Here is a 55,817-nt window from a genome sequence, read left to right as displayed (position 1 = left end):
GAGGCGAGGCCGTCAAGCGCCTCGCTCAGCATATGTGCAGCACCCAGGGTTTCCGGGTGGTCCTCGCCCAGGGAGGCGGCCCACGCATGGTGGAGCGCCTGAGCAAGATCACGCGCTGCTTTCGGCTGTGCGCTCACAACGAGGTATTGGGCGGCCTTGAGCAGAGTCGATCGCAGATCGGAGCGGTCGCCCAGGGTGTGCCGGGCCGCGATGAGATGTGGGGTCAGCACGGCCCATTGCGGCCACGTCTCGGGGAGTTCGGGGTCGCCGGGTTCAGCGGCGGTCAGGAGCGCTGCGAGATCGCCCTGGATCGCGGGGGCGTCGGGACCTGTCTGCTCACGCAAGATGGCCTGGGTCAGTCGGTGGACCTGGACCGTTTCATAGCCGGCAGAGACCAAGCCGTAGCGAGCCAGAGGCTTGATGGCGGTCTGCGGCCACAGTGGGTCACTCGGCTCACCGGGGACGGTGGTCATCCGGCTGCGCGCGGCGACCAGCCAGCCGGTGGGGATGTGTTCGGGTCCGAGGTAAGCCAGGAGGCGCAGCAGCGACATGGCTTGCGGGTGGCCGTCGCTGAGGCTCTTGGTGGCGATGGTGACGGTCGCTTCCAAGGAGGCGTGTCCGGGATCGTCGCCTTGAGCGAGCAGCTGGGCGGTATGGGTTTTGAGTTGCTTGCGGTAGCTGGCCAGCGGCATGCCGTCGCGTAGGACACCTGCGGCTTGGGCCAGGGCGAGAGCGAGGTCTCCCAGGGCATGTGCCAGGGAATCGGCCCGCTCGGGAGTGAGGGTGGGAAGGCGGCTGATCAGGTAGGCCACGGAGTCCTGGCGGGTGAAGACGTCCAGAGGCAATCCCGGAACGACCACGTCCCACCTCGGGTTGCGGGAGGTGATCAGAACGTGCCCACTCCCGTCGGGCAGCCAAGCTCTCAGCCGTTCCGGGTCCTCGGCGTTGTCCAGGATGATCAACCAGCGATCCAACGTCTGCAAATGCCTTACCACGGTGCGCGCGTTGGTTTCGAGGTCGACGTCGGGCTTGGCGACATCCAGGCGTGTGGCCAGCTCGGCGTAGTGCTGAGAAACCTGCTCAGCCTGCTCGGCGTCGATCCACCACACCAGGTCGTACTGGCCCGCGAAGCGGTGCGCATACTCCAGCGCCACCTGCGTCTTGCCGATACCGCCCATCCCGTGCACAGCCTGCACGGCGGCGTGCTGCTCGGCGAGCAGCTTGCTGCGCAGGCTGTCGATGACCGCCTCACGGCCGGTGAAGTGCGGATTGCGTCGCCGCACGTTCCAAATCGCAGGCAGACCCGTACTGGAGGGAAAACGGGGCCGCACTTCAGGTCCCGCCGCGGAAGGCACGGAAACAGTCGGCGCCGCCGCACCGGGAAAGGCCGGCGCGCTCGTCGCAGGCATGGGGCCACGTACCGCCTCCACCAGCGCGGCGACGGCCGTCACCTCATCGAGGCCATGCAGTTCCTTCCGGATCCGCGGTGCCAGGATCGGCGGTAACTCGCTCGCCTCCAAGGGGCGGATGACCACGGGGACGAAGCGTTCACGACGAGCCACGGCCGCCGTCCACTCCTCCTCGGTGTACCGCCCCTCGGCAAAGTAGGAAGGCGAGAGCAGGGCCACGACCGCGGTGGCCTTCGCCAGAGCCGTGCTCATCCTCTTCACGAAGTCGTCGCCGGTACGCCAGTGCCACACATCGAGCTCGACCGCGTAGCCGGCTTCTCCCAGGTGCCACGCGGCCCACTCGGCCCACTGCCGGTCCGGGCCCGCATAGCTGACGAACACCGAATCCGAACCATTGATCACAGACGTTCCCCCCGTCCCCCGCGGCGACGACGAGCACGCCCTACCGTGCCGCCGCACCATACATAGCGTGCAACCGCTACGACACGGCTGAAAACCCGTCGGTAGCATCCGGTGACGTAGCCGTGCCGTGCGGTACAGCGAAGTACAGCAACCCCACCGACCATGAGTGGGTGGTCGAAACTGGCCACCGCTGCCCCCGCCCCGACTGAGCAGAGTCCTCGTGGCGTTGCGGCCTCCTGTCGACAACCTCCCCCGCGCTGACCATGATTGAGGAATGTCCGAGTTCAGTTGGCCGGACCGCTCCCCGGTGCCGGCCTCGGATGTCATAGGCCGGAGCCGGCCAGCAACAGTCTCCGCACTGCCTCTTGGATCTCACGTCAGCGGACGGGTCGTCGGCCGACAGCCGTTCGGCGTCTTCCTCCTCCTCGATGGCGTGCCGAATGCGGTCGGCCTTGCCGAGATCACCGCCATGCCTCACCACATGGAGCCGCCTGCCTTGGGCGCCATCGTCGCCGGTGAGGGGATCCGGCACGCGGACCACACCGTCAGGTGAAGATCCGCCTCGATGAACGGCACGTGCCCGGCTGATCACCTCCTGGTCGCCGCGGCTCTGCACCACTACCGCACCAGATCGAGCGGCGAGCAGCGGGGAACCACGGTGAAAGCGGCCGAGCCCGGAACGAGCAGGGGCCGAACGTTCGACCAGGTCGGACCCCTCCGGCATGAAGGCCCAGGTCAAAGACCCGGGCCTTGTTGTTGTGTGCGGTGGTCAGCACTCGCGTGCCCGAAGAGCATCAGAGTCGCACCACACGGGCTCCCCATGCTTCGCGCACGCCAGTGGGGAAGTCGGCTCGCACGGCCACCGGGATCGGGCGGCCTGCAAGCCGGCCGGACCGCCGGTGGTCATGGTACGCACGGCCACCCTTGCCCGGCATACCCTTCAGAAGAGGGCCGCCGTGGAAACGCGCCGCAGCCCCGCACCTCACCCGGTGTGTCGGGGGGTGGCCGGTTTCGTGGTTCGTACCCGTCGCCGCCAGGAGGTCCGTATGGAGCACGAGCCCTTGCCCTCCGAGGGCCACGCCGAGGTCCGCGTCGTGGCTGCGACGCCGGAGGTCGCCCGTCGCGTCGCCGAAGTGCTCCGGCGCTGTTTCGCCTCGACCGAGCAGCGCAGCTACCCCGCCGGCCTCGAAGGAGGGACGCGGCTCCATCTCACCCTCGACACCGCGCGCGCGGCGGAACCCGCACGGTCCTGGCTCGCGGCCAGCGAATCGACGGATCAGGACCGGACACACACCGATGAGGTGTGACCCGGGGGCCGTTCAGCCACGAGGACCCGCCGTCGGGTCCGTCCCCGCCGCGGCCGTCACCTCGGAGAACGACAGCCATGACGAAACTCCGCTGACGCAGGGACAACCGGAAGGCGGTTCTGCGATCCGTACGGGGCCGCCGAGTTCGATCGCCCCGAGGTCAGCGGATCGGCGCTCGCCGGACCCGGAAACAAGGCGCACGTCATCACCCTGGACCGCGGCACGGTGGGACGCTGGGCGCTCCGGGTCGTCCCGCCCGGGGAAGCGGCCGGAACAGCGGACCAGCCGCCGGCCGCCGCCGACCCTGAGAACCCGCTGACCGCCGCACGGATGCCGGCACTCGCCGAAACGGTTCACCCGGGCACGACCGGGGAGGGGGAATGAGGAACGCGGCACCTTGGGAACCCGAGGCAGGGACGAGCGGCCGACCTCAACCACCATCCTCGCGCGAGCCGTTGACCACTCGACACAAAGCGCCACGCTCTGCGAGGAGTGCCGCATCGTCCGCGTACGCGGCGAACCGGACGCGCAGACCCTGGCGCCACTGACCCGGCCCCTGCCTCGATGCGGGATGTGTCCGGACACGCTCGTGTGAGGAGCCCGCATTCGGTGACCGTCCCCGCGCTCGGCGGCGCCTCCTCGGCGGCCGGGTGACGACGTACGGCGACTCGTCGGGTCATGCCCGGAGGCACATCTGTCACGGCCGGTCCACATTTCCGTGCCTGCCGGAGTTAGGCTTGCCGCGCGGAGCAAATGGCGCCGGATTCTTCCGAGTGCGGGTGCCGCGCACGCCCGGGCCCCTCCGTGTCCCCGAAACGAAGGGGCTATGCCCGCTGAGAAAGCCCCTGTCACCGGCAACCTCGACGACGACTATCCCGCCTGCACCATGGGGCGCGCCGCCGACGTTCTCGGTACCGCCCCCGCCTTCCTCCGGGCCGTCGGTGAAGCCGAGCTGATCACTCCCCTACGGTCGGAAGGCGGCCACCGCCGCTGCTCCCGCCGCCAGTTGCGCATCGCCGCCCGCGCCCGTGAGCTGGTCGACCAGGGCACCCCCGTCGAGGCCGCGTGCCGCGTCATCTCTCCGGAAGACCAGCTCGACGACGCCCTTCGCCTGAACCGGGAGATGCGCCGGAGGCTGGACGAGCAGGGTACGAATATCTAGTCCCGCCGACACAGAAATCCGGACTCCAGTCGGATGAGGATTACCGGACGCTTCCAAAAAACAGAGCCGCTTCGACCCGACCTGTGTTAACGTGATAGCAGTTGCAGTTTTGATTGCCGGAGATTCCTTCTGTTGCAGAGCTTTCCGGATCTTTCCGGAGGGGTGATCATCGCGGCGACTCGGCTCCGTAAAGTGCGGAGTCCGGCACTGCCCCCCTAGGGAGATTCAATATGGCATCTGGCACCGTGAAGTGGTTCAACGCGGAAAAGGGCTTCGGCTTCATCGAGCAGGACGGCGGCGGCGCTGACGTGTTCGCCCACTACTCGAACATCGCCACCCAGGGCTTCCGCGAGCTTCAGGAAGGCCAGAAGGTTACCTTCGACGTCACGCAGGGCCAGAAGGGCCCGCAGGCCGAGAACATCGTTCCCGCCTGACACTGACGCGAACCACGTGGCTGGGGCCCGCGCTCTTGGGGTGCGGGCCCCAGCTCATTGCTTTCTCCAATCCCGGAGTTCCCGGTTCCCGGAGTTCCCGGATGATTTGCACCCCGGCTTCGGCACCGAGAAGCCCGGATTTTCGCAGTCTCTTCGGCTCATTCTTGCGAATCCTCGCGCGGCCCCGGCCGCTGAACGGAATTCCTCGATACGCCGTATCGAGGAGGTTCCTCCATGAACCGCACCCGTCGCACCGGCAGAAGTTCCACGCGCTCAGCAGGCTCCGCTCGGGGCGCCCGCTTCCGCACGCAGGAGACGGGCCGACAAGGCCCTCGCCCGGGCACCGGGCGAAAAAACGGTGAAGGAGCACGCTCCCCCGCACGCCGACAGGAGTTCACCCTGCCGGTCACCCTCACCGAACCGCTGCCGGCGGTCGAGACGTTCGCCGAACTGGACATGCCCGCACCTCTGCTGGCCGCGCTCGGCGCGGAGGGCGTGGCCGTGCCCTTCCCCATCCAGGCGGCCACGCTGCCGAACGCGCTGGCGGGCCGGGACGTCCTGGGCCGGGGGCGCACGGGTTCGGGCAAGACGCTTGCCTTCGGCCTGCCTCTGCTGGCCCGTCTGGACGGGCAGCGGGCCCAGCCCCGGCATCCGCTCGCCCTGGTCCTCGTCCCCACCCGGGAACTGGCCCAGCAGGTCGCTGACGCGCTAGCCCCCTACGCCCGCGCCCTGCGGCTGCGCATCGCCACCGTGGTGGGCGGCATGTCGGTCGGCCGTCAGGCGAGCGCCCTGCGCGGCGGGGCCGAAGTCGTCGTCGCCACGCCCGGCCGACTCGAGGACCTCATCGGGCGGGGAGCCTGCCGGCTCGACCAGGTCGCCGTCACCGTCCTGGACGAGGCCGACCAGATGGCCGACATGGGTTTCATGCCGCAGGTGACCGCGCTGCTCGGCCAAGTCCCCTCCCGTGGGCAGCGTTTGCTGTTCTCGGCGACCCTGGACCGCAACATCGACCTCCTGGTGCGCCGCTACCTCCACGACCCCGTGGTGCACTCGGTCGACCCGTCCGCGGGAGCCGTCACCACCATGGAGCACCATCTGCTGCACGTGCGTGATGCCGAGAAGGACACCGCCGCGACCGAGATCGCCGCCCGCGAGGGACGTGTGCTGATGTTCCTGGACACCAAGCACGCGGTGGACCGGCTGACCAAGCACCTGCTGTCCGTGGGTGTGCACGCCTCGGCCCTGCACGGCGGCAAGTCCCAGCCGCAGCGCAACCGGACACTCGCCCAGTTCAAGGACGGCCATGTCACGGTCCTGGTGGCCACCAACGTCGCCGCCCGTGGAATCCACGTCGACAGCCTCGACCTCGTCGTGAACGTCGACCCTCCGAGCGACCACAAGGATTACCTGCACCGCGGCGGCCGTACCGCCCGCGCCGGCGACTCCGGCACCGTCGTCACCCTCGTCCTGCCGCACCAGCGGCGCGCGGTGGACCGTCTGATGGCCGACGCCGGCATCACTGCGCGTACCGCCCGGATCCGTCCGGGCGAGGCCGAACTGCATCGCATCACCGGCGCCCGGACCCCCTCCGGCGTGCCCGTCACCCTCACCGCACCGGTCGCCGAAGGACGCGAGGGCAAGGGATCCGCCGGCCGTGGTCGCCGGGTCCGGGCTGCCGGCCGTGGCAGGAACGGCCCGGACGCCGCCCGAGTCCGCCGGCCCGCCGAGAGGAAAAACCCATAGCCGCAGCACGGGTATGCACTCCGGGCGGCCGGGACGAGCCATCGCCCGTCGTGCCCGCCCCGACGAAGAGGAGAAGCACTTGACCCCGACTCCGCCCCGATCGCGGCAGGCCGACGGCACCGGTCTGACCGCTCGTGACGCCATGCACGCTCCTGGGCCGCAGGTGGACGACCACATGGCCGTCGACGTGGCTCTCTCCGTGCTCATCGGTGCCCGCGTCCCGCACCTGCTCCTCCAGGACGAGGACGGCCGGTGCACGGGACTGGTCACCCGGGCCCAGCTCGCCGCACACCGCGGCGGCTCGTGGTACAGCGACCGCACACGGCTGCGGGACATCCCGCTCGACCGCGGACCGTTCACGTCGTCCATGGCCGTACTCAGCGAGGCGGAAGCCGCCATGCGGGTCCGGACCCTGGACGTCTCCCCCGTGATCGACGAGCACGGCTACGCCCTGGGCGTCCTCGCTCTCACCCCCTGACCGCCGTCCGGCCGCCGTCATGCGGCCGGCGTCCGCGGTGTTCATCCCCGCCCCTGTGGAGGCATCCATGCGCTGTGTCATCGCCAGATACCCCTTCGACCTGATCAAGAGTGAGGTCGAGCAGTCGATGAGTGGCATCACGCCCGAACCCGTCACCGGCGTGTCCGTGACCATCGGCCGCCGCGTATACCCCGTGATGCAGGTCGGGGAAGTGATCACCAGGCTGGACCGCCGGGACTTCACGACGGGCGAGATGCGCCGGGCACTGAACCGCCTCGGCTTCACCTGCCACGACGCGCTCCCGGTCATGCCGGCCCGAGACGCGCGAGCCGATGGGGATGCGCTCGGTTGGTGACGCTTTTCCGGGACAACGGCACGCCATGCGCCGTTTACCGGTTGAAGAGCCGAGGATGTGGCACCCGTCCTGTGAGCGGGCCGGACAGGCGGATCCGCGTCCCGTAGCCGCCAACGGTTCGGCCACGAGCCGCATGGCGCACGAGACCGGCGCGGCCCGCTCCGCCCGGTTGTCGCCGCGAGGGTGCCCGGCGACAACCGGTGCGGCCTGCCCGAGCCGCACCCAGCGATCGCCGGACAAGCGGGTTGGCGGGAACGACGATCCATGGAGGCAGCCCCTTCACTCAACTTCCGTGCCGTTTAGGTATGTTCAGGAGATCACCACTCTGAGCACGGGCACGGAGGACGAGGGGGAGCATGGACACCGCGACCGTCATCGCGCGGCTGGAAGAGGCTCGTGCAGCCGATTCCAGAACGCGCGGCCGTATCTGCGACGAGACGGCCGCGGAGTTGCTGGCGGCAGGCGTCACTCCGTTCTTCGAGGTGTCTTCCGCCGACCTCCGCGCCGATCCCTACTTCATGTGTGCCGACCGCTACTGGCGCAGCCGCTTCCAAGAGCAGCCGACAGCCAGGACGGCCCTGGAGTGCGCACGATGGATGTCGGACCACGTGCGGGACGAACGCTGGGGCGTCGTCGCCGAGCAGTGGGCGCTCGGCAACGGCTTCCTCAACCGGGGCACCGTGGAGGCCGCGGATGCGTTCACGGAGGCGGTGGGAGAGATCGGTGCGGGCGCCGCAACAGAGCGCGTCGCCTTCTTCTTCACCCTGTTCCACGCGGGCAAGTTGCGGGCGAACTTCTGCTTCGACGAGTTGCATGCCTTCCTTGCGTTCTCGCCCTCCTCCGTGGCTGCCGGGTCCCTCCGCAAAGAGCCCGTCTTCGTGGCACTTCAGTCGTTCGCCGCGTTCGGCAGCAGGGCGTTGACCGTCACGTACGCTTCCGAGCTGCTGGAACAGGCTTGGTCCGCGGCAGGCCGGACCCGGCACACCACGGACATCTGCCTCAACGGGGTGGCGTTCGCCCCTCCCTTCGAGGGACAGGGAGAACTCCTGCGCAGCTACGCGGAGGAGGCTGTCGAGGCATATCCGGACGACCACATGTTCCATGCGCGCCTGGCCGGCGGGTTGCACATGTGCAGCCGGCACGACGCGGCGCTGGAGAGCATCGACACCGCTCTTGCATTGCTCGCAGCCAGTTCCACTGCCAGCCTCAGCGTTCTGCAAAACCAGTACCTGACGAAACGGGACGCAATCCAGGAAGGACGTCTGCGGGCCTTGCGGGAGGCCGAGCAGCAACGCCGCTGGGAGCAACAGGCCAAGGCCAACGCCCGGTTGGAGCGCTCTCTGCACACGTCGTCCGTCCGTGCCGTCGAAGTTGTCGCCGTCTTCACGGCGGCAATCGCCTTCGCCGTCGGTTCCCTTCAGGTCACCCTCACCGGGAAGCTCCCCCTGTCCGATCGTCTGTGGCTCCTGGCCGCACAAGGCGCAGGCCTGGCTCTCTTCGCGCTGCTGATAGTCGGCGGGACATGGCTGATCACCCGCAGTCATCGCGAGCGAGATCGCGGCACTCAGTGACCAACGCCGACGGCGCAGGACCCCGCATCGCCTCCTCGTCCCTCGGCCCGGGCCGAGGCCCGCAACCCGGCGTACGCGAAAACCTCGCGGACGGAAGGCGGTTGGCTCTCGGCGTGGAGAGCGCGATGGGCAGGGAGCACATCGTCTCCACGACGGAGATCACCGCTCGGTGCTGAACCGTCACATGCTCAGTCCCGCCGAAGGCGGCCCCGGGCGTCCCTTCCCCGGCGAAGGTCCAGCATGGAGAAGACCTTGTCGTAGCGGCGCTCGCCGACGGCGACGAAATCCGGCAGACGGCCGTATTCGGTGAAGCCCAGCGACCGGTAGAGGTCCAGGGCATGGTCGTTGTCGCCGCGGGCGTCCAGGGTGAGGACTTCGATGCCCGCCCGCCGGGCGTCGGAAATCAGGGCAGCGGTCAGCGCCCGGCCGACGCCACGCCCTTGGGCGGCGGCATCCACCGCGACCTTCTCCAGATCGGCGTGCGGCCGGTGGGTCGGTCGGGCATAGCGCAGCCAGTACCCCAGTCCGACCAGCCGACCGCCGAAGTACGCGGCACGCAGGGACCCGTCCCCGGTCCTCGCTGCATTCACGACGTGGCCCAGGAGTTCCGCCACCTCGCGGGGTTCGGGTGGTTCGACCCAGCCGAGCGCGGCGCCTGCGCGGACCAGGTCCGCAAGGATCCGATGGGCCGACTCCGCGAAGCGGGCCTCGAGCTCCGGGTCGGATGTCAGCTCCGTCGCGTCCAGGATGGCCGGCTCGGCCGTCCCGCTGCTGGTCGTGGTCGGGTTCACGGCCGGAGCCTACCCAGACGCCCACGGCCGGAGCCTATCCGGACGCCCACGGCTCAGCCGAGACCTGTTGCCGGCGGGCGGCCTCAGCCTTGTGCATGATCCTGCTCATTCGGGCGCCCTCGCGTCGAGGGCGCCCGAACGCTGTGTGCGTCAGGCCGGCGCCTTGACCGCCGAGCCCGCCTGGGCCTGGCTCCGCACGACACGGCGGCGCCGGGCCGGCATCAGTGTCGGGTTGGCGACGCCCCAGGCCGCGCCCTTGCAGACCAGCTCCTTGTAGACGGCGGCAAGCCGTCCTGTCAGGGCCGCGCCGACGGAGCGGTCGTCGGCGGTGACGTACTGGATCAGGCCTTCCCTGCGGCCCAGCGAGATGCACTGGTTGAAGTAGCGGAGCGGTACGGTCGGGAGTTTCCCGCCGGTCAGTCGCGCAGCGATGGCGTCGGCGGCCTGCCACGCCGTGGGGACGCCCGAGGCGCACGACATACGCAGCGGCTTCTCGCCGGGGCCCATCACCATGGCCGCGTCGCCGATGGCGTACACGTCCGGGTGCGAGACGGAGCGCATGGTCCGGTCGACCACGATCTGGCCCGTGCCGGTGACCTCCAGGGTGGTGGCCTGCGCGATCGGGTGGACCGCGAAGCCGGTGGTCCACACGGTGACCGCGGCCGGGACGGACGTGCCGTCGGCGGTGGTGATGCGGTCGGCCTCCACGGCGGTGACGGTGGCGTGCTCGTGCACGGTGATGCCGAGCTTGTCGAAGACCTTCAGCAGGTGCCGGCGGCCCTTGGGCGAGAGCCAGTCGCCGAGGCCGCCGCGGGCGGCGAGGGTGACGTCGAGGTCCGGGCGGGCCTCGGCGATCTCGGTGGCGAACTCCACGCCGGTGAGGCCGCCGCCGACCACGACCACGGGCTGTCCGGCGCCCAGGGTCGCCAGGCGCTCGCGCAGGCGGAGCGCTCCGGGACGGCTGGCGATCTCGTGGGCGTGCTCGGCGGTGCCGGGGACGCCCTGGTCGTTCCAGCCGCTGCCGAGGGCGTACACGAGGGTGTCGTACTCCAGTTCCTCGGCGCCGTTCGCGTCGACGACGGCGACGGTCCTGCGGTCGACGTCGACGCCGGTGACCTTTGCGAGCTTCAGTTCGACGCCGGTGCCCGCGAACATCTCGCTGAAGGGCCGGGGCTCGAGGTCCTGGCCGACCGCAAGCTGGTGCATCCGGACGCGCTCGACGAAGTCCGACTCGGCGTTGACGAGGGTGATGGCGACGTCGTCGCGGTGCAGCCGCCTGGCGATGCGCCCGGCGGCGATGGCTCCGGTGTATCCGGCTCCGAGGACGATGATGCGGTGCTGCATTTCCTGGCTCCTGTCGTCGGCGGTTCGCCCCTTGAACCGGGCGGCCCGCCGTTTCCTGACAGAAGCGCGCTGTGAAGCACCTCACACCGGCGGTCAGAAGGCGTTGAGCAGCGGTTCGCCGTGGTCGGTGGCCGCCCATCGCCTGGTCGCGCGTTCCAGCTTGTCGGGGTTGGCCTGGCTGCGGAACGCGGCGATGCCCTCGGCGGTGACCTCCAGGCACATGACGCCGACGACCCGGCCGTCGAGGACCGCCACGACGGCGGGGTCGCCGTTGGCGGTCGTGGCATAGACCTCGGGTGAGCCGCCGGCCAGGGCGCGCTTGGCCTTGCTGGGCTTGAACAGGCCCCGCATGAACTTCGCGACCGCGAGGGCGCCCTCGAACGGCTTGGTGCGGGCCGGAACCTTGCCGCCGCCGTCACCGATCGAGATGGCGTCCTGGGTGAGCAGCCGTACGAGTGGCTCGGTCCTGCCTGTGGTGGCGGCCGCGAGGAACTCGTCGATGATCCGCCGGGCGGCGGCCTCGTCGATCTCGGTGCGGGCCTTGCCGTCCGCGACGTGCTTCTTGGCGCGGTGGAAGATCTGCTGGCTGGCGGTCTCGGTGATGTCCAGGATCTCGGCGATCTCCCGGTGCGGATAGTCGAAGGCCTCCCGCAGCACGTACACCGCCCGCTCGCCCGGGGAGAGGCGCTCCAGCAGGGCGAGGACCGCGTACGACACCGATTCGCGCTGCTCGGCGGTGTCGGCCGGGCCGAGCATCGGGTCCCCACCGAGCAGCGGCTCGGGGAGCCACTGGCCCACATATGTCTCGCGCCGCGCGCGGGCCGAGGTGAGCTGGTTGAGGCACAGGTTGGTGAGAACCTTCGTCAGCCAGGCCTCGGGGACCTCGATGTGGTCGACGTCGGCGGCCTGCCAGCGCAGGAACGTCTCCTGTGCGGCATCCTCGGCCTCGGTCGCGGAGCCGAGGAGGCGGTAGGCGATGGCCTCCAGGCGGGGCCTGGAGGCCTCGAACCGGTCGACGTCGCTCCTCGTCAGCACCATGGCCCGGATCCTAGCTCTCGGAGCGCGTGACGGCCGCTGCGGTGCGACCTGTGCTGCTCTACCCGTTGGCTCTAGCGGTGCGGTTGGCTTTACCGGTGCCGTCGGCTATACGCCGGTGCCGTTGGACTTCCTGGGCGCAGTGGATCGCGGGGCGGCTGACGGGGTTCACACGCCTTCGTGCGAGCGTGACGCCGGAGGGATGCTCTGCTCGTACTGGAAGACGTTGTGAGGGTCGTACTTCGCCTTGATCTCGCGCAGCCGATGGAAGTTGGATCCCCAGTAGGCGGTTTCCCACCCCTGCATTCCGATGTTCGGCACATTGGCGTAGGCGCCGTTCACGTAGGGCCGCAGCGCCTGGCTGAACTCGGCGATCCACGCCTGGGCCTGCGGGGTGAGCGCGTCGCCGCTGCCTGCCAGTTCGCGTTTGCCCCAGCCGACGCCGGGCTCGGAGTAGAAGAGCGCGCTGCGATGCGGGAACGCGGTACCGCCGCGGGGGCTCCTCCTGACCGCCCCGCCGAACGCCTGGGTGAAGAAATTGCTGTCATCCGTGGGGGCGTTCTGCATGAAAGAGGCGATCACGCTGATCGCCTTCTCCGGGAACGGTCTGGTGGTGAACTGGGAGAAGAACTTCCAGTTCGCGGGGTCCTTCTGGATCGGAACCTGGAATCGCCCGTACACGTCGCCCCAGTTGCCGACCTGAACCGAGACCTGGGGGCTGCCGACCGACAGGATCGGGGCCAGCAACCGCCGTGCCTCTTCCTGCGATCCTTCCGCGAGAACCGCGAACAGCAGGATCTGCTTTCTGTGGATCTCGAGCTGGGTTCCGAGCCGGTCGTCGGCGATCGGGGCCGTACGCTGCCATGTGTCGAAGACCCTCTGGAGGTCCCCGAGACCGTTCCACATCGCTTGCACATAAGCGACGCTCTTCAGCGGAGCCACCTTGTAGGTGAGTGACGTGACGATGCCGAAGTTGCCGTTTCCCGCCCCGCGAAGCGCCCAGAGCAGATCCGGGTTGTTCTTCGGATCCACCTTGATCGCCTTCGCGCAGTCGGTACCCATCGGGACGACGATCTCAGCCCCCATCAGATTGTCGCAGGCCATGCCGAGCCAGCGGGTGAGGAAGCCGAATCCGCCGCCGAGCGTCGCACCGGAAAGGCCTACACTGCCCTCCGTTCCGGTCGTCACCGCGAGATCGTGGTGCGCGAGCGTGGTCACCGCTTCCAACTGGTTGAGCCCGGCGCCGACCGTCGCGATACGAGAGGCGGTGTCGATGTGAACCGACTTCAACTCGCTGATGTCGATGACGATTCCGTTGTCCACGTTCGACCAGCCCTCAAGGCTGTGGCGGCCACTCCGCACGCGCAGCGCGACATTGTTCTGCCGCGCCCATATGAGGGCGTTGACCGCGTCCTGGGTGTTCTGGGCGAAGACGATGACCATCGGATGGTGAGAGAAGAGCCTGTCCCAGCCGAGGCTCGCATCCGTGTACCCCGGGTCGTTGGGGCGGACGATACGGCCGGTCAGCTTCGCCGGTGGGCACTTTCCGTTCTCGGGCACATTGCTTGCGGCGCTCACACCCGGGGCCTCCACGGCCGTAATGCCCGGGACAGCGACCGCGCCGGCACCGGCTGCCGCCGTCGCCTTGAGCAAACCGCGGCGCGAAAAATCGTGCATGGTGCGTATCCTTTCGAACTTTTCGTACTTTCGACCGGAATACGCCATTATTTTACCGAGAAAAACCCTTTTCGCCACCTGGCGCGTTCAATCCGCCATGGACGATTCCTGGGGCCCGCAGAATAACAGGGATGACCCGTCACAGGGTTGTTCGACTAGGCTTTTCGGGGGATGAGGAATTGTTGAAGAGTGATATATGCGGGCGGTGATGAATTAGCCGACCCAATCCATCCCGATCCGCAGTTCGACTCGCCGGGCGCCGGACGCCGGCCGCGCTCGGCACGCCGCAGCCGGCATGCCCACTCAACCCGAAATACCGTCCGTCGCGACGGATTCTGCCGCGCCGTCCTCACATGTACCACCGCAACTGAACATTTGGGTAAGTGCCCGAACAGGCAACCATATATCGGACGTCTCGAATTCAGGTGTAACGCAGCCGCGACGGCACGACGCAGAACGAGAGAGGAGCGGAATAGCGCCCAGGACGACCGCGCCGACACGAAACCTCGACAGATGGGAATTTCCTGTGAGCAACACAGACCCGGTTTCCGGATATCCCGCGTACAACCAGCCCCCGGGCCCGGACCACTCCGTGCGAAACCAGGCCGCCGGACGGCGTACCGCGCTGACGGTCTGCACGATCGCCGACACCGCGGCAGGTCTGCTGGTCCTGTGGATCCTGTTGTTCCTGCTCGACGCGAACCAGGGGAACGTATTCGTCAAGTTCGTGCGCGGAGTGGCCGACTGGCTGGCCTGGTGGTCGCAGGACATTTTCACGATGAACACAGAGGGTCTTCGCGTCATCCTCAACTACGGACTTCCTGCGGTTATGTATCTGCTGATCGGCCACGGAATCGCCTCCCGGCTCAACCGGGCCTGACAACAGCGCGAGTTCGTTGCCGAATTCCGGCTCAGGCCGCTGCAAAAGCACGACAGCGCGAGGACCGACTGTGACACTCAGCCACACCGAAAAAGTCCAACTGCCCATCTACGAGGACCTGGTACGCGAACGCGGTGACGCCATCGCGGAGGCTCGGCTGGCGGCGGAACACATGCAGCATCGGGCGGCGGAGCTGCTCGGCGGACCGCAGACGGCCCACGGCGGTCCGCCACCGCCACCGAGGTCTACCTGGGGCAGGAGTTCGGTGCCGCCGGCGACGGGCGCCTCGGCAGTGGGGTGAGGGGCGTGCAGACCGGAGCGGCGACGCCGATGAGCTCCACCAGTCCCACGCCGCCGGTGGGCGGGAGGATCTTCGACCAGTTGTTGGCCACCCAGGCGTTGCCGGAGGAGTCGATCTGCACCGCGGTGAGGTGCTGGATCGCCTTGTTGCGGAACCCCTGCTCGGGGGACATGACGGTACCGGTGGTGGTGCCGGGAGGGCATGCCGCGGTGTTCGTGCCGCACAAGAGCGATACGGAGGAGTTGCCGAAACCGGCGACCCATACGCGGTCCCGACCGTCGACGGCGACGGACCAGGGGAGGACCGTTTTCGGCAACTGGTAGGTGCCCGCGACCGTTCCGTCGGGCCGGATCTCGGTGACCGCGCTGCTGAAGAGGCCGGCCACCCAGGCGTTGCCCCGGGAGTCCAGGGCGAGTCCCACGGGCGCCTGGAGCGAGCTGCTGCTGGTGGACGTGATCGGCTTGAAGTCGGGGCCGATGACGGTGACGCTTCCGCCGACCTGTGCCGGGCGCCTGGTCTCCATGAGTCCGGCGAAGGAGAGGTGGCTGTTGGTGACCCAGGCCCGACCGTGGCCGTCGATCTGGACGGCGAACGGATGGTTGAAGCTCTTGTCGTGGATCGTGAAGGCCTTCGAGGGATCACCCTGCGGATAGACGACGACGCTTCCCACTCCCGGCGCGCCCTTCAGGCCGTAGGAGTTGGCGATCCACACGTTGCCCCGCTGGTCCACGGCGACGCCCTGCGGTTTGACGAGTCCACCGTTCTTCCAGCCCGTGGGGGGCGACAGCGGGATGCCGGCGGCCGAGTATTTCGACATCGCGTCGCCGCCGTAGCTGGGTGCCCACACGGAGCCGTCGTGATCGATCGCGAGCCCCCACGCGCCGCCCTTCATACCGCCGCCGCCGATGGGGCTGCCGAGGGTCGGCCGGCCGGCCGGATCGAGCACGGTCACGAAGGGATTGGGCGAACGCGTTCCCGGAAGCCAGTTGTTGGTCGCCCACGCGTTGCCTTTCGCGTCGAACGCGATACGGCCCGGAGCGTAGAGGTCGGCTGCGGTATGGCGCAGCGCGAGCACCCATGCCGTGGGGGCGGTGGTGAGCGCGGGGGCGAAGACCCTCGCGGTACCCGCCAGGGTGTGCAGGCCGCCGGGGGACAGCGTCGGATTGCGGACCAGGCCGAGCACCGCCTGCACCGTGTCGGCGGGCACGGTGCCGCCCCGCGGTGTCGCCAATCGCAGCAGTTCTTCGCAGCGCGGGGAGTCCGCGACACAGAGGGACACGAGGTTGGCCAGCGTGTTCAGCGTGGCCAGGGTCTCCCTGTTGGCGCTGTCGGCCCTGACTGCCTCTGCCGGCCTGCCTGTGACCGGGTCGGCAAGGTTGAAGGAGGTCGCCGCGGCGTTCTGCAATCCCGGACCGGGTCCCGTGATACCGCGCCCGTCGCTGAACTGAGCGAGGGCGTAGGCGGTGGCGACGGTGGTCAGCTCGTCGACCGTCACGGTGCTCTCGGTCCGCCTGGGTACGCCGCCTCCCGCGCCGAGCCCGACGACCGAGCGCAGCCGGAGCCTGCGTCCCTGAGCCGACGTGGCCTCGATGTACAGCACCCCGTCGGCGGGCTTGGCGTAGGGGATCCGGAAGGAACCATGCGCGTCGGCCGTGGTCCGGCCCAGCTCCCTCACCCCCGCAGGCGCCCCGGTGAAGAGCGTGACCCGGGCTTCACCCAGCGGCTTGCCCGCCCCGGTGACCGTCCCCTGCACGGTTTCCGTCCCGGCGCCGACCGCCGATGCCGGGATGTTCACCGTTCCGAGGGCGATGGCGGCCGCGGCCGCCGCGGCGACGAACGAAGCCCATGTCAGGGTTTCGGCCCACGTTCGTGCGGGGCGCCTCTTCGAGATGGCCGAGCTGCGAGCGCGTATGCCTGAGCTGGTCATGGCTTTCTGAACCCTTCGCTGTGCCCGGTCGGACCGGAGCGACTGAGGCGACTGGGGCCACCAGGGGGCGACTGGGAAAGGAATCTGCGCAGTGCAAGCGGCAGGGGGCGGCCGCTCAGCCCGACTGCCGGGCTGTGGCTCCCCCTGCCTCGGACGCACGGCCCGCACCGTCCGGAACCCTGAGCGTGAACCAGCCGACCCTGACCCCGAACAGCCAGACCACGCCCAGATACAGCCCCGGCTCGACCTCACGCATCTCGTCGCGAACCCCACGTGCGACCAGAGAGATCTTGGAGTAGTCGATGACGATGCAGTCCCGGTCGTCCATCAGGCTCTGCCCGACGAAGACCTGGGCCACGATGGCGAGCACGTCGAACGCGGTCATCCGATTGCTCAGATAACCCTGGTGGTCGAAGACTTTCCCCCGCCACACGCCCAGGCGTACCAGCCGGGCGAGCGGCTGAGCCAGCAGGCTCCCTCCCCACCGCACGATGCCCGTGCCCTCCAGCGGGCCCCTCGGGATGTCGCCGGGCGGACTGCCGCGGAACAGCTCCACCAGCCCGGCGTCGCCGGTCTTGAGCAGATCCGTCTCGGTGAGTGCCACGCCCGTCCTCCTGGCGATCGTGCGAGCCGTCGCTCAATACGCGATGCGGCCGGCACGACTCACCCTCGGCGCCTCCGAACGGAGCCGCCACCGCTGCTGGGCCGAATGGCTGGCCCCCGCGGGCCGGCGCTGAGGCCGAAGGCCATCACCTCGCCGAGGTCGTGTCGCCCTCGCGCCGCTGTGCATGCGCACCCTGTTCGCCACCGGCCCCCTCACCCCCGACTACGTCGACTCACTCGTCGGCCGGCTCCTGCCACGCGAGGACCGCGGACCGGCCTGAGTCCGGTCCGTACCGGCCGAGCACCGTCACACACAGGAGCGCCCTCCCTGGCCGCGTGGGCCGTGGAAGGGCGCTCCGTGGTGAGCGACGACGACAACGCCTGCCGTGCAGTCCGGCGGCGGGGGCTGCCGGTCAGAAGGAGACGAAGACGCCGGCCTGGTGGTACTGGCCGGCGGTGCCCAGGGCCTGACCGGCGGTGCCCAGGGCCTCGTTCTGGACGGCGCCGGCCTGAGCGAGGACGTCCGAGTCGCCGACCGCCGTCGGTCCGGCGATGACGCCGACGTGCGGGCTCAGACCGCCGGAGACGTGGTCCAGCTCGGCGTCGGAGATCTCAGCGGTCTGAACCTGGGGAGCGGAGTTCATGGTGAGACTTCCCTTCATGTGGATGTCGTGCAAGGGGGGGGAGCGGCCCATGGGGGACAGGCGGCGGGCCGGGACCGCAGGCGCGCCAGGTCCCGTTCGGGGAATCTGTGCCGAACCCGGCGGCGCGAAGGATCAAATCACGGAGCACGCCGAGCATCCAGTCAAGCGGCGCTGTCACCAGGACAGTTGGACGTGCGGGCTACGCATCCGTGCAGACTCGGGCACGAATCGGGGCCGACTCCTCCACAAGCTCCGCGGGCCGCGGGGCGGCTGGAGCCGCCGCGGCGCTTCCCCGCCCGGCACTCAGCGCCGAGCGGGCGTCGTCCGGCGTGTTCTTGTGCAGATCCGGCGCCCCCCGTGTTGCGGTTGCGTATTCGATGTGCAGATTCATCCGCCGGATCCCAGGCCCGGACGAGCGGGCGGTTCGGCCCGGTCTCCGGTCACACGACGTCCACGAACGCACAGAGGATCCCCCCAGGAGTGCCACACAGGCCGCACACGGTCTTCGGAAAGTCTCGTTAGCGTTGCAGGCCGCTCGATTCCACGTGCGAACGTGGCCAGGCCGCGGCCCAGGCCGCCGGCGCAGTCGACTCAGGAAGACCGTAAATGGACTACTGCTCCTCGTGCCGTCGGCATCTGAACGGCGCCCTGGTGTGCCCCGGGTGCGGTGCCTACGCCCCGGACATCGCTCCCCCCACGGCGGTGAAACCCTCCGTACCGGCAGCGGGCACGGCGGTGACCGGGACGGCGAGGCGGCAGTTCGACTCCCCCGGTACAGGCCACGTCGGTGGTCTGCACGGCGAGCACGTCCGTGGTCTTTCCGGCGGGCACGTCGGTGGTCCCCCCGCCGAGACGGCGGCCCTCGTCGGCATGGACGACGCCCCGCGTTCCCACCCGTCCGGTGATGTGGACGGCGCTCCTCCCGCTTCGCCGGGCCGGGCGGCTCGGCGTCGGCAGCTGGCGCGCTGGAAGAAGAACAAGCGGCGGGCCGCGGTCGCGACCGCCGTCGCGCTCGTCGGTGGCGGTCTGACCATTTCCGCGCTGGACCGGCACTCCGCCGACCGGGCCCAGGCGGCCACGGCGCCGGACGACCGGCCCATGGGTGTCGCGGGGGAACAGACCGGCGAGGAGAGCCGCCCGGGCGACCCGTCGTCGGCACCGCCCGGTGCGCGTCGGGCCTCGCCGGCGCCGCGGTCCTCGTACGCCAAGTCCCTCGTCCAGCCGCCTGCGGCCGGTGTCCCGCACCGGCAGAGCACCGTCACCACGCCCCGTACCGCAGCGCCGGACACCGGGCCGGACGCCGCGGCCACTCCCGTTCCCGCGCAGACCTCGGTCCCGGGGCATCAGGCCGCCGCGCCCGTCTCCGGCGGTACGAACGGCGGCGGCACCGGCTCGGCGGCGCAGCAGCCGTCCACACCCCGGCCCCCGTCCACGACGGCGCCCGCGAACACCGGCGGGGGGAACTCGGGAACGTCCCAGACGAACCCCGCACCGCCGGCGACCTCCCCGGCGCATCTCTGCCTGCTCGTGGTGTGCCTCGGCTGACCGTTCACAGGGCTGTGTACGGCCGGCCCGCCACGTCGGCCCCGAATGCGGTGTACGTCCGGGCCCGCAGACCGCGCGGGTCTCAGCGGAAGCGGTCCCGGATCCAGGCGGCTGCGCCCAGCAGGCCCACCAGGACGAGGACTCCCCCCTTGGCGGACAGCTTCATCGTCAGCAGCCAGAAACCGGGGTAGTGCCAGCCCAGCCCCCACACGACGGACCACAAAAGCCCGGCGGTCAGCAGGGCACCGGCCACGGTCACGGCGATCTGCCCGGCTCGGGGACGGCGCTGTTCCTCGTCGTTCCTCTTGTTCACTGGCCGACTATAAGAGGCGCTGCCGACGGCTCCCCTCCGGGCCTGCCCAGGGCCCCTCGGCCGTGCGGGCGTGTCAGTCCGCGTGGGCCGGGATGCGCATCCGTACCCGGAAACCCCTGTCGCTCGTGGGGCCGGACTCGAAGGTGCCGTGCAGGATCTCCGCACGTTCCCTCAGGCCCACCAGGCCCTGGTGCGCGCTCGGGAGAGGGAGAGCGGGGCGGGTCGGCGCGGTGTTGGTGATCGTCACGCCGACATCCGTGCCGTCGTGCCACAGCTCGACGGTCGCCTTCGCTCCGGGGGCGTGTTTGCGGACGTTGGTCAGGGCCTCCTGCACGGTGCGGTAGAGCGCCCGCTGCGCCGGCGTGCCCACGGTGGGCGAGAGCTCGCCCTTCAGCTCCGCCTCGATCCCGCTGGAGCCCACCAGCCTGTGCAGATCGGCCAGAGTGGGCTGCGGGGTCAGCTCGGTGACATCACCGCCGGAGGCGCGCAGCAGCGTGACCATGGTGCGCAGCTCGTCGAGCGTGCCGACGCTCAGCGAGCGGATGACGCGCGCGGCCTCCCGGGTCTCCGCGTCCTTGGCTCCGACCTGGACGGCTCCGGCCTGGACGGCGATCAGGCTGACCTGGTGGGAGACGACGTCGTGCATCTCGCGGGCCAGCTGGGCGCGTTCGCGGGTGAGGACGGCCTGTGCGTGCAGGGCGCGTTCGTGCTCCTTCGCCTCCTCGATCTCCACCAGACGCTGCGACAGATCCCGCCGGGCCTGGACGAGCTGGCCGAGCAGCACGGGGGCGGCGGCGGTCGCCAGGGTGTAGACGAAGTCGACCAGGGTCCAGGTCCGCCCGAACCCCCCGCCGTGGTCCGGGGGCCAGGGAATCGCGGTGGCGAGCGCGTACAGGGTCGCGCACACGGCGAGCAGACGGCGGTCCCGGGATCGCTCGGCCAGGGTGTACAGGGCCGCGATCGGGGCGACGAGTGTGTCCTGGATCAGGGTGGCCGGCAGGGTGAGCAGGAAGACGACCAGCGGGAACCGCCGGCGGACGGCGAGCGCGCCGCAGGCGAGTGCGGCCAGCGCCAGGCCGCGCGGCGTGTCGTCCGAGAGGTTGAGCCACAGGTCGAGCGCTGCGAGGGCGACCAGACCCGCGTCGACGAGGGGCGCGGGCACGCGTTCCCAGAGCTGCTTTCCCTCGAGCCACCCGGTCGTCCGGGGGGCCGGGACGGCAGCCTTGGTCCCGGTGGCCCCACTGGCCCCACCGATCCCACTGGCCCCGGTGGTCCCGAACATCTCGATCACCGCCCTTCCCGGTCGGTGTCCAGCAGTCCGGCCCGCTGGGCGAGCAGAGCGGCCTGGACGCGGCCGGCCACGCGCAGCTTGGTGAGGATGGCGCTGACGTGATCCTTGACCGTGCCGGTGCCCAGGTGCAAGCGGGCGCCGATCTCGGCGTTGGACAGGCCCTCCGCCAGAAGCACGAGCACGTTCCGCTCCCGGTCGGTCAGCAGCTCGACGCGGGCCGCCTCCTCGTCGACCGGGGCGGGTTCGTTGCCGCTATAGGTGTGCAGCAGGGTCCGGGACGCCTTCGGGGACATCACCACCCCGCCCGCGGCCAGCGTCCGTACCAGCTGGGCCAGCTGATCGGGTTCGGTGTCCTTGAGCAGGAAGCCGGCCGCACCCGAGTGGAGGGCCGTCAGGACGTACTCGTCGGTGTCGAAGGTCGTGAGCATCGCCACGACGGGCGGGTCCGGCAGCGCGCGCAGCTGCCGCAGAAGGGTGAGACCGTCCACGTCCGGCATCCGGATGTCGAGCAGGACGATGTCCGGCCGGTGCTCCTGGACGGCGGCGAGGGCGTCCGACCCGGAAGCCGTCGCGACGACCTCGATGTCGTCCGCCGCGTTCAGGATGAGGCTGAAGCCGGACCGGACCAGTGCCTCGTCGTCCACGACCGCCACCCGGATCACGTGCGCACCACCCTGCCGCTCGAATCCCTCTCCTACCGACCCTAGAGTCTCCCGCCACCCGCCGCGGTGTCGTGCGCTAGCGGTCCAGCCGGTCGGGGGGCCGGTTGCCACCGGTCGGCGGGGATGGCGCGGACTCCTGCCGGGTACCCCGCTGAACAGTGCTTTTCCAGTCTGGATGCATGACACACGACGCAGTTCTCGTTGTGCCCCGGCCCCGAGTGGCGGAGAGCACGACCGGAATCCGGGAGAACGCCCACGGACCCGCCGACGGAGTACGGCGGAGCGGGGCACGGGAGAGCGCCAGGCCCTCGACGGGTCGCCTGGTCGGTGTGGACCTGGCCCGGGGCCTGGCGGTCTTCGGCATGTTCGCGGCCCATGTCGGCCCCGACCCGAGCCAGGGCGGTGTCGTCGGCTTCCTGATGGAGCTGGCGCACGGCCGTTCCTCCGCCCTGTTCGCCCTCCTGGCCGGGTTCGCGGTCGTTCTCATCACCGGGCGCGGTGCCCCGAAGACCGGGCGGGCCGGCCGTCAGGCCGTCGCCAAGATGATCATCCGGGCCGTCATCCTGTTGGCCCTCGGCAGCGCCCTGACCATGTCGGGCGCCCCGGTCGACGTCATCCTGGCCTTCTACGGGCTGTACTTCCTGCTCGTGCTGCCGCTGTACCGGCTCGGCGCGGGGCCGCTCGCGGCGCTCGCGGCCGGCACGGCCCTGGTGTTCCCGCAGCTGCTGTACGTGCTGACGCCGCTGGTCGGCGGGGCGCCCCGCGCCGCCGGTGAACCCGACGGCCTGGTGTCGCTGCTGCTCACCGGCAGCTACCCGGCGCTGACCTGGATCCCGTTCGTCCTGGCCGGCATGGCCGTGGCCCGCCTCGACCTGGCCTCGACCGCCGTCCGCGCGCGTCTCGCCGTGACCGGCGTCGCGCTCGCGGTCGTCGGCTACGGCGGCTCGTGGCTGGCCCTGCACCTCGTGCCCGGCGCCATCGACGCGATCGCGGCCTCCGGGTCGGACGGAGCGGCCCTGTCGGCCTGGTGGTCCGACAGCGCGGGCTACCCGACCGGCGACACCGCGGCCTGGCTGCTGGCCGCCTCCCCGCACAGCGAGACGACCCTGTCGATCGTCGCCAACACGGGTGTGGCGATCACCGTCCTGGCCGCCTGCCTCGCCGCCATGGACGCCCTGCCCCGCCTGCGCCGGGTGGCCAGGCCCGTCATCGCGGTCGGCTCGATGTCGCTGTCGGCGTACGTCGTCCACATCGTCGCCATCCGGCTGCTGGACATCGAGGAGCTGCCCGGCTCGCCGCTGCACGTCCTGCTCGGCTTCATCGTGGCCGTCGGTGTCTTCTCCACCGTCTGGTCCCGCTTCTTCCGGCGCGGGCCCCTCGAGTGGCTGATGAGCGGCGCGACCGGGATCGCCCGGCACATTCCGTGACCGCCGGGCGCCCGCGAGGCTGCTCGTCGCGTCCGCTGCCGTAGCCGTTCGCGGAGCGGCGAGGATCCCGACCTCCCGTACGGACCCGTCCGCCGGCTCCTCTCGAGCCGGCGGACGGGTCCATCCGTACGCCGCCGGGGCGTCACACGAGGGAGACGACCGGCTCCAACCGTTCGTCGAAGCCGGAAGGCGAAACCGCCCGGACGTTCAGTGCAACGATCCCAGAACCGCGATCGCCCGCTCGAGATACTCCTCGAAGCGGTCCCGCTCTTCCGGTGTGAATTCAGCACTCAATGAGCCCTCGACGAACAGGGCCGCCTTGTCGGCCTTCTTCGCGATGGCGCGGCCCGCGCGGGTCGCCCGGTTGACCACGACCTTCTGGTGGAGCTCCGAGGGCTCGCGCACCACCAGACCGGCCTTTTCCAGGTTGGTCAGCACCGTGGCCATCGTCTGCGGCGTGACCATGCACTCCCGTGCGAGCTGCGCCGCGGACATGCCGTCGGAGACCGACAGCAGCAGAAGGACCGAGTACTGGGGCACCGTCAGGTCGAATTCCCGGAGCACGTTGGTCTTTCGTGCGATGAGGGCCTGCTCCGCCCTCTTGATCGTGTGCCCGAGGCGGCCTGCGGCGACCGTCTCCGTCGTCTTCGCCATGCCAACAGTCTCGCATACGGCAGTTTACGAAGCAGTAGACGTGCAATGACGCCGCCACACCGGCCGCGGCCGGCCCTCGCCGGGGGCCGTCACCGGGTCTTCCGGCGCCGGCTCCCGGACGGCGATCTCGATGCCCAGGCGCTCCACCAGCTGCTGGTCGGCGTAGGGCGTCAGGACCTCGATGGGTCCGAGGGCGGTGCGGGTCACGGCCGGCCCATCAGCGCGCGGGGGCGTGCTCGGGCGACGCCGCGGCGGTGTCGCGGGGGGCTTCGGCGGACGGCTTCCTGCCGGAGAGCAGGCTGCCGACGACGACCGCGCTGACCACGCACGCCGCCCCGACGATCCACATCGTGATGTGCAGGCCGGTGGCGTACGCGTCGGCCATCGCGTGGATTACCCGGCCCCGCACCGGGGCCGGCAGCGTCCTGGCGGCCTCGGGCAGGCCGCCCTGCAGCGCCCGCGAGGTCAGCGCGTCGGCACCGCCCGGGTAGACGGAGACCGCGCCCTTGCCGAGGGCGCTCTTGGTGATCGCCGTGACCAGTGTGCCGAGGCCGGCCATGGAGACCGCGTCGGAGGCCAGGCGGACCGTGTTGAACATGCCGGCGGCCATGCCCATCCGCTCCGGCTCGACGGCCGAGACCGCCGCGCCGTCCAGGATGCCCAGCGAGATGCCGTAGCCGATGCCCAGGAAGAGCAGCGGGCCGACCAGCGCGGCCGTCGGGGCGCCCGCCAGGGTCAGCAAGGCGGCGCCGACGGCGGAGAAGCTCAGCAGCACGAGCAACAGGGCGCGCTGCGAGGCCTTCTGCGCGACCAGAACTGGCCGCGCTGCCGGAGGCGGTCGGCGCGCGCTGAGGCCGCGAACGGCGATGGTCGGCCTCCTCGAAGCGGGGGAGCCGCCCGTCGCCGTCTGTGAGGAGATGAGACAGAGGAGATGAGACAGAGTTCTGCTTCATGGACGGAGATTGACATATAACTGAGGGCTGGGGGATAGTCACGTCATGCTTGTACCGTCCACCGCAACCCGCGGCGGGCCCGGTCACCGTGCTGCGCACGCCCGGCCACACCGGCGGCTCCGTCATGTTCCGCTTCCACGGCGGCACGGACCCGCGGCCGGCGACCGGGGACACCCTGCTCGCCGGCGGCAAGGGACGCGTGGACGCGCCCGGCGCCGGCCCGGCGAGCCTGGACGCCTCCCTGCGCCTGGTCGCCACCACCTGCCCGGACGGCACACGGCTGCGCACCGGACACGGCCCCACCGCCACCCTCAGCGAGACAGGAATCCGATGACGAACACCCCTGATACCCCCGCGCCCTCCACACCGTCCGGGAGCCGTATGCGTACCGTCCGGTTCGAGTCCTTCGGCGATCCGTCCGTCCTGTCCGTCGCGGAGGTCGCGACGCCGGAGCCGGGGCCCGGGCAGATCACGGTCGACGTCGAGTACGCGGGCGTGAACTTCGCCGAAGTGATGTTCCGCCGCGGCCAGTTCCCGGTGGATCTGCCGCACTTCCCCGGTCTGGAGGCGGTCGGCACGGTACGCGCCGTGGGCGAGGGCGTCACCGGCCTCGAACCCGGCCGGCGGGTCGCCGCACTCACCCTGGGCAGCGGCGGCAACGCCGAGGTGGTCGCCGTGGGCGCGGAGCACACGGTCCGGCTGGACGGCGACCTCGCGGGGCTGGACGGCGCCCTGGCGGCGGGCGCCCTGTGCAACGTGACCACGGCACTCGGCGTGCTCACCTCCGCCGGGCACCTCGCGCAGGGCGAGACCGTGGTCGTCCTCGCCGCCGCGGGCGGGGTCGGTACGGCCGCCGCACAGCTGGCCCGGAGGCTGGGCGCGAGCACGGTGATCGGGGTGACCAGCTCCCCGGCCAAGGCGGAGTACGCGCGCGGCTACGGCTACGACAGCGTGGTGTCGTACGACGAGATCGAGCGGGAGGTGGCCGAACGCACCGGCGGAGGGGGCGCGGACCTGGTCCTGGACTCCGTGGGCGGCGCGTTCCGGTCGTCCGTGACCGGACTGCTGGCGGCGTTCGGGCGCCACGTCGTCTTCGGCAACGCCGCGGCGGAGGACGTCACCTTCGAGGGCAACCACCCCTGGTACACCAACAGCTCGCTGGCCGGCTACAACCTCGGCGGCGTCGCGGGCCGCGCCCCGCACCTGCTCCGCGCCCATCTGGAGCAGGCGCTGGCGGAGGTCGCCAGGGGCACCGTCCGCGTCGACGTGAAGGTGCTGCCGCTGAAGGACGTGGCACACGCGCATGAACTGCTGGAGACGCGGGCCTCCACGGGCAAGTACGTCCTGGACGTCCGGGCCTGACCACGTCCGGGCCTGACCACGGCGCGGCGGCGGGGCACCCGCCCCGCCGCCTGCCGCGCCGACCGACGGAACGTCAGAACTGCCGCAGAAGCGGGGATTGTGAGGCGGGATCGTCACGCCTCCACCACCACAAGGGGGAGACCGTGATCAAATCGGGGGGTGGTGCCGATAGGCTGTGATCCGCTACGGCTCCCCACCATCACCCGCCCCGGCGGAGTCATGGCCGGCGGCGGTCGAGCGGTCTCACGGCATTCGTCTCACGGCATGAGGATGTAACAACAGGTGCTGATCGCGGGCCGGTACGAGCTGAACACCACCATCGGTCGCGGCGCCATGGGGGAGGTCTGGCGGGCATACGACCAGATGCTCGGCCGGCCCGTCGCCGTCAAGGTCCTGCTCGCGCAGAACTCCGACCCCACCGCCGACTCCCGCTTCCGGCTGGAGGCGCAGACCGCGGGACGGCTCCACCACCCGCATGTGGTCGGTGTTCTCGACTTCGGCGAGCACGAGGGCCGGCTGTACCTGGTGATGGAACTGGTGGAGGGCGACAGCCTCTCCCGGCTGCTCGCCGACGACGGCCCCCTGCCCGCGGAGCGCGTCGCGCACATCGCCGCGCAGGCCGCGGCCGGACTCGCCGTGGCTCACGAACAGGGCATCGTGCACCGGGACATCAAGCCCGGCAACCTGCTGCTCGACGCGGACGGCACGGTAAAGATCGGCGACTTCGGCATCGCCCGCTTCATGGACGACCCGTCGGGCGCGCTCACGGCGACCGGGCAGATCGTCGGCACGAGTCTGTACATCGCGCCGGAGCGAGCCCTCGGCAAGCCCGCGGGACCGGCCAGCGACGTGTACTCGCTGGGCTGTGTGCTCTACCAACTCCTCACGGGGCGGCCCCCGTTCCGGGCCGACTCCGCGATCGGGATCCTCCACCACCACCTGGACACCGCGCCCGTGCCGCCCCGGGAGCTGGGCGTCTCGCTGCCGCCCGCCTTCGAGAACTACCTGCTGGGCCTGCTCGCCAAGCGGCTCGAGGACCGGCCCACCGCACGGCAGGCGGCCGACTGGTTCGCCACCGGCGCCTGGCGGGGCCGCCCCGAACCGCTCCCGGCCATCGCCCCGGAACCACGGCACGTCCAGACGGCCCCGGTGCCGCCGCCCGTGCTGCCCCGTACGGAGGCGGGCTCGGCGACGACGTACAAACTCCCGTCCGCCACCCCGGCCCCGGGCCACCGGGCGGCCCACCGCCAGCGCCCGGGGGCCGGGCACCACCGGGAGCGCCCCGGCACGGCGGGCCACCGGGAGCGCCCGTCCGGTGCGGACCACCGGGAACGTCCCGCGACGACGGGTCACCGCGACCGGCCGGCCACCGGCGGCCGTCGCGGGCGGTCCTCGGCGCGTGCGTTCGTCGCGCGGCGGCCGGGCGCCGTGGGTCTGATCGCCGCGGCGGCACTGTTCCTCACGGCGATGTTCGTGGGCATGGCGGTGTTCTCGCCGGACAGCAGCTCCGCGGAGACTCCCCGGGGGACGCGGTCGAGCCCGGCCACGCTCACGCCCTGACCCCGGCCCGGGCCCGGAACCTTCAACGGCCTTGCTCACCAGGGTGGTTACGTTGACTGAACGTTGACCGTTCGAAAAGAAACGGCGGTGGGCGACGACTGTAGGTTCACGCACATGCCCCCGCAGCCCCCACGCCTCCCCGTCCTCCCGTACCGCAAGCCCACGCGCGGCCGGGACTACTGGATCCTCGACGACGTCCTGCCGAACGTGGACGAGGTCCGGGACCGGTGTCTGGCCAAGGGCGAGGACGAATGGACCAAGGGGTACCCGTACACACAGGAGAGCTGGCCGGGGCTGCGGACCATGCCCGGGCTCGAACCGGGCGAACTCGCTCGGATCGAGCGGCTCGTGCGCAAGGAGACCGGCGCGCCGAAGCTGTGGCTCGAGACCGCGCCCGGCGGGGGCACCCTCAACCACAACTGCGTCCAGGTCGTCGGCAGGGACGAGGGCGAGCCGCGTCCGCACACCGACTCCCGGGCGCTGTGCCGCTACGCCGCGGTGCTCTATCTCAGCCCGAACATCCCCAAGGACTGCGGCACCAGCTTCTACCGGCAGAGCCTGCCGGGTGGCGTACTCGGCGGCAACATGGTGCAGGCCCCGCACACCAACCTGGTCGAGGCGCTGGGCACGCGCTATGTCGCACCGGACGCGTTCACCGAGGACGTACGCGTGCCGCAGCGCTACAACCGGCTGCTGCTCTACAAGGCCAACATCATGCACAGCGCCACCGGCTACTGGGGAAGCGACCTGGAGGGCAAGCGCATGACGGCCGTCTTCTTCTGGATGGCCTGAGCGCCCCGCGGTCAGCCGTCAGCGGGACGGGGTCAGCGGCAGATCGTCCGTGTACGCGTTCACCGGCCGGACGATCCGCTCGACGGTACGGGCGTCGAGCGAGACGGACGCGGAACGCGTGCCCAGGGTGCCGCCGGGGTGCCAGGTGCCCGTGACGGCCACCCAGGTGTCGGCGGGCAGGGCCGGCTTCCCGTACACCCGCACCTTCACGGACTGGGCGTCCGCGGCGCAGCACGAGAAGATGATCCGGGTCAGGTACCAGCCGCCGCCCCGCTTGTCGGGCGTGACGAAACCGGTCATCCGGATGCTGCGGCCCTTGATGGCCTGCTCGCGGTCCTGCTGCACCCGGGTGGTGAAGTCCGTGAGCGTCATCGGCAGGGGCGAGGTCCGGGGCAGTGGATCGAAGTGCTCCTGCTCCTTGACTGCCTTGGGCGCCTCCCGGGCGGCGGTGTACGCGCCGAGGGCCGGCGGGGCGTAGAAGAGCAGGCTCAGCACGGGCAGGAACAGAAGCCAGGCGATCCGAGGAGTGCGGGAGTGGTCGTGGCCGTGGCCACGGTGACCATGACCGCCGTGGCCGCCGTCACCGTGACCGCCATGGCCGTGGCCACCGTCACCGTGACCGCCGTGCCCCCGGCCCGACGCCGCGTCCAGCAGCCCCAGTACGAGCAGCAGCGCCCCCGACGCGATCAGCATCGGCCGCAGCCCTTCCTTGACGTACCTGAGGCACAGGTCGGTGAAGAGCGAGGCATGCAGCAGGCCGAGGCCGCCGAGGACGAGCAGGGTCACCTGCACCGGCCGTTTCACAGCAGAACCCCTCCGATCAGCGAGCTGCACAGGACCGCGACGACGGTCGTCGCGGCGGAGAAACGGGCCGCGAAGGCCCGGCCGAACGTGCCCGCCTGAAGAGCGATCAGCTTCAGGTCGACCATCGGCCCGACCACCATGAACGCCAGCCGCGCGGTCGGCGAGAACCCGCTCAGCGAGGCGGCCACGAACGCGTCGGCCTCGGAGCACACCGCGAGAACGATGGCGAGCCCGGCCAGGAAGAGCACCGACAGCCAGGGGGAGCCGGAGAAGGTGTCGAGCACGGAGCGCGGCACGGCCACGTTGAAGGTGGCCGCCGCCATGGCCCCGACCACCAGGAAGCCGCCCGCGTGCAGGAAGTCGTGCTGGAAGCCGAGCCTGAACTCCGTCCAGCGGCTGTTGCCCGACTGGTGTCCGGTGTGCCGCACGGCCGGCCGCAGCCATTCCTCGCGGCCCAGCCAGAGCCAGAGCCAGCCCATCACGGCGGCGGTGGCCAGCGAGGCGAGCAGCCGGGCCAGCACCATGGCGGGGCTGCCGGGGAAGGCGACCGCGGTCGCCGTCAGGACGACCGGATTGATGGCGGGTGCCGACAGCAGAAACGCGAAGGCGGCGGCCGGAGTCACCCCACGGCGGATCAGACTGTTCGCGACCGGCACCGACGCGCACTCACAGCCGGGCAGCACGGCACCGGCGACCCCGGCGACCGGGACGGCGAGCACGGGCCGGCGGGGCAGCACCCTGCTGAACACCCGTGCCGGCACGAACGCGTTGATCGCGCCGGACAGGGCGGTGCCGAGCAGCAGAAAGGGCAAAGCCTGCACGACGATGGCGAGGCAGACGGTCCGCCAGGCCTGCATGACCGGCGCGTCCAGCCACCGCACGAGGAGGAGCAGCACGGGACCGGCGAGGACGGCCGGCCCGAACAGGAGCGCCCAGGGCAGCGGCCGCCGGCCGTCCGCGGGGGCGTCGGCACTCGCCGCGGGGACCGCGACGGCCGGCTCCGCCTCCGCGGCCCGTGCATCTGTCTTCTGCATGCCGACCCCGAATGTCCGATGTTCGGATCGAACATAGCGGGTCCCGAGCCACACACCCCAGCACCGCCACGCGTCCTCGTGCTCGCGGCGGGATCCGGCGGCGCGGTACCTGTCCGGTGTGACGGTCCCCACAGTGCGAGGCGCGGATTTTGCCTGTCGAAAAGGTTCCGGGCCCGTTCGCGCGCGTACCCCTGGATGTTCGAACAATCAGGAGGTGCCATGCGCATTTCACGGAACGCGGCGGGAACCCTCTTTGTGGCGGGGGCCCTCACGCTGACGCTGACGGCTCTCGTCTATCCCTCGATGCTGGGCGTGCAGACCGTGTCGAGTGCCCCCTCGCGTGTGATCGCCAACACCTCGTGGGGGCCGCTGACCGACGCGGACCGCGACTTCGTCGTCAAGGTGCGGGCCGCCGGTCTGTGGGAATTCCCCTCCGGGGAGCTGGCCGTGAAAAAGGGCACGATCCCGGCCGTGCGCACCGCCGGTCAGCACTTGATCAACGGACACGCCAACCTCGACGACACCTGCCGGAAGGTGGCCACGCAGCTGGGCATCACGCTGCCGAACCAGCCGAGCCCGCAGCAGCAGGGGTTCGTGGCCACGCTGACCTCGGACCAGGGCAAGCAGTTCGACCAGGACCTGGCGAACATCCTGCGCGTGACGCACGGCCAGATCTTCCCGGCCATCGCCAACATCCGTGCCACCACGAAGAACACGCTGGTCCGTCAGCTGGCCGACCAGGCGAACGACACCGTTCTGGACCACATCACGGTGATGGAGCAGACGGGCCTGGTGAACTTCGACTCCGTGCTGTTCCAGGAGACGACGCCGCCGAAGCTCCCGAAGAGCAGCATGACCCCGCCGGCCCCCGCGCCCGGCGAGCCCACGGTCATCCTCTCCCCGCCCCCGGGCTTCACCCCGCCGCCGTCGACCACCCCGTCCCCGGCCCCGACGACGGGCTGACCTCTCGGGCTCTCGGGCTCTCGGGCTCTCGGGCTCTCGGGCTCTCGGGCTCTCGGGCTCTCGGGCTCTCGGGCTCTCGGGCAAAAGGTGGGCCCGGCGCTCTTCGGGGGAGTAGAGCGCCGGGCCCGGGGAGGATGGTCAAAGGGACGCCGGGGGCGTCATGTGCGGGTGCGCGAGGTGCGGCGCCGGGTGGCGACCGCGATGCCCGCCCCGGCCGCCACGAGGGCCGCGGCGCCCGCCGCGAACGGCAGCGCGTCGCCGCCGCCCGTCTCGGCGAGGCCGCCGGGCGGCGTGGACGAACCGCCGTTCGGCGTCGGTGCTGGAGGCGTGCTCGGCGCCCCGGCGGGCGGGGTGGACGGCGACGCCGGGGTCGCGGGGGCCGACGCGGGCGCAGTGGTGGCCGGCACCGACGCGGGCGGGGTCGACGCGGGCGGGATGGTGGCCGGGGTGTTCGGCGGCTGGTTCGCGCAGTCCTTCGTACCGCCGTTCCAGGACGCGATCAGCTTGTCCTTGATGACCGGACGGTCCGGGCCCTTCGGCAGGTCGCCGTGCTCGAAGCCGTCGTTCGCGCCGAGGTCGCCGTCGAACTTCACCTTGCCCCGGTACAGGTCGACCTGGGCGAAGCAGCCCGCGTCCGGCACCGCGATGTCCAGCGAGCCGGTCTCCCCCGGCTTCACCGTCACGGAGTCGAAGTCCTGGAAGACCTGAAGGCCGGAGGTGTCGAAGGCGGCACCGTGCGTCCGGTACGAGGCGAGCGAGGCGGTGCAGGTCGTGGCGTCGCCCGCGGCCCGTACCTTGATGTGGACCTTGCCGTCCTCGGTCGGCTTCAGGTTCTGGTCGTCGACGCGCACCGAGTCGGTGAAGGAGGTCCCGTCGAGCGAGAACTGGCACCGGTCGTTCTCGACCACCGTGCCCGGCCCCTTGCCGGACGTGTAGCCGTGCCCGGCCTTGTCCCAGCCGTCCCCGCCGGGCGTGCTCGAGGCCCAGGCGGCGCCTCCCGTGACGGCGGTGAGGGTGAGCGCCACGGCGCCCGTCCCGAGCAGGCGGGGTACGGTGACGCGTCGCGCAGCGGACATGCGTTCCCCCAGCTTCATGGGCTGTGACCCGGACCGGGGCACCGGGCAGCGCGAGACCGCCGGGACCGTGGCCGGGAAAGAGTGGTCGGAGAGAAACACTGGACTCACTGGTCACGTGAGCCACATTTCGAGCACATAGTCGATCAGCCCGCCCGGACTGTCAACCTCGTTGAAACAGCGACTAGTTCGTTGGCCCATCACGTTTCGGCCACATCAGGAACAAGACCCTCCGGTCACTCGGCGACGGACGCCGCCCATGAACCTTGCCTCGAGCGCACCACTCCATACGGGTGACTTCCGCGTTCGGCCGCGGAGCCTGGGAACTTCACCGCCTCTGCGGCCGGTTCAACGGTCAGCAAACCGGCGCACGGCGCGAGTCGGCGCAGACCGGTGCGGACGGACGACGAAGGCGATCAGTGAAGGAGCGGCACCGGCATGGTGTTCAAACGGCTACTGGGGGCGATCGGCGTGGGAGGCCCCTCGGTGGACACGGTCCTGGACGGTGGCGCGGCGCAGCCCGGCGGTGCGCTGACCGGGCAGGTGCATCTGCGCGGCGGTGGGTCGGAGGTGGAGATCGAGCACATCGGGCTCGAGCTGGTCGCGCGCGTGGAGGCGGAGCACGAGGGGGGCGAGAGCGAGGGGGCGCTCCCCTTCGCACGGTTCACGGTCGGCGGCGGCTTCCGGCTCGGTGAGGAGGAGCGGCGCAGCGTCCCGTTCAGCGTGGCTCTGCCGTGGGAGACGCCGCTCACCGAGCTGTACGGGCAGCACCTGGGCATCGTCCTGGGCGTGCGCACGGAGCTGGCGGTGGCCGGCGCCAGGGACAAGGGCGACCTGGACCAGCTGGCGGTGCGTCCGCTGCCGGTCCAGGAGGCGGTCCTCGAAGCCCTCGGGCAGCTGGGCTTCGGCTTCCGCTCGGCCGACCTGGAGTACGGCCGCATCGCCGGCACCGGACAACAGCTTCCCTTCTACCAGGAGATCGAGCTGACCCCGGCCCCGCGGTACGCGCACATGGTGAACGAGATCGAGCTGACCTTCCTCGCGTCCCCCGGGGGCGTGGAGATCGTCCTCGAGGCCGACAAGCGCGGCGGCCCGTTCTCCTCGGGCCACGACACCCTCGCCCGCTTCACGGTCGGCCACCACGACGTCCACACCCGCGACTGGAACGCGGAAGTCGACGGCTGGGTCGGACAGCTGGCCGAACTCCGGGCCGCCCACGGGGCGCGGACGACGTACGGGACGCACGCGCCCTACGCCGGCCACCACGGCGACCATCACGGTGATCACCACGGAAGCCGCTACGTCGGGCACCACGGCGACCATCACGGCGGGCACCGCTCCGGACCCGGTATCGGCACGGCGGTCGCCGCGGGTGCGGCGGGGCTGGCCGTCGGGGTCGTCGGCGGGATGGTGGCGGCCGAAGTGGTGGACGAGATCGGGGACTTCTTCGAGGGGGAGGAGGACGAGGGCGGGGAGGACTGACCCGTCCGCCACGCCTTCCCCTCCCCCACAGCGCTCGCGGAGTCACTCACTCCCCGAGAAAGGCGTCGATCAGGGCGAACGTGGCCTCCGGCTGTTCGATGTGGGGCAGATGACCCGCCTCGCGGACGGTCTCGAAGCGGCCGTCGCCGAACGCGGCGGCATAGGCCGCGCCGTACCCGGGCGTGACGATGCGGTCGCTCTCGCCCCACAGCACCAGCGCGGGGATCCCGACGCGTCCCAGGCGGCCCAGCAGCTTGGGGTCGTGCATGTACGGATCGCCCGCGACGGTGCGCAGTGCCGCCGTGTCGCCCTGGCGACGGGCGAGTTGTGCGGCGGGGACTTCGGCCGGGTCGACGTAGAAGCGCTCGGAGTCGTGGTAGGCGTACTCGGCGACGCCCCGGGCGTCGAGGGCGAAGAAGTCCCGGATCGGTTCGCCCTCGACCGCGACTCCGACGGCGTCGATCAGTACCAGCCCGCCGAGGATCCCCGCCTGGTCGCGGACGGCCATCTCGGCGGCGATCCAGCCGCCGAGCGAGGAGCCGACGGCCAGCACGTCGCGCAGCCCCCGGTCGTGGAGGAGGTGCAGATAGGCCAGGGCGAGATCGTCGACGCCGGTGAACCCGCCGGGAAGAGGTGTGCCGTGCCAGCCGGGATGGGTGGGGGTGATGACGTGCGCGGTGCGTGCCAGGTGGGCGGCGAGTCCGGTGACGGTGTCCGGGCCTCCGCCGCCGTGCAGGACCAGCACCGGGCGCCCGGTCCCCGATTCGGCGAGGGTGAGGCCCGGTTCGGGCCGGACGGCGTGCGTGTGGGATGTGGTCATGCCCCGACATTAACTAAGCTTCTTTATATAAGCAAGTTTAGTCATGGTGTTAACCTGGGCCCATGGCCCCTGAACTCCAGTCCCTCGGAAGAGCCGTCAAACAAGCCCAGTACCGTCAGCACCGGGCCCTCGACGGCCGGCTCGCCGGTGTCGGGACGACCCTCGCGCAATGGGACGCACTGCGTGCGATCAGCCGTTCCCCGGGGGCGACCGCGCGGTCGCTGGCGGCGGCCACGTTCCAGAGCGAGCAGGCGTTCGGCACGCTGGCCGGCCGGCTGGTGGCCCAGGGTCTGGTCGAACGGCGGCCGGGACACGGCCGGCGCATCGAGCACCACCTCACACCGGCCGGGGAGGAGACCCTCAAGGCGGGGCACCGGGTCGCCGACGAGGTCCTGGCCGAATGCTTCGCGCCGCTGTCCGAGGCCGAACGGACAACCCTGCTCGGCCTGCTGCACCGGCTCACAAAGGAGCGGACCGAAGGCTAGCCCCCGTCGCCGGAACCGCTTCCGCCGTCCGCCGGTGGGGGTGTCCGCCCGGCCGTGGACGTCCGCTCCGGCACCGGCGTGCCCCGGCCGTCCTCGACGACGACCACATCCCCCGCACTCAAGCGCTCGTACACCCACTTGGCGTCGTCGACGCCCAGGCCGATCCAGCCGTTCGTGCTGTCGTAATTGCCGGGCGCCTTGCTGTCGTAGGTCAGACCGCCGAGAAAGGTGCTCGTGCCGTCGGCCGAGCGCAGTTCGACCACCCAGGGGACCTTGAAGCCGTAACCGCCCGCGAGGCCCAAGGCCTTGCCGTGCTGCGTCGTGATGTCCCGCCGGGCGGTGACCGTCATCCGGCCCGTCGGAGTGCGGGTGCCGAACTTGCCCGAGGACACCGGCAGCGCACGGTCACCGATGACGAGGACCCGCCCGACCAGGTACACCGTGGCGGAGGGTGCGGCATGCGTGCTCGGTGTGCTGGTCGGGGTCGAGGCCGGGGACGGGCGGTCGTGCGGGCCGGGACCGGCGAGGTTGAGCAGCAGCGCGACACCGAGGACGGTCACGGCGGACACACCGGCTGCCGCGACGGCCGTACGGCGACGGCGGCGGCGTACGCCCGCCCGCCGGCGGACCTCGGTGCCGGACACCCGGGGCGGCATCTGCCCGGACTCGGCCAGTTCGCGCAGCCCGGTGGTGAGGTCATCGGACACGGTCGTCCTCCCTCTCCCCGTCGCCGGTGGCCAGTTCCCGCGCCAGCACCGCCCGGCCCCGGGACAGCCGCGCCTTGACCGTCCCCACCGGAGCACCGGTCTCGGAGGCTACCTGCTCCACGCTCAGGTCGCACAGATGGTGCAGAACCAGGGCCATCCGCTGCGCCTCGGGCAGTTTGCGCAGAGCGGCCACAAGCGCGGCCCGCTCGGGATCCGGACCGGGCGTGTGCTCCGGGGGCGGAATGCGCCGCACCAGTTCCAGCCAGCGTCGCGCCCGACGCCAGCGGCTGACCGCGAGCCGCGTCGCCACGGTACGTATCCAGGCTTCGGGCGCGCCCTCGGCGAGGAACTCGCGCCGCCGGTCCCAGGCGCGGACGAACGCCTCCTGCACGACGTCCTGCGCCTCTCCGTGATCCCCGGTGAACGCGTAGAGCTGGCCGGTCAGCCGGGGAAAGGCGGCGGCGTAGAAAGCGTCGAACTCGTCTTCGGTCATGCCCCCGCCACGTTTCCCGTCATGCCCCCGCCACGTTCTCGGTCATGCCCCCCGCCCCGTGCTCGCTCATGGCCCGTCAGGGGGGTCTTCCGAATTCCCGGGCCTCCCGTGCAACCCGCCCGACATCCCCGTGCGTACAGGTCCCGTACGCCGCACATCGAAACACACCACAGGGGCAACAGGATGACCGCCAGAGCCAGGATCCGGCGCAGAGCGCCCGCCCGGACGGCCGCCGTCGCGTGCTCGCTGACAGCGCTAACGGCGCTTACGGCCCTCACGGGCTGGGCCTGGACGCCGCTGTCCGCCGCGGACACCGAGGCCGCCGCGGCCGGGCGCCCGAACGCGACGGCGACGGCCACCGCGCGGCCGAAGCCCGAGCCCGACTGGAACGTCGGCTGGGCCGACCGGCGGGCCGGGAGCGCCCTCGCGTGAGAAATTCCGGCGGGGTGTCATCCCGGGTGGCGGCGCCGGGAGTGTGCAGGGGTGGACAGGTGCCCTTCGACCGTCCACATCCCGGACCGCTGACGGTCCGTTCAAGGCAAGGAGTCGCTCGTACATGACACGCACTCAGAAGTACGTGGCCGCCGTGGCCGTCACCGCCGCGCTGGCGGGGACGCCCACGGTGTCGTACGCCGCCTCGCAGGGGAAGGCGGCGCACGGCACGGTCACCGCGACCACGGCGGTGAAGGCGGCGGCGAAGAAGCCCGCCCCGACGCCCCGCGTCGTCGCCCCCGGTGAGCATGTCACCGCCGCTCCCGGTTTCGAGGTCTGGCTCACCCCCGAAGGCAAGTACTGGAAGTCGCCCCTCATGGACGAGCCGGGGTTCCGCAGCGTCGTCGACGGCAACATCGACCTGTCCACGCCCAACGTGAGCATGCAGGCCGAGGTGGGGGGCGGCCACGCCTATCTGTCCGGCATCTACGCCGGCGGCAAGGCCACCGCCTCCCGCGTCGTGGTCAAGACCAAGGAGGGGACCGTGCACGGCGACCTCGTCCGTCTCGCCGGTGAGCGCCGCTGGGGCGCCTGGTACGCCACCGCCGACTACGGCACGGCCGGCCAGGACTTCATCACCGAGATCACCGTCTACGACACCAAGGGCAAGGTCTACGCCCGGCTGACACCGTGATCACCGGGCGGGGGACCATGCCGGTCCCCCGCCCCGGCCTTCCTCCGACCCCCACATACCCGAACCAGAGGAATCGCGCCCGTGCCGCAGCACGAGACATCCGCAGCCGTTGCCGAGAGCACCGACTTCGCCGCGTACACGGCCGCGTCCTGGGCCCGTCTGGTGCGCACCGCGTGCCTGCTCACCGGCGACTTCCACGAGGCCGAGGATCTCGTGCAGACGACGCTGGCCAAGGTGTACGCGCGCTGGCGGCGCATTCCGCTCGACGACGTCGACTTCTACGTACGGCGCTCTCTCGTCAACAACAACCTCAGCCGCATCCGCAGAAAACGGGTCGTCCATCTGCTGACACCGTTCCTGCCCGAGCGGGTGCACCAGCCGCAGGCCGGCCCCGCCGAGTCGGTCGAACGCCGGGCCGCGGTCATGGAGGCGCTGGCCGCGCTGTCCGCCCGGCAGCGGACCGTGCTGGTGCTGCGGTACTGGGAGGACCTCACCGAGGCCGAGATCGCCGAGCTGCTCGGCTGCTCCCTCGGCACGGTCAAGACCCATGTCCGGCGCGGCCTCACCGCCCTGCGCGCGCACCCCGGCTTCGAAGTCTTCGAAGCCTCCGATCGTCCCCGCCCCGTCTCCGGAGCCCGCCGATGAACCACTCCAGGACCGAGACCGACACACGCCCGGCGACGGCCGACATCGGGCAGCTGCGCGAGGCGCTGGCCGAGAGCGCGTACGGGATCACGCCGTCCGGGCCGCCGCTGGCGGCCATCGAGCGCCACGGCCGGCGGATCCGGCGCAGGCGCCGGACGGCCGTGCTCGGCACGGGGTGCGGACTGCTGCTGGTGCCGCTGGCCGCGCTGGCACTGCGCGGCACGCACGGTGACGCCGGCCGTGTGATGCCTCCGGCGGCGAGCGCGTCCGCGTCGCCGTCCGTGGGCGTCGGGAAGGTGCGGGTGGTCACGCCGGGAGAGCGGGTCGCGGCGGCGCCCGGCACCAGGCTATGGCTGACCCCCGACGGCCTGCACTGGACGGAGCCCGACGCCCCGGTCCAGTTCAAGAGCGTCACCGACGGCAATATCGCGTTGGACCGGCCGGGGATCGAGACGCGGACGTACGGCAGCAACGGCGACCGGTTCCTGTTCGGCACCTACCACGGAAAGGGCGAGGCGGCGCGCGTGAGGATCGAGACCGTCGGCGGTGACATCGAGGGAACGGCCCTCACCCTCGCGGGCAGCCCGGGGTGGGGCGCCTGGTACGCCACGGTGAAGCTGCCCTCCGCCGCCTTGGACAAGCTGTCCAAGGACCCGACGCTCGACGACGGCACGCGAAGAGTCACGGTGTACGACGCGGTGGGCGGGGTGATCGCGCGGACGGACGTGCTCCCGTGACGGCGGTCCGGCGCGCGGCGGCGCGCCTGCGCGCCGTGGCCGTCCGCCCGCGCCGGGGGACCGGCCGGACGGCGGCGGGGGCGGAGCGGACCGCCGTCCGGCACCGGCGGCGGCTCGACCGGTCGACGCGCGCCCGCCGTACCCGCGGCCGCCGGCTGCGGCGGGCGCTGGCCGCCCTCTCCACGCTGGTGCTCCTCCTCGTCGGCGGGCTCGTGGTGGCGTACGAGACGACGGTCGTCCCCGAGCCGCACCCGGAGACCGCGATGCAGTCCACGGTCTTCGTCGACGACCATGGCGGCTATCTGGGCCGACGCGGTCCGGTGGACCGTCAGGAGGTGCCGCTCAGCCGGGTGCCGCGTGCTGTCCAGGACGCGGTCATCGCTGCGGAGAATCGTTCCTTCCGTACGGACTCGGGGGTCTCGCCGGCCGCCGTCGTACGCGCCGCGTTGTCCACGCTGAGCGGTGGCGAGCGGCAGGGCGGCTCCACGATCACCCAGCAGTATGTGAAGAACGCGCTGCTCAGCCCCGAGCAGTCGCTGTCCCGCAAGGTCCGGGAGGCGCTGATAGCCGTCAAGCTGGACCGCACCCGCTCCAAGGACGAGATCCTCGAGGGCTATCTGAACACGGTGTACTTCGGCCGGGGCGCGGCCGGCATCGAGGCTGCCGCGCGGAACTACTTCGGCGTGGACTCCCAGCACCTGACCGTCAGTCAGGGTGCCGCCCTGGCGGCCGTCGTCAACATCCCCTCCTACTACGAGCGCGCGGGCTCCGACCCTCAGGTGACACGGACGCTGGTCCGCCGCTGGGCGTGGGTGCTGGACGCGATGGCGGACAGCGGTGCCCTCACGGCGAAGGAGCGTGCCGAGGCCCGCTTCCCCGCGTTCCGCTTCTATCCGCCGGGTGACACGGACGGGCAGCGCCAGTATCTGATCGACGTGGCGGCGCGGGAGGCCGCCGACCGGCTCGGCATCACCGTGGACCAGCTGGCCCGCGGCGGCTACACCGTGCACACCACGTTCGACCCGACCGCACAGGACGCGGTGGCGCAGCGGGCGGACGAGGGCGTCCCCGGGCCGGCGAAGGGAGCCCGGCTGCACGCCGCGGTGGTCGGGATCGTGCCCGGTGACGGGGCGGTCCGGGTGCTGTACGGCGGCTCGGACTACGCGCACCAGCCGTTCAACGACGCGCTGTCGGGCGCGGTGGAGGCGGGCACCGCGCTCCTGCCGTTCGCGGGCATCGAGCTGGGCGCCCCGCTGGCGTCCCTGCCGACGACGCCGGCCCCGAGCCCGCTGCGGCTGGCCTCGGCGTATGCGGCGATGGCGGCGCGGGGCACCTACGCGGCCCCGTACACGGTCGCCAGGATCACCCGCGCCGGCCGCGCGGTGTACACGGCCCGACCGGACACCCACCGGGTCATGCCGTCTTTCGCCGCCCGGGGGATGGCCAAGTACGCGGCGGCGTCCCGGACGCCCGGCGGGACCGCACCGGTGCCCGGCGGTTTCTCCGGCGGCGCGGGCACCGGCCCCGGCACCCGCACCCTGTGGACGACGGTCTCCACCCCCGCCCTGAGCACGACGGCGGCCCTGTTCGCCGAGCGGTCCGCCAAGGCCGGGCGCCCGGCGGCACCGGCCCATCTGCCGCCGGGTGCGGCGGACCTCGCGAAGAGCCTGGTCGGGCGGGTTCTTCGGGGGGCGGGCGGGTGATGTACGGCCGCCTCTAACGGGCCCCCACCGCTGGCCTCCGGCACCGCGCGCCCCGAAGCTGGCCCCATGGACGCCGCGCCCCTTGACGGTCTGCCGCCCTTCGAGGACCTGACCGACTTCGAGAACGCCGACCGCGGGTTCGTCGCCACCCTCGTCCCCGCGGTGGTGACGGACGGGGACGGGAGGGTGGTGTGGGACGGGGACGCGTACGGGTTCCTCGACGCGGACTGTCCCGGCACCGCGCACCCGAGCCTGTGGCGCCAGTCCCAGCTGTGCGCGCGGCAGGGGCTGTACGAGGTGACCGAGGGCGTGTACCAGGTGCGCGGACTCGGTCTGGCCAATATGACGCTCGTCGAGGGCGCGCGCGGCGTCGTCGTCGTCGATCCGCTCGTCTCCGTCGAATGCGCCGCGGCGGCCCTCGCCCTGTACCGGAGCCACCGCGGAGAGCGGCCCGTCACCGGGCTCGTCTACACCCACTCCCACGTCGACCACTTCGGGGGCGCCCGGGGTGTGCTGCCGCGCGAGGCGGAGGCCGGGGTGCCGGTGCTGGCACCCGCCGGGTTCCTGGAACACGCGGTCAGCGAGAACGTGCACGCGGGAGCCGCGATGGCCCGCCGCGCCGCGTTCATGCACGGGACCCGGCTGCCGAAGGCGCCCGACGCGCACATCGGAACGGGGCTCGGCACGGCCCTGTCCACCGGTACGGTCACCCTCGTCACGCCGACCCTCGACATCACGCACACCGGCCAGCGGGAGACCGTCGACGGCGTGCCGATCCTCTTCCAGCCGACCCCGGGCACCGAGGCGCCGGCCGAAATGAACTTCCTCTTCCCCGAGCGGCGCGCCCTGTGCCTGGCCGAGAACGTCACGCACACCCTGCACAACATCCTGACCCTGCGCGGCGCTCCCGTCCGCGACGCCCGCGCGTGGTCCCGCTACCTCGACGAGGCCATCGACTTCTTCGGCGACGCCTACGACGTGGCCTTCTCCTCGCACCACTGGCCGACCTGGGGGCACGAGAACGTGGTCCGGCTGCTGGCCGAGCAGCGGGACCTGTACGCGTATCTGCACGACCAGACCCTGCGGCTGCTGAACAACGGCCTGACGGGTGCGGAGATCGCGGAGGAGCTGCGGCTGCCGCCCGGGCTGGAGGGCACCTGGCACGCGCGCGGCTACTACGGGTCCCTGAACCACAACGTCAAGGGCATCTACCAGCGGTACCTGGGCTGGTACGACGGCAACCCCGCGCACCTGTGGGAGCATCCGCCGGCCGCCCTCGCCAGGCGGTACGTGGAGGTGGCGGGCGGCCCGGAGGCGATGCGCGCGGCGGCCCGCCGCTACGTCGACGCCGGTGACCTGCGGTTCGCCGCGACCCTGCTCAACCATCTCGTCTTCGCCGACCCGGGCGACGAGGAGGCCAAGGAGGCGCTATCGGGGGTGTACGAGCGGCTCGGGCACGGCGCCGAGAACGCGCCCTGGCGCAACATCTATCTGACCGGGGCGCTGGAACTGCGCGAGGGGGCGGGCGGCTCCGCCATCGTCGGCGACACCGCCGGAATGACGTCGGCGCTCACCGTCAGCATGCTGCTCGACGCCATCGCGGTCCGCATCGACGGGCCCCGCGCGGCGAAGGAGCCGCGCCTGGTCATCGACCTGGTCGTGATCGACGAGCAGCGCCGGCACCGCGTCAATCTGGAGCACGGCGCGCTCACGCACCGCAGCCTGCCGTTGCACCGCACACCGAGGCCGCACGCGGGCCTGACCCTCACCCTGACCCGTCCCGAACTGCTGGGTCTGCTGGCGGGCAGCGGACTCGCGGGCATCGAGACGGACGGCGACCGGGGACTGCTCAAGCGGCTGTTCTCCTATGTGACTCAGCCGGAGAAGGACTTCGCGATCGTCACGCCGTGAGTCGGGGGCGGACGTCGCCGCCGGTCGGCGGCCGCCCACCATCGGGCGGCCGGTCCGACGATCAGTCCACCGGTTCGTATGCGGTGTGCGTCCAACGGACTGTCACGGCCACCTGGTTGCGGAGCGCCGCCCACCACCAACCCGTGCCGCCTACGTACGGTGACGGATGGTCACATGTCGCGCGTGACTGCGGTGTCCTGCCGGCGCCCACGACATGTCCGGCATGGCCGCCCTTCCGGCAACGCCCCGGCCGATGTGACGATCACCCCGGACGGCACCCGCGCCTACGTCACCAACTTGCCCTCGAACACGGTGTCGATGACCGACACGAACACGAACACGGTCATCGACACCATCACCGTCGGCAACGGCCCAGGGGGTATCGCCATCACCCCGCTGTCCTGCAAGGCCCGCAAGCAGGTCACGAACACGGGCACGGCCACCGGAGACGGCAGCACCCCCGACACCGCCACCATCGAACGCGGCGAGCACTGCGAGAAGCCCGGCAAGCGCGACGCCAGGCACGGTGTGTCCGGGATGCCGTACGCACAACACGGCTGACGACCGGCCACGGACAGCACACCGATACGCGAACTCATGGCGTGGTCGGGGTCAGAGCGGCGGCTGTGCCGGTGCCGGGCCCAGGGTCGTGGTGCCCGGGGCGGTGCGGTGGCCGAGGCCCGTGCGGTAGGCGTCCAGGGCCGCCTCCACCCGGCCGGTGCGCCTCAGCAGATCGCCCAGCAGCCGGCACAGGTCCGCCAGGTCGCCCGCCGCGCCCGCCCGCTCCAGCAGGCTGAGCGCCCGGACGTAGTGCTCCTCCGCGGTCTCCGTGTCCCTGGCGTCCTCCGCGATGATGCCGAGGAGGCGGTGCGCGGCCGCCGAGTGCACCGCGCCCCGCTCGGGGCCGATGTCGCCGAGGACGCCGTGCAGCAGTTCCGCGGCCTCCTCGGACTTCCCGCGCCGGTGCAGCACGTCCGCGAGCTCCACCGCGACCTGGCTGCTGTAGAGGGCGGCCCGCTTCTCGGCGAGCATGGCCAGGGCCTCGCGCAGCTCGTCCTCTGCACGCCGCAGTTCGCCGTTCTGGACGTAGAGATAGCCGCGCATCCAGTGGCATTTGGCGAGCTCGGTACGGATCTGCAACTGCCGGTACAGCTCGGCCGCCTTGGCGAGATTGGTGTCCGCCTCGGCGATGCGTCCCTCCGCGAGGAGGGTGCGGGCGACCGAGCGGTGCATACGGGCCACCAGCGCGGGATCCCGCACCTGCGGCGCGAGTGCCAGCGCGTACTCGGCCGCCTGGGCCGCCCGCACCTGCGCGCCCATGTCCATATAGGGGCCGATGGCGCTGGCGTAGAGCAGCAGCAGCGCGTCCGGATCGTGCAGTCCGGAGCGGTTCAGCTCGTCGAGGGTGGACTCCAGCAGATAGCAGGCGTAACGCAGCTCACCCGCGAGGTAGTGGGATACGGCGCGCCCGCGCAGCGCCGGGGCCCGGCTCGGCAGCGGGGCGTCGGCCAGGCACCTCTCGGCCCGTTCGAAGTGCTGCCGGCCCGTCGCGAGGTCGCCCAGCTCCAGGGCGCACTCCCCGAGCCCGAGCAGCGCGGCGGCCTGCTCGGCGTCCAGCCCGTGGTCCTCCGCCTCGGCCAGCAGCGCGCCGTACTGCTCGGCCGCGACCTCGGTCTCCCCCGTGGCGAGGGTGCGCTGGGCGTCGGTCAGCCGGAGCCGCAGCGAGGTGGCGAGATGGGCCGGGCGGCCGGTCACCAGCTCCTCGTAGGCGATGCCGAGCCGCTCGGCGATGTGCCGCAGCGCCTCGTCGGAGGGACGGACCCGGCCGGCCTCCAGGGTGGAGATGTAGGCGGGCGTGTAGGCGGGCTCGGCCAACCGCCGCTGGGTCAGCCCCCGTTCCCGCCGGAGCTGCTGCACCCTGCGCCCGATGGTCTCCGGGTCGTCCCGCTTCACCATGCGATCAATCATGCCAGTAAGCACAGTTGAGAAGGCCTGTTTCTGACTTTCCGTCAAGGAGGGGGACTTCCGCCGTGTCGCCTCAGCCCCTAGGTTGGGAACCACGTTAAGCGTGCTTAATAGGTCGCTGTAATTGCGAGGTCGGTTGCCGTGCCCGGACGCCCTTCCGTGCTTCACGGACGCATATCCACGCGTTACGTCAGAGGATTCGGCGCAGCCGTCGTCGCCGTGGCCGCCCTGGTCACCGCGGCCAACGCGGGCCCGGCGCGGGCCGCCCAGCCGGAGCCGCTCCGGCACGTCCAGGACGTCTCCCCGCACGGCTTCTCCCCTCAGGACGTCTCCGTGCGGGACGGAGCCACCGGATAGCCGGGTCGCCCGGCGGCGCGCCGCATACCCTGGCCCCGTGACCTCTCCCGCCGCCCGCACCGCGCTGGACCTCACCGCCGACCTGCCCGTGGCCGACCTGGAGAACTGCTACCGGGACCTGCATCGTCACCCGGAGCTGTCCCTGTGCGAGCACCGGACCGCGGGAAGGCTCGCGGAGCGGCTGCGCACGGCCGGGTACGAGACCACCGAGGGCGTCGGCGGCACCGGTGTCGTCGGGGTGCTGCGCACCGGCGACGGGCCCACCGTCCTGCTGCGCGCCGACCTGGACGCCCTGCCGGTCGCCGAGGAGACGGGCCTGCCGTACGCCTCCGAGGTGCCGGGCGTGATGCACGCCTGCGGACACGATCTGCACGTCACCTGGCTGGCGGGCGCGGCGGGGGCGCTGGCCGCCGGGCGCGACGCGTGGTCGGGCACGCTGCTGGTGGTGGGCCAGCCCGCCGAGGAGACCGGCGAAGGCGCGCGGGCGATGGTCGCGGACGGGCTGTACGAGCGGTTCCCACGTCCCGGCGTCCTGCTCGCCCAGCACGCGGCACCGGGGCCGGCCGGGCTCTACGCGCACCGCCCGGGGCTGATCCTGTCCGCCTCGACGGATGTGGACGTCGTCGTGCACGGCCGGGGCGGCCACGGCTCGCGCCCGGAGTCGACCGTGGACCCCGTGGTGACGGCCGCGTACCTCGTCACCCGGCTCCAGACCGTCGTCAGCCGGGAGATCGCGCCTCGCGACTCCGCGGTGCTGACGGTGGGCCGGATCGAGGCGGGCACCCGGCACAACATCATCCCGCCGACGGCCCACATCGCGCTGAACCTGCGCACCCAGTCGGCCGAGGTGCGCGACCGCATGATCGCCGCGATCCGGCGGATCGCTGCGGGCGAGTGCCTGGCCGCGGACTGCCCGCGCGAACCCGAGGTGACCGTCGGCGCCGACTTCCCGGTCACTGTCAACGACGCCGCCGCCCACCGTCGCGTGGCCACCGCGCACGGGGAGGTGTTCGGTGCCGCCACGGTCTTCGACCCGGGCCCGGCGATGGGCAGCGAGGACTTCCCGCACCTCGCGGCGGACGGGACACCGTACGCCTACTGGTTCGTCACCAGCACCCCGGCCGACGTCTGGGAGGAGGCACCCGGCGGGGACCTCATGGAGAAGTTCGCGGGGGTCCCGAGCAACCACAGCCCCCGCTTCGCACCCGACCTGTCCACGCTCGTCCCCGGTGTCCGGGCGATGGTCTCGGGGGCGCTGGCCCACTTGTCCATGGCATGAGTCGGTTGACTCGGTCATGACTCGGTCGTCTGGACGCGTCCCGTCTCTCGTCCGCACGCGCCGACGCCCCACGGGGGCGTTCCCCCGTCCCCGTCACGCCTGGGTCTGAAGCCCGCCCTGGAGACGGCGAAGGTGCTTGTGGACATGGCTCAGGGCGCCCTCGCGGCGCCCCGGGACCCGTTCCCGCAACTCGGCGAGGCCCGGGCCCAGTTCGCTGGCCCGGGCCCTGTCCGTCATGCGGCCCCACTGGTGGTGGGCACGGTCGACGGCCGCCTCCACCGCCGGGTCCCCTGGGGCCTGCCCGGCGGCGAGGCGGGCGGCGGCGACCGCCAGCCAGGTCTCACAGCTGCGGCCGGGGTCGCCCGCGAGCATCGCGAGATCGGCCCGGACCTCCATCCAGTGCAGCACCTCCGGGGAGCCGGCACCGTGCTCCCGCAGCGCGGCCTGCTCCCACCCCGCGGCGAGCGCCGCCGCCTCCGCGTGTCTGCCCTCCTGCACGGCGGCCGTGAGCGCGGCGTGCTGGTCCGGGGGCGGCGACGGGACGGCGGCCTGGGGCCCTCGGGCCGGGGGAAGCGCGACGACGGGCTGGGGGGCCTGGGGTGCACCGGCGGGCTGGGGTGGCGGGGGGATGGGCGCGAGCCCGGTGCTCTGCGGGACGTCGGCGGTGTGGCCGGGGGGCACGGGGTGGGCGCCGACGGGGACGTACCCGGCGGGCGGGGTGCGCCAAGGCCGGGGCGGCAGCGGTGAGTTCACGGCCGGTGCCAGGACGACGTCCCCCGCCGCGTCCGCCGGTGCACCCGTCTCGGCGAGCGCCCGTGTGAGGGCCTGGTGGTGGAGGGTCCCCGGGTCCGGGCGGAGGCCGCTGCGCAGGATCGTCGCCACGGCCTTCATATACGCGGGAACCGCCAGCGCACGGCGTGGCGGCGGCGGGGCGACACGGCCGTAGAGGAGAACGGAAGGACCGCAGTCCAGGGGCCGGGTGCGCAGATGCTGCCAGGTCTCCGCATCGGCGTGCAGATCCGCGAAGACCGTCGTCGCACCGGGCGGCCGCAGACGCAGCTCCTCGCGGATCCAGTGCCAGGGGAAAGCGGTGTAGCGCACGGTCGCCGGGGTGGTACGGGCCAGCGCCAGGTGGGGCAGCCGCTCACGGCGGTCGAGCTGGAGCTGTCCGGTGAGGAAGACCGTGAGCGGGCCGGGCGCGGCCGCGGCGGCCCGCAGCCGGGTGAGGACCGCCTGCGGCTCCAGCGGGTCGGCGAGTTCGACCACGTTGGCCGTGTCCGTGCCGGACAGCACCGGCGGCGCGACGGCCGCGAGCACCGGGAGCACGGAGGCCGCGTCCACCAGGCATCCCCGGCCCGCCGGCGAGGCAGCGAGCAGCAACACGGTTCCGGGCATGGTTCCCTCCCCGATCGATCACGTACGGCAGCACGGTAACCGCTGCGCCTGCAAAGCTGCGACGGAGGACGAACAAACGCCGGTTGCCTGGGCCTGGTTGTGCGGCAGGGGGGTGAGCCGGCGGCTCACTGGCCGCCGGGCGGACGCGGTCGTCGTACCGCGAAGATCGTCGTGTCGTCGGCGAGGCGCCCCCCGCAGTGGCGCAGCGTGCCGTCGCGGACGAGGCGCACCAGACGGCCGGGCTCGGCGGCACGGGGATCTTCGGCCACCGCGCGGACCACCCGGTCGCGCAGCGGGAAGAAGCACCCGGTCCCGCGCCTCGGACACCCCGTCCGTGACCAGCAGCAGCGTCTCGTCGGGGGCGAGCGGTACGCGCAGCGGGCCGGGCGGCCGGTCGCCCGGGTTGCCACCCGGATCGCCCGGATCACCCGTGTAGGCGGGGGCGACGAGGTCGCCGAAGCCCAGCGGCATGCGCCCGCCGGGCGGCAGCCGCCGTACCCCGCCGGGCGTGACCACCAGCGGCGGCTCGTGCCCGAAATTGATGAACTCCATGTGCCCGGGGTCGGCGGGCGGGAAGCCGATCAGCAGGGCGGTCGCGAAGCGGTCGATCCCCTCCCGGCCGATGGCGGCGCCGTAGCGGACATGCCGGCGCATCCCGGTCTCCAGCCGGTCGGCGACCTTGCCGAGGCACGGCTCGTGGTAGGCCGCCTCGCGGAAGGTGCCGAGCAGCGCCGAAGCGGCCGCGACCGCGCCGAGACCCTTGCCCTGGACGTCACCGATCAGGACGTGGGCGCCCCGGGGGCCCGGCTGGCTGTCGTAGAAGTCGCCGCCGACACGGGCCACGCTGTCGGCGGCCAGGTACACCGCCGCGCGGTCGAGGCCGCCCCAGCCGGCCGGCAGCGGGCGCAGCACCGTGCGCCGGGTGGCCTCGGCGATGTCCTGCGTGTGCAGCATGCGCCGCTCCCCGCGCAGCCGCACCGCACAGGCCGGCACGGCCATCAGGCCGCCCAGGACGACGAGGATGAAGTCGGGCAGTCCGCTCTGGAACTGGTGCGGCCAGCGGTTGTCCTCCAGCTCGTAGGTGAGGACGGCGAGGACCGCGACGGCGATCGTGCCCCACAGCCCGCAGATCGTGGCCGCGACGCCGGGCACCGGCACGACCCAGGAGATCGTCCGGAAATCACCGCCGGTGGCCCAGTCGAAGGCGGCGACACCGAGGAGCAGCACCAGCGGCGGTATCCAGGAGACACCGCGCCCGCGCACACGCAGCAGCTGCGACCGCACGCTCAGGGCGTCGGCCCCCGAAGGCCCGGAAGCCGCTCCCGGAGAAACTCCACAGGGCCGCCGGGACCGCCGGGACCGATGGCTTCGGGAGCGGGCGTGCCGTCGTGGGGTGGTCGCCTGGTGGGCACCGGCACCGCCCTTCCGCCTCGTCCTTCAGTACGCGACCGACATGCGGGCGCCCGCATGGGCGCCCCGCTCCAGTTCGTCGACGAACGCGACCGCGTAGTCCTCGGCGCTGATCCGGCTGGCGCCGTTCGCGTCGGTGAGCAGCTGCTCACCGCCCACCCGGTAATGGCCGGTGCGCCGGCCGGGCGCGATCTCGGCGGGGGGTGAGACGTACGTCCAGTCCACGTCGTCGACGGTGCGGAAGTACTCCAGGGCCGAGCGGTGGGCGAGCGCCTCGGGACGGACCGCCTCGGGGAAGTCGGGCCGGCTCCAGAGTTCCTCGCCGGGGGCGACCTCCAGGCTGCCCGCGCCGCCCACCACGGCGAGCCGTCGCACCCCGGCCTCCGCTACCCCCTGCACCAGGGCGCGGTTCAGGGCGAGAAACGGTTCCTCGGGATCCGAGCCGTCCCGCGGCGGTACGCACGCGCTGGCCACCACGTCCGCCCCGGCCGACAGCGAGGCCACCTTCGCCGGATCCGAGGCGTCCGCCGCGGCGGCGGTCACCCCCGGCACGGGCGACTGGCCGGAGCGGCTCACGGCCGTGACCCGATGGCCGCGCTGCGTCGCCTCCGCTGCGATCCGGCTGCCCACCATGCCCGTGGCGCCGAACAGCACGATCCTCATGAGCCCCAGCGAAACACGGTACGGGGACCCACGCATCCCGACTTGCCGCCCGCCCTGGCCAGGTGTGCCCTGGAGTCACGGGGACGAGGAGACGAGGAGAGAGGAGTGCTCCCATGGTTCACGCGACACCCGCGTCAGGGACTTCGCGCACACCTGTCACCCCATCCCGCGGGCCGGTCACGCGGTACCGCCCGCCCGACCTCTTCGACCAGCGCACACACGCGATGGCGAGGCTGGCGGTGCCCGTCGCCCTCGGGCTCCTCTACGGCTACTGGGCCGCCGCCATCCGCCGTGACGCCGGTCCCATCACCGGCTGGAACCTGCTGTTCGGCTTCGTGAGCGCGATCGTGTTCGCGGCGCTGTGCGTGGGGCTGCTCACCGTGGCGCCCCGGCTGCGGCGCGAGATGCACGCGCTGCTGTGGGCGGTGTTCGCGGGCATCGCGTTCGGCTTCCTGTACTCCCAGACGGGCGAGACCGTGCTGCGCTCGACCGGCATCGCACTCGCGGTCGCCGTGGCCGTGTTCGCGTTCAACTTCTACCGCTACTACACGCACGAGGACGCGTCGGGCCGCAGAATCGCCTGACCTCCGGCGAGCCGAGCCCCGGCAGGGGCCGGTTCACCACGCGTTCGGCGCACGAGACCCCGGTGCGGTGCCCATGCTGGGCGCCGGGGCCTCGTGCGTCTCCCTCACTCACCCGCCACCCGGGACGTCAATCCGGTCCCGGGCGCCGGTCGAGGAGCCCTGGAAACGGGAGAGGACACGGCGGGCCGACCCACAGACTTCTCCCCATCGAAAGGCCGTCCGTTCCTCTCCCTCACCACCAGGTAACACCCGTTCGGGCGAACGCTCCACCGGAGAGCGCCCGGCCCGGGCGGAACCCCACTCCCAGCCCTCACCCATCGGCTTGTCATATCCACCCATTTGCAGGCATATCACTCGCGTAGTGCGCGGGGGCACGGTTCGCTGGTGGCGTGTCCCAACGTGTCCGGAGCCTTCTCTCCGCCGTGCTGGTCGGGCTCGCGTGCCTGCTCGTACCGCTCGGCGTGCTCGCCATGTGGGCGAAGTACGGCATCCAGGACAGCGCCCGCTATGCCGCCACCACCGCCCCGCTCGCCTCCGACGCCCAGGTGCAGGACGCCATCGCCAGCGCCGTCACCGACGGCATCATGCGCGAGGTGCACGTCGGCCCGCCTCTTGAGGGTTCCGTGCAGGCCTTCGTCCACGAGGCGGTCCGCTCGTTCACCGCCACCGAGGCCTTCCGCAGCGCCTGGGACACCGCGAACCTCAGCGCCCACGACGCCGTGATGCGCGCCCTGCGCGAGGACGACGACAGCCCCGTCACCCTCGACCTCGCCCCCGCCACCGAGCGCATGAAACGGCAACTCGTCGACGAACACGTGCCGTTCGCGGGCCGCATCCCGGTGGCCCACACGGAGATCACCCTGTTGCAGTCCAAGGACCTGACGAAGCTCCGGAAGGGGTTCCACGTGCTCGAAGTCGCCGGTTTCTGGCTTCCCGTCGCCTCGGCCTGCTTCGCCCTGACCGGCATCCTCGTCTCCGTCTCGCGCCGCCGGGCCGTCCTTGCGACCGGGCTCGGCACCGCCGTGGGCGCCGCGCTGCTGGCCGTGGCCATCGCGGTGGGCCGCCGGATGACGCTGGCGGACCTCCCGCCGGGCGTCTCGCACCCGGCGGCCGGAGCGGTCTACGACGCCCTCACCGAAACGCTTCGCCTGGTCTCCTGGGTGCTGATGGGCGTCGGCGTTGCGGTCGCCCTGGGCGCCTGGCTCACCGGCCTGTACGTGCGACGTCGGCGAGCGTCCGCAGCGCCCGCGCCAGTTCCGGCAGAGGAGCGGACGCAAGTCCGAGCCTGACGCAGTCCGCGGCGGCGCCCTCCGCCCCGGGGCCGCCGGCCGCGAACGCGGGTCCCGGCGTCACCGCGATCCCCCGCTCGGCCGCGGCCGCCGCGAACACCTCCGCACGCCAGGGCCGGGGCAGCCGCCACCACGCGAAGTACGCCCGGGGGTCGGACCGTACGGCGAGGCCGTCTAGGTGCTCGGCGACCAGCCGCTGCCGCGCCGCCGCGTCCGCCCGCTTGGCCTCCACCAGCCGTGCCACGACGCCGTCCTCGATCCACCGGACCGCCGCCTCCAGCGCGAACCGCCCCGCCGTCCACCCGCCCGACCGCAGCGCCCCGGCCGCCTCCTCGCCGTGCCCCTCGGGCACCACGAGGAACCCGACGGTGAGCCCGGGCGCGACCCGCTTGGACAGTCCGTCCACGACGTACGTGCGTTCCGGCGCGTACGCGGCGAGCGGCACACCGCTCTCCGCCCCGCACAGGAACGCCCAGACGCGGTCCTCGACGACCGGCAGTCGCAACGCGTTCGCGGTGGCGGCCAGTCGGCGTCTGCGTTCCTGCCCCGTGGTCGCCGATGTCGGATGGTGCAGCGTCGGCTGCACATAGACCGCGGACAGGGGAGTGGAGCGGTGCGCGGCCGCCAGGGCGTCCGGGCGCAAGCCCTGCTCGTCCGTGGCGAGCGGGACCAGGGCGATACCGAGACGCGCCGCGACCTCCTTGACCAGCGGATACGTCAGCCACTCCACCCCGACGCGGCCCCCAGGCCGTACCAGGGCGGCGAGGGCGCCCGCGACGGCCTGCCGTGCGTCGCCCGCGAACAGCACCCGGTCCGGGGCGGGATGCCAGCCGGCCGTGGCAAGGAGCCCCGCGGCGGCCTTCCGGGCGGCGGGCGTGCCCGCGGCCGGGGCCGTGCGGGTCGCCTCCGTGAGGACCTCGGGCCGCAGCAGCGGCGCGATCCCGGCCGCCAGCAGCTCCGACTGGCCGGGCGCGAACGGGTGGTCGGGGTCCTGGTCGACGGGCGCGTGCGTCGCCGGTTCGGCGAGCGCCCGGTCCGGCGGTGACGGGGAGGGCCGTACGAAGGTGCCCCTCCCGACCTCGCCCGCCACGAGCCCGCGCCGCGCGAGTTCGCCGTACACCCGCCCCGCCGTGGACGCCGCGATGCCGCGGCGCCGCGCGAACGTCCGTTGCGGCGGCAGCCGTTGGCCCGCTTTCAGCCGGCCCGCGGTGATGTCCGCGGCGATCCGGTCGGCGATGCTCCGGTAGTCCTCCACCATCCCCCCTTGCGATTGCACCGAGGGCAACGACCTTATTGCGCCGCGTAATTGGCGCCCGGGGTCCTGCCCCCGACCCCGTTTCCCGCCTACTACGACGACCGGGGCGGCCGCCGACGGCGGCGCGGCTGCGACGGTCCGCTGCCGCTCGTCCGGGTCCACGGTCCTTCCCCTCGACCGCACGAGGTGGGCCCCGCGGCTCATCGGGCTCCCCCGTTCCCGGAGGGTCACCGCCCCGGACCTGCGCGGCCATGGCGCAGGCAGTCCCGGTACGCCCCGGCGGAACGACTCAGGGACGGGGAAGCGGAACGGCTCAGAGACGCGGAACGGCTCAGGGACGCGGAGAAGGACGCCGCCACCCGTTCGGCCTACACCACCAGGCGCACCTCCGCCGCCCGGGCGAACCTGCGGGTGAAGGCCCCGAGGTCCCTAGGAGGCGACCCCCATGGTCCAGCACACCGCACGCACCACCCCGCACCCGAAGCACTCGGCCTGGGCCACCGGCGGCACGGCGTTCGCCGGCGTCCTGATGCTGGTCAGCGGCGTCCTGGGCGTGCTGAACGGCATCGCGGGCATCGCCGCGAACGACGTCTACGCCCGCGTCGGCAACTATGTGTACGGGTTCAGCCTCACCGCCTGGGGCTGGGTCCATGTGGTCATCGGTGCTCTCGTCGCGGTGACGGGCTGGGGAGTGCTCCAGGGCAGGGACTGGGCCCGCGCGGTCGGCGTGGGCCTGGCGGCCGTGTACATGGTCGAGTACTTCATGTTTCTGCCGTACGCCCCGGTCTGGTCGTTCATCGCCATCGCGATCGGGGCCTTCGCGATCTGGTCCCTGGTCACAGCGGGCCGTGTGGAACAGCCTCCGGGGCCCTCCCGGGGTAACCGCGGCACCCTGTGACGGCTGCTCGGACTCCAGCCGTCCCGCGCGGGCCGGCCGCGTACATCCGGCGCACCTCTCCCCCTCACCGCCGTCTTTGGGGGAGGATTCGGGCATCCAGCCCATCGAGGGGAAGGCGGCCGGTCCGTGGAGACTGCGACCGTGGAGTCGACCGGGCCGGCCCGCACCGGGCGCCGGTCCCGCAGGCGGACCGCCGGCACCTGGTGTGCCCGGGTGCTGCTCGCCGGGGTCGGTGTCGTCGTCGGCTGCCGTGCCGCGGACACCGACGCCGTCACGCCGGTGCCCCAGCTGCTCGCCTTCCTGCCCTGGCTGCTCGCCCCCGCCGCGTTCGCCCTCCTGCTCGCCCTGCTCGTCCGCTGGCGCACCGGACTGGTCTGGGGCGTCCTCGTGCTCGCCGCCCTCACCTGGTTCACCGAGCCGTACGGCGGCGCCGGGCAGCCCACCGGCGCCCCGCTCGCCGGGTTCCGGGTGCTGACCTCCAATGTGGAGTTCGGGCGCGGCACGGCCTCCCTGGTGCCCGCCATCCGCCGGGCCCACCCCGACGTGGTGTTCGTCGAGGAGTGCGAGTACCGCTGCTCCGCCCTTCTGGAGCGCGCCTTCGGCGGCACGGACGGCAGCTACCCCTACCGCCGGGCCGTCGACGGCGCCGGCTCCGACGGATCGGTCATTCTCAGCCGATTCCCGCTGACGGCCGCGCCCGGCGTGCCCGGCACCATGGGCATGCCCGGCGCGGTCGCCGACGTCCACGGACACCGCGTGCGCCTCCAGCTCGCCCACCCGATGCCTCCGCTGCCCGGGCAGCTCTCCGTCTGGCGCCGCGAACTGGGGAGGTTGCGCGCCTACGCGGCGGCCGGCGGCGACGCCCCCACGATCCTCGCGGGCGACTTCAACGCCTCCCAGGACCACGCAGCCTTCCGCCGCATTCTCGCCACCGGCCTGCGCGACGGCGCCCGCCTCGCCGACGAGGCCCGTACGCCTTCCTGGCCCGCGCGGACCGCACCGCTGGCCGGCGCCCAGATCGACCACGTCCTGCTCTCCCGGGACTTCTCCGCGCGCTCCGCGCACTTCCTCGCCCTGACGGACACCGACCACCGGGCCCTGGTCCTCGACGTCACCCTCCACCGGCACACCTAGGGCGGGAGCCGTCCCCTGTGCGATCCCCCGGGGTGGGCGTGACGCTAGGGCGGATGGAGGCGCGAGGGCGGGGCAGACGGGTGAACGGTCCGTGAACCACGCCCGTGCGTACGGCGTTTGGGGCGCGAGGAGGAGTACACGAGGAAAACATGGCTCCGGGGGCCGGGCGCCGGGCTGGTAACGGCGAGATCGCGGTATTGACAATGCTGTATCCGATGGCCGGACCCTGCCCAAGATCGGCGCCTTCGGCGGCTAACCTTACGTGTCCGTCCTGGCCAGGGATTGACGGGCATCAACTCACGCGAAGGGTTGCGCACATGGGCATTCTCACTCTCCTGCGGAACGCGTTCGGCCGCTCACGCAAGGGTCGCACCGCCGAGGGGGAGCCCTCGCGGGAGACGGCGGCCGCCTCGGAAACGTCGGCGGTCGCCACGGATACCGCCGAGCCGCCGACGTCGGCGGAGGTCCCGGCTCAGCAGTCGGGCCGGGACGACGAGCACGAACTGGTGTCTGCGGCGTTCGACAGCGTGACGGTACCGAGGCAGGCGAGCCCGAAGGAGGAGTCCGCCAACACCGCGGAGCTCCACCCGACGACCACGGAACCGACGGCTACGGCGGAAGCCGAGCCGGAGGCGGAAGAGAAGCCCCAGCCTGCGGCCGAGGAGAAGTCCGAGCCGGAGGTCGTAGCCGAGTCGGAACCGGTCGCGGAGGAGAAGCCCCAGCCGGCGACCACGGCGGAGCCCGAGCCGGAGGCGGAGCAGGACCCCGAGCCCGAGACTACGACCGAGCCCGAGCCCGAGCCCGTCGCGGAGGAGAAGCCCCAGCCTGCGGCGCAGGCCACGACCGAAACCAAGCCGGAGGCGGAAGAAAAGCCCCAGCCTGGGGCGGAGGAGAAGTCCGAGCCGGAGGTCGTAGCCGAGTCGGAACCGGTCGCGGAGGAGAAGCCCCAGCCGGCGACCACGGCGGAGCCCGAGCCGGAGGCG

The 55,817-nt window shown here is 71.9% G+C and carries 54 protein-coding genes and 2 pseudogenes (1 of these 56 running past the window's edge); 31 read left to right on the top strand and 25 right to left on the bottom strand.

All coding sequences use genetic code 11. The annotated features are described in order from the left end of the window. Window positions 1–1,811: the 5' portion of an FxSxx-COOH system tetratricopeptide repeat protein gene (gene fxsT / locus ABZ876_RS05825; protein WP_361774799.1), read on the bottom strand. The gene continues 994 nt to the left of window position 1, outside the view; the window shows 1,811 of its 2,805 coding nt (coding positions 1–1,811); its start codon is at window positions 1,809–1,811; its stop codon lies off the left edge, out of view. A 1,046-nt stretch (window positions 1,812–2,857) separates the two neighbouring features. Here fxsT and ABZ876_RS05820 point away from each other — a divergent pair. The 7 genes from ABZ876_RS05820 to ABZ876_RS05790 all read left to right on the top strand — a co-directional run bounded on the left by ABZ876_RS05820 (window position 2,858) and on the right by ABZ876_RS05790 (window position 8,861). Next, the gene (locus ABZ876_RS05820) at window positions 2,858–3,118 is read left to right on the top strand and encodes a hypothetical protein (protein ID WP_361774796.1); all 261 of its coding nucleotides are present in this window, start codon (window positions 2,858–2,860) and stop codon (window positions 3,116–3,118) included. Between the two features lie 826 nt (window positions 3,119–3,944). Next, window positions 3,945–4,280: a MerR family transcriptional regulator gene (locus ABZ876_RS05815; RefSeq protein ID WP_361774793.1), complete on the top strand. Its 336-nt coding sequence runs from the start codon at window positions 3,945–3,947 to the stop codon at window positions 4,278–4,280. A 230-nt stretch (window positions 4,281–4,510) separates the two neighbouring features. Next, entirely contained in the window at window positions 4,511–4,714 is a 204-nt protein-coding gene (locus tag ABZ876_RS05810; protein ID WP_069779708.1) for a cold-shock protein, read from the top strand. Between the two features lie 234 nt (window positions 4,715–4,948). Then, window positions 4,949–6,457, top strand: a complete 1,509-nt coding sequence (locus tag ABZ876_RS05805; protein ID WP_361774790.1) for a DEAD/DEAH box helicase — start codon at window positions 4,949–4,951, stop codon at window positions 6,455–6,457. Window positions 6,458–6,599: 142 nt separating this feature from the next. Beyond that, entirely contained in the window at window positions 6,600–6,935 is a 336-nt protein-coding gene (locus ABZ876_RS05800; protein ID WP_361775585.1) for a hypothetical protein, read from the top strand. Between the two features lie 67 nt (window positions 6,936–7,002). Continuing rightward, entirely contained in the window at window positions 7,003–7,290 is a 288-nt protein-coding gene (locus tag ABZ876_RS05795) for an SCO5918 family protein (RefSeq protein WP_361774787.1), read from the top strand. Between the two features lie 356 nt (window positions 7,291–7,646). Then, window positions 7,647–8,861, top strand: coding sequence for a hypothetical protein (locus ABZ876_RS05790; RefSeq protein ID WP_361774784.1), 1,215 nt, complete (start codon window positions 7,647–7,649; stop codon window positions 8,859–8,861). A 188-nt stretch (window positions 8,862–9,049) separates the two neighbouring features. Here the strand turns inward: ABZ876_RS05790 and ABZ876_RS05785 are convergent, their stop codons facing one another. The 4 genes from ABZ876_RS05785 to ABZ876_RS05770 all read right to left on the bottom strand — a co-directional run bounded on the left by ABZ876_RS05785 (window position 9,050) and on the right by ABZ876_RS05770 (window position 13,756). Further along, on the bottom strand, window positions 9,050–9,652 hold the full coding sequence (locus ABZ876_RS05785) for a GNAT family N-acetyltransferase (protein ID WP_361774782.1): 603 nt from the start codon (window positions 9,650–9,652) through the stop codon (window positions 9,050–9,052). Window positions 9,653–9,802: 150 nt separating this feature from the next. Further along, entirely contained in the window at window positions 9,803–10,996 is a 1,194-nt protein-coding gene (locus ABZ876_RS05780; RefSeq protein WP_361774779.1) for an FAD-dependent oxidoreductase, read from the bottom strand. Window positions 10,997–11,089: 93 nt separating this feature from the next. Continuing rightward, window positions 11,090–12,034 (bottom strand): RNA polymerase sigma factor SigJ, encoded by a 945-nt coding sequence (gene sigJ, locus ABZ876_RS05775; protein ID WP_361774776.1) that lies wholly within the window; start codon window positions 12,032–12,034, stop codon window positions 11,090–11,092. A 165-nt stretch (window positions 12,035–12,199) separates the two neighbouring features. Beyond that, window positions 12,200–13,756 (bottom strand): FAD-binding oxidoreductase, encoded by a 1,557-nt coding sequence (locus tag ABZ876_RS05770; protein ID WP_361774773.1) that lies wholly within the window; start codon window positions 13,754–13,756, stop codon window positions 12,200–12,202. 478 nt (window positions 13,757–14,234) lie between these two features. Between ABZ876_RS05770 and ABZ876_RS05765 the strand changes: the two genes are divergently transcribed. Beyond that, window positions 14,235–14,588 carry a hypothetical protein gene (locus tag ABZ876_RS05765; protein WP_361774770.1) on the top strand — a complete coding sequence of 118 codons (354 nt, stop codon included), beginning with the start codon at window positions 14,235–14,237 and terminating at the stop codon, window positions 14,586–14,588. Between the two features lie 245 nt (window positions 14,589–14,833). Here the strand turns inward: ABZ876_RS05765 and ABZ876_RS05760 are convergent, their stop codons facing one another. The 3 genes from ABZ876_RS05760 to ABZ876_RS05750 all read right to left on the bottom strand — a co-directional run bounded on the left by ABZ876_RS05760 (window position 14,834) and on the right by ABZ876_RS05750 (window position 18,063). Beyond that, the gene (locus tag ABZ876_RS05760; protein ID WP_361774767.1) at window positions 14,834–16,816 is read right to left on the bottom strand and encodes a hypothetical protein; all 1,983 of its coding nucleotides are present in this window, start codon (window positions 16,814–16,816) and stop codon (window positions 14,834–14,836) included. A 115-nt stretch (window positions 16,817–16,931) separates the two neighbouring features. Then, complete coding sequence (locus ABZ876_RS05755; RefSeq protein ID WP_361774764.1) at window positions 16,932–17,420, bottom strand: hypothetical protein; 489 nt, start codon at window positions 17,418–17,420, stop codon at window positions 16,932–16,934. 412 nt (window positions 17,421–17,832) lie between these two features. Then, on the bottom strand, window positions 17,833–18,063 hold the full coding sequence (locus ABZ876_RS05750) for a hypothetical protein (RefSeq protein ID WP_361775582.1): 231 nt from the start codon (window positions 18,061–18,063) through the stop codon (window positions 17,833–17,835). 606 nt (window positions 18,064–18,669) lie between these two features. Between ABZ876_RS05750 and ABZ876_RS05745 the strand changes: the two genes are divergently transcribed. Continuing rightward, window positions 18,670–19,608 (top strand): hypothetical protein, encoded by a 939-nt coding sequence (locus tag ABZ876_RS05745; protein ID WP_361774761.1) that lies wholly within the window; start codon window positions 18,670–18,672, stop codon window positions 19,606–19,608. An 82-nt stretch (window positions 19,609–19,690) separates the two neighbouring features. Here the strand turns inward: ABZ876_RS05745 and ABZ876_RS05740 are convergent, their stop codons facing one another. The 3 genes from ABZ876_RS05740 to ABZ876_RS05730 all read right to left on the bottom strand — a co-directional run bounded on the left by ABZ876_RS05740 (window position 19,691) and on the right by ABZ876_RS05730 (window position 21,874). Further along, window positions 19,691–19,921 carry a hypothetical protein gene (locus ABZ876_RS05740; RefSeq protein WP_361774758.1) on the bottom strand — a complete coding sequence of 77 codons (231 nt, stop codon included), beginning with the start codon at window positions 19,919–19,921 and terminating at the stop codon, window positions 19,691–19,693. A 73-nt stretch (window positions 19,922–19,994) separates the two neighbouring features. Then, entirely contained in the window at window positions 19,995–21,083 is a 1,089-nt protein-coding gene (locus ABZ876_RS05735) for a histidine kinase (protein ID WP_361774755.1), read from the bottom strand. 125 nt (window positions 21,084–21,208) lie between these two features. Continuing rightward, window positions 21,209–21,874 carry a response regulator transcription factor gene (locus ABZ876_RS05730; RefSeq protein WP_361774752.1) on the bottom strand — a complete coding sequence of 222 codons (666 nt, stop codon included), beginning with the start codon at window positions 21,872–21,874 and terminating at the stop codon, window positions 21,209–21,211. Window positions 21,875–22,053: 179 nt separating this feature from the next. Between ABZ876_RS05730 and ABZ876_RS05725 the strand changes: the two genes are divergently transcribed. After that, a complete protein-coding gene (locus ABZ876_RS05725; protein WP_361774749.1) occupies window positions 22,054–23,301 on the top strand; it encodes a DUF418 domain-containing protein in 1,248 nt (415 codons plus the stop codon). Window positions 23,302–23,508: 207 nt separating this feature from the next. Here ABZ876_RS05725 and ABZ876_RS05720 read toward each other — a convergent pair whose 3' ends face one another. Genes ABZ876_RS05720 through ABZ876_RS05710 form a run of 3 tightly spaced genes read right to left on the bottom strand, consistent with a single transcriptional unit; the run spans window position 23,509 to window position 24,730 of the window. Further along, window positions 23,509–23,955 (bottom strand): MarR family transcriptional regulator, encoded by a 447-nt coding sequence (locus ABZ876_RS05720; RefSeq protein WP_361774746.1) that lies wholly within the window; start codon window positions 23,953–23,955, stop codon window positions 23,509–23,511. A 24-nt stretch (window positions 23,956–23,979) separates the two neighbouring features. After that, complete coding sequence (locus ABZ876_RS05715) at window positions 23,980–24,162, bottom strand: hypothetical protein (RefSeq protein WP_361774743.1); 183 nt, start codon at window positions 24,160–24,162, stop codon at window positions 23,980–23,982. 10 nt (window positions 24,163–24,172) lie between these two features. After that, window positions 24,173–24,730: a hypothetical protein gene (locus ABZ876_RS05710; RefSeq protein ID WP_361774740.1), complete on the bottom strand. Its 558-nt coding sequence runs from the start codon at window positions 24,728–24,730 to the stop codon at window positions 24,173–24,175. A gap of 227 nt (window positions 24,731–24,957) precedes the next feature. Between ABZ876_RS05710 and ABZ876_RS05705 the strand changes: the two genes are divergently transcribed. The 4 genes from ABZ876_RS05705 to ABZ876_RS05690 all read left to right on the top strand — a co-directional run bounded on the left by ABZ876_RS05705 (window position 24,958) and on the right by ABZ876_RS05690 (window position 28,622). Then, window positions 24,958–25,242: an MBL fold metallo-hydrolase gene (locus ABZ876_RS05705; protein ID WP_361774737.1), complete on the top strand. Its 285-nt coding sequence runs from the start codon at window positions 24,958–24,960 to the stop codon at window positions 25,240–25,242. A 47-nt stretch (window positions 25,243–25,289) separates the two neighbouring features. Then, window positions 25,290–26,270, top strand: coding sequence for a zinc-binding dehydrogenase (locus tag ABZ876_RS05700; protein WP_361774735.1), 981 nt, complete (start codon window positions 25,290–25,292; stop codon window positions 26,268–26,270). A gap of 282 nt (window positions 26,271–26,552) precedes the next feature. Beyond that, entirely contained in the window at window positions 26,553–27,830 is a 1,278-nt protein-coding gene (locus ABZ876_RS05695) for a protein kinase (protein WP_361774732.1), read from the top strand. A 114-nt stretch (window positions 27,831–27,944) separates the two neighbouring features. Next, window positions 27,945–28,622, top strand: coding sequence for a DUF6445 family protein (locus tag ABZ876_RS05690; protein WP_361774729.1), 678 nt, complete (start codon window positions 27,945–27,947; stop codon window positions 28,620–28,622). Window positions 28,623–28,640: 18 nt separating this feature from the next. Here the strand turns inward: ABZ876_RS05690 and ABZ876_RS05685 are convergent, their stop codons facing one another. Further along, a complete protein-coding gene (locus tag ABZ876_RS05685) occupies window positions 28,641–29,426 on the bottom strand; it encodes a TIGR03943 family protein (protein WP_361774726.1) in 786 nt (261 codons plus the stop codon). Further along, window positions 29,423–30,460, bottom strand: coding sequence for a permease (locus ABZ876_RS05680; protein WP_361774724.1), 1,038 nt, complete (start codon window positions 30,458–30,460; stop codon window positions 29,423–29,425). Before ABZ876_RS05680 ends, ABZ876_RS05685 begins: the two co-directional genes overlap by 4 nt. 219 nt (window positions 30,461–30,679) lie before the next feature. Here ABZ876_RS05680 and ABZ876_RS05675 point away from each other — a divergent pair, with 219 nt between their 5' ends. After that, entirely contained in the window at window positions 30,680–31,423 is a 744-nt protein-coding gene (locus tag ABZ876_RS05675) for a DUF4142 domain-containing protein (protein WP_361774721.1), read from the top strand. Window positions 31,424–31,581: 158 nt separating this feature from the next. On the opposite strand, the gene ABZ876_RS05670 is transcribed toward ABZ876_RS05675, so the two are convergent. Then, the gene (locus tag ABZ876_RS05670) at window positions 31,582–32,499 is read right to left on the bottom strand and encodes a hypothetical protein (protein ID WP_361774718.1); all 918 of its coding nucleotides are present in this window, start codon (window positions 32,497–32,499) and stop codon (window positions 31,582–31,584) included. 435 nt (window positions 32,500–32,934) lie between these two features. Here ABZ876_RS05670 and ABZ876_RS05665 point away from each other — a divergent pair, with 435 nt between their 5' ends. Next, a complete protein-coding gene (locus ABZ876_RS05665; protein WP_361774715.1) occupies window positions 32,935–33,978 on the top strand; it encodes a sporulation protein in 1,044 nt (347 codons plus the stop codon). Window positions 33,979–34,024: 46 nt separating this feature from the next. Here ABZ876_RS05665 and ABZ876_RS05660 read toward each other — a convergent pair whose 3' ends face one another. Then, entirely contained in the window at window positions 34,025–34,798 is a 774-nt protein-coding gene (locus ABZ876_RS05660; protein WP_361774712.1) for an alpha/beta hydrolase, read from the bottom strand. A gap of 62 nt (window positions 34,799–34,860) precedes the next feature. On the opposite strand from ABZ876_RS05660, the gene ABZ876_RS05655 reads away from it, so the two are divergent. Next, window positions 34,861–35,283 (top strand): MarR family winged helix-turn-helix transcriptional regulator, encoded by a 423-nt coding sequence (locus tag ABZ876_RS05655; RefSeq protein ID WP_361774709.1) that lies wholly within the window; start codon window positions 34,861–34,863, stop codon window positions 35,281–35,283. Here the strand turns inward: ABZ876_RS05655 and ABZ876_RS05650 are convergent. Beyond that, a complete protein-coding gene (locus ABZ876_RS05650; RefSeq protein ID WP_361774706.1) occupies window positions 35,280–35,990 on the bottom strand; it encodes a L,D-transpeptidase in 711 nt (236 codons plus the stop codon). The genes ABZ876_RS05655 and ABZ876_RS05650 overlap by 4 nt on opposite strands. After that, window positions 35,980–36,483: a SigE family RNA polymerase sigma factor gene (locus ABZ876_RS05645; protein WP_361774703.1), complete on the bottom strand. Its 504-nt coding sequence runs from the start codon at window positions 36,481–36,483 to the stop codon at window positions 35,980–35,982. The genes ABZ876_RS05650 and ABZ876_RS05645 overlap by 11 nt, the downstream gene beginning before the upstream one ends. 183 nt (window positions 36,484–36,666) lie before the next feature. Here ABZ876_RS05645 and ABZ876_RS05640 point away from each other — a divergent pair, with 183 nt between their 5' ends. From ABZ876_RS05640 to ABZ876_RS05610, 7 genes are all read left to right on the top strand, one after another. Continuing rightward, window positions 36,667–36,915, top strand: coding sequence for a hypothetical protein (locus ABZ876_RS05640; RefSeq protein WP_361774700.1), 249 nt, complete (start codon window positions 36,667–36,669; stop codon window positions 36,913–36,915). Between the two features lie 124 nt (window positions 36,916–37,039). Then, a complete protein-coding gene (locus ABZ876_RS05635) occupies window positions 37,040–37,609 on the top strand; it encodes a hypothetical protein (protein ID WP_361774697.1) in 570 nt (189 codons plus the stop codon). A gap of 81 nt (window positions 37,610–37,690) precedes the next feature. After that, window positions 37,691–38,254 (top strand): SigE family RNA polymerase sigma factor, encoded by a 564-nt coding sequence (locus tag ABZ876_RS05630; RefSeq protein WP_361774694.1) that lies wholly within the window; start codon window positions 37,691–37,693, stop codon window positions 38,252–38,254. Further along, entirely contained in the window at window positions 38,251–38,991 is a 741-nt protein-coding gene (locus ABZ876_RS05625) for a hypothetical protein (protein WP_361774691.1), read from the top strand. The genes ABZ876_RS05630 and ABZ876_RS05625 overlap by 4 nt, the downstream gene beginning before the upstream one ends. After that, on the top strand, window positions 38,988–40,694 hold the full coding sequence (locus ABZ876_RS05620; RefSeq protein ID WP_361774688.1) for a transglycosylase domain-containing protein: 1,707 nt from the start codon (window positions 38,988–38,990) through the stop codon (window positions 40,692–40,694). The genes ABZ876_RS05625 and ABZ876_RS05620 overlap by 4 nt, the downstream gene beginning before the upstream one ends. Window positions 40,695–40,760: 66 nt before the next feature. Further along, complete coding sequence (locus tag ABZ876_RS05615; RefSeq protein WP_361774685.1) at window positions 40,761–42,605, top strand: alkyl sulfatase dimerization domain-containing protein; 1,845 nt, start codon at window positions 40,761–40,763, stop codon at window positions 42,603–42,605. A gap of 174 nt (window positions 42,606–42,779) precedes the next feature. Then, on the top strand, window positions 42,780–43,166 hold the full coding sequence (locus tag ABZ876_RS05610; protein WP_361774683.1) for a hypothetical protein: 387 nt from the start codon (window positions 42,780–42,782) through the stop codon (window positions 43,164–43,166). A 51-nt stretch (window positions 43,167–43,217) separates the two neighbouring features. Here the strand turns inward: ABZ876_RS05610 and ABZ876_RS05605 are convergent, their stop codons facing one another. After that, complete coding sequence (locus ABZ876_RS05605) at window positions 43,218–44,561, bottom strand: helix-turn-helix domain-containing protein (RefSeq protein ID WP_361774680.1); 1,344 nt, start codon at window positions 44,559–44,561, stop codon at window positions 43,218–43,220. A 183-nt stretch (window positions 44,562–44,744) separates the two neighbouring features. Between ABZ876_RS05605 and ABZ876_RS05600 the strand changes: the two genes are divergently transcribed. Together ABZ876_RS05600 and ABZ876_RS05595 are read left to right on the top strand one after the other, a co-directional pair. After that, window positions 44,745–44,927 (top strand): hypothetical protein, encoded by a 183-nt coding sequence (locus tag ABZ876_RS05600; RefSeq protein ID WP_361775579.1) that lies wholly within the window; start codon window positions 44,745–44,747, stop codon window positions 44,925–44,927. 37 nt (window positions 44,928–44,964) lie between these two features. Continuing rightward, window positions 44,965–46,206, top strand: coding sequence for an amidohydrolase (locus tag ABZ876_RS05595; protein ID WP_361774677.1), 1,242 nt, complete (start codon window positions 44,965–44,967; stop codon window positions 46,204–46,206). Between the two features lie 93 nt (window positions 46,207–46,299). Here ABZ876_RS05595 and ABZ876_RS05590 read toward each other — a convergent pair whose 3' ends face one another. The 3 genes and pseudogenes from ABZ876_RS05590 to ABZ876_RS05580 all read right to left on the bottom strand — a co-directional run bounded on the left by ABZ876_RS05590 (window position 46,300) and on the right by ABZ876_RS05580 (window position 49,674). Next, window positions 46,300–47,601 (bottom strand): hypothetical protein, encoded by a 1,302-nt coding sequence (locus ABZ876_RS05590; RefSeq protein ID WP_361774674.1) that lies wholly within the window; start codon window positions 47,599–47,601, stop codon window positions 46,300–46,302. 125 nt (window positions 47,602–47,726) lie between these two features. Next, a pseudogene (locus tag ABZ876_RS05585) lies at window positions 47,727–48,891 on the bottom strand (PP2C family protein-serine/threonine phosphatase). Between the two features lie 147 nt (window positions 48,892–49,038). Further along, window positions 49,039–49,674, bottom strand: a complete 636-nt coding sequence (locus tag ABZ876_RS05580) for an NAD(P)H-binding protein (RefSeq protein WP_361774671.1) — start codon at window positions 49,672–49,674, stop codon at window positions 49,039–49,041. A 113-nt stretch (window positions 49,675–49,787) separates the two neighbouring features. Here ABZ876_RS05580 and ABZ876_RS05575 point away from each other — a divergent pair, with 113 nt between their 5' ends. After that, window positions 49,788–50,258, top strand: coding sequence for a hypothetical protein (locus ABZ876_RS05575; RefSeq protein WP_361774669.1), 471 nt, complete (start codon window positions 49,788–49,790; stop codon window positions 50,256–50,258). 389 nt (window positions 50,259–50,647) lie between these two features. Further along, window positions 50,648–51,547, top strand: a complete 900-nt coding sequence (locus ABZ876_RS05570) for a hypothetical protein (protein WP_361774666.1) — start codon at window positions 50,648–50,650, stop codon at window positions 51,545–51,547. On the opposite strand, the gene ABZ876_RS05565 is transcribed toward ABZ876_RS05570, so the two are convergent. Continuing rightward, window positions 51,462–52,802, bottom strand: coding sequence for a PLP-dependent aminotransferase family protein (locus ABZ876_RS05565; protein WP_361775576.1), 1,341 nt, complete (start codon window positions 52,800–52,802; stop codon window positions 51,462–51,464). The two genes, ABZ876_RS05570 and ABZ876_RS05565, sit on opposite strands and share 86 nt — an antisense overlap. A gap of 445 nt (window positions 52,803–53,247) precedes the next feature. Between ABZ876_RS05565 and ABZ876_RS05560 the strand changes: the two genes are divergently transcribed. The 3 genes and pseudogenes from ABZ876_RS05560 to ABZ876_RS05550 all read left to right on the top strand — a co-directional run. Next, window positions 53,248–53,700, top strand: a complete 453-nt coding sequence (locus tag ABZ876_RS05560; RefSeq protein WP_361774663.1) for a hypothetical protein — start codon at window positions 53,248–53,250, stop codon at window positions 53,698–53,700. 126 nt (window positions 53,701–53,826) lie between these two features. Continuing rightward, entirely contained in the window at window positions 53,827–54,834 is a 1,008-nt protein-coding gene (locus tag ABZ876_RS05555; protein ID WP_361774660.1) for an endonuclease/exonuclease/phosphatase family protein, read from the top strand. Window positions 54,835–55,151: 317 nt separating this feature from the next. Beyond that, window positions 55,152–55,817, top strand: a pseudogene (locus ABZ876_RS05550) (Toxic cation resistance protein); the annotation flags it as partial.

This window comes from Streptomyces sp. NPDC046931, from assembly GCF_040644655.1.
Taxonomy (GTDB): Bacteria; Actinomycetota; Actinomycetes; order Streptomycetales; family Streptomycetaceae; genus Streptomyces.
Note: the sequence above shows the minus strand (reverse complement) of the source record. Positions and strands in the feature narration are given on the sequence as shown.

What these genes read in the sequence shown, in the direction of transcription:
- ABZ876_RS05820 (WP_361774796.1), top strand. Translation starts at nt 2,858, where the DNA reads ATGGAGCACGAGCCCTTGCCCTCCGAGGGCCACGCCGAGGTCCGCGTC.
- ABZ876_RS05815 (WP_361774793.1), top strand. Translation starts at nt 3,945, where the DNA reads ATGCCCGCTGAGAAAGCCCCTGTCACCGGCAACCTCGACGACGACTAT.
- ABZ876_RS05810 (WP_069779708.1), top strand. Translation starts at nt 4,511, where the DNA reads ATGGCATCTGGCACCGTGAAGTGGTTCAACGCGGAAAAGGGCTTCGGC.
- ABZ876_RS05805 (WP_361774790.1), top strand. Translation starts at nt 4,949, where the DNA reads ATGAACCGCACCCGTCGCACCGGCAGAAGTTCCACGCGCTCAGCAGGC.
- ABZ876_RS05800 (WP_361775585.1), top strand. Translation starts at nt 6,600, where the DNA reads ATGCACGCTCCTGGGCCGCAGGTGGACGACCACATGGCCGTCGACGTG.
- ABZ876_RS05795 (WP_361774787.1), top strand. Translation starts at nt 7,003, where the DNA reads ATGCGCTGTGTCATCGCCAGATACCCCTTCGACCTGATCAAGAGTGAG.
- ABZ876_RS05790 (WP_361774784.1), top strand. Translation starts at nt 7,647, where the DNA reads ATGGACACCGCGACCGTCATCGCGCGGCTGGAAGAGGCTCGTGCAGCC.
- ABZ876_RS05780 (WP_361774779.1), bottom strand. Translation starts at nt 10,996, where the DNA reads ATGCAGCACCGCATCATCGTCCTCGGAGCCGGATACACCGGAGCCATC.
- sigJ (WP_361774776.1), bottom strand. Translation starts at nt 12,034, where the DNA reads ATGGTGCTGACGAGGAGCGACGTCGACCGGTTCGAGGCCTCCAGGCCC.
- ABZ876_RS05770 (WP_361774773.1), bottom strand. Translation starts at nt 13,756, where the DNA reads ATGGCGTATTCCGGTCGAAAGTACGAAAAGTTCGAAAGGATACGCACC.
- ABZ876_RS05760 (WP_361774767.1), bottom strand. Translation starts at nt 16,816, where the DNA reads ATGACCAGCTCAGGCATACGCGCTCGCAGCTCGGCCATCTCGAAGAGG.
- ABZ876_RS05750 (WP_361775582.1), bottom strand. Translation starts at nt 18,063, where the DNA reads ATGAACTCCGCTCCCCAGGTTCAGACCGCTGAGATCTCCGACGCCGAG.
- ABZ876_RS05745 (WP_361774761.1), top strand. Translation starts at nt 18,670, where the DNA reads ATGGACTACTGCTCCTCGTGCCGTCGGCATCTGAACGGCGCCCTGGTG.
- ABZ876_RS05725 (WP_361774749.1), top strand. Translation starts at nt 22,054, where the DNA reads ATGACACACGACGCAGTTCTCGTTGTGCCCCGGCCCCGAGTGGCGGAG.
- ABZ876_RS05720 (WP_361774746.1), bottom strand. Translation starts at nt 23,955, where the DNA reads ATGGCGAAGACGACGGAGACGGTCGCCGCAGGCCGCCTCGGGCACACG.
- ABZ876_RS05700 (WP_361774735.1), top strand. Translation starts at nt 25,290, where the DNA reads ATGCGTACCGTCCGGTTCGAGTCCTTCGGCGATCCGTCCGTCCTGTCC.
- ABZ876_RS05690 (WP_361774729.1), top strand. Translation starts at nt 27,945, where the DNA reads ATGCCCCCGCAGCCCCCACGCCTCCCCGTCCTCCCGTACCGCAAGCCC.
- ABZ876_RS05680 (WP_361774724.1), bottom strand. Translation starts at nt 30,460, where the DNA reads ATGCAGAAGACAGATGCACGGGCCGCGGAGGCGGAGCCGGCCGTCGCG.
- ABZ876_RS05675 (WP_361774721.1), top strand. Translation starts at nt 30,680, where the DNA reads ATGCGCATTTCACGGAACGCGGCGGGAACCCTCTTTGTGGCGGGGGCC.
- ABZ876_RS05670 (WP_361774718.1), bottom strand. Translation starts at nt 32,499, where the DNA reads ATGTCCGCTGCGCGACGCGTCACCGTACCCCGCCTGCTCGGGACGGGC.
- ABZ876_RS05665 (WP_361774715.1), top strand. Translation starts at nt 32,935, where the DNA reads ATGGTGTTCAAACGGCTACTGGGGGCGATCGGCGTGGGAGGCCCCTCG.
- ABZ876_RS05660 (WP_361774712.1), bottom strand. Translation starts at nt 34,798, where the DNA reads ATGACCACATCCCACACGCACGCCGTCCGGCCCGAACCGGGCCTCACC.
- ABZ876_RS05655 (WP_361774709.1), top strand. Translation starts at nt 34,861, where the DNA reads ATGGCCCCTGAACTCCAGTCCCTCGGAAGAGCCGTCAAACAAGCCCAG.
- ABZ876_RS05645 (WP_361774703.1), bottom strand. Translation starts at nt 36,483, where the DNA reads ATGACCGAAGACGAGTTCGACGCTTTCTACGCCGCCGCCTTTCCCCGG.
- ABZ876_RS05640 (WP_361774700.1), top strand. Translation starts at nt 36,667, where the DNA reads ATGACCGCCAGAGCCAGGATCCGGCGCAGAGCGCCCGCCCGGACGGCC.
- ABZ876_RS05635 (WP_361774697.1), top strand. Translation starts at nt 37,040, where the DNA reads ATGACACGCACTCAGAAGTACGTGGCCGCCGTGGCCGTCACCGCCGCG.
- ABZ876_RS05625 (WP_361774691.1), top strand. Translation starts at nt 38,251, where the DNA reads ATGAACCACTCCAGGACCGAGACCGACACACGCCCGGCGACGGCCGAC.
- ABZ876_RS05615 (WP_361774685.1), top strand. Translation starts at nt 40,761, where the DNA reads ATGGACGCCGCGCCCCTTGACGGTCTGCCGCCCTTCGAGGACCTGACC.
- ABZ876_RS05610 (WP_361774683.1), top strand. Translation starts at nt 42,780, where the DNA reads ATGTCGCGCGTGACTGCGGTGTCCTGCCGGCGCCCACGACATGTCCGG.
- ABZ876_RS05605 (WP_361774680.1), bottom strand. Translation starts at nt 44,561, where the DNA reads ATGGTGAAGCGGGACGACCCGGAGACCATCGGGCGCAGGGTGCAGCAG.
- ABZ876_RS05590 (WP_361774674.1), bottom strand. Translation starts at nt 47,601, where the DNA reads ATGCCCGGAACCGTGTTGCTGCTCGCTGCCTCGCCGGCGGGCCGGGGA.
- ABZ876_RS05580 (WP_361774671.1), bottom strand. Translation starts at nt 49,674, where the DNA reads ATGAGGATCGTGCTGTTCGGCGCCACGGGCATGGTGGGCAGCCGGATC.
- ABZ876_RS05575 (WP_361774669.1), top strand. Translation starts at nt 49,788, where the DNA reads ATGGTTCACGCGACACCCGCGTCAGGGACTTCGCGCACACCTGTCACC.
- ABZ876_RS05560 (WP_361774663.1), top strand. Translation starts at nt 53,248, where the DNA reads ATGGTCCAGCACACCGCACGCACCACCCCGCACCCGAAGCACTCGGCC.